At 71.7% G+C, this 56,806-nt stretch carries 52 protein-coding genes and 1 pseudogene (1 of these 53 cut by a window edge); 28 read left to right on the top strand and 25 right to left on the bottom strand.

The features are described from left to right. The 5 genes from ACFHWS_RS20890 to ACFHWS_RS20870 form a co-directional block, all read left to right on the top strand. Positions 1-1,186, top strand: the 3' portion of a protein-coding gene (locus tag ACFHWS_RS20890) for an ABC transporter transmembrane domain-containing protein (protein ID WP_416568832.1). The gene continues 560 nt to the left of window position 1, outside the view; the window shows 1,186 of its 1,746 coding nt (coding positions 561-1,746); its start codon lies off the left edge, out of view; its stop codon occupies positions 1,184-1,186. Further along, positions 1,183-2,982: an ABC transporter ATP-binding protein gene (locus tag ACFHWS_RS20885; protein ID WP_416556404.1), complete on the top strand. Its 1,800-nt coding sequence runs from the start codon at positions 1,183-1,185 to the stop codon at positions 2,980-2,982. Before ACFHWS_RS20890 ends, ACFHWS_RS20885 begins: the two co-directional genes overlap by 4 nt. A gap of 46 nt (positions 2,983-3,028) precedes the next feature. After that, on the top strand, positions 3,029-4,435 hold the full coding sequence (locus ACFHWS_RS20880) for a cellulase family glycosylhydrolase (protein WP_416556403.1): 1,407 nt from the start codon (positions 3,029-3,031) through the stop codon (positions 4,433-4,435). Between the two features lie 287 nt (positions 4,436-4,722). After that, positions 4,723-6,681: an AMP-binding protein gene (locus tag ACFHWS_RS20875; protein WP_416568831.1), complete on the top strand. Its 1,959-nt coding sequence runs from the start codon at positions 4,723-4,725 to the stop codon at positions 6,679-6,681. A gap of 105 nt (positions 6,682-6,786) precedes the next feature. After that, entirely contained in the window at positions 6,787-7,668 is an 882-nt protein-coding gene (locus ACFHWS_RS20870; protein WP_416568847.1) for a metallophosphoesterase family protein, read from the top strand. Between the two features lie 35 nt (positions 7,669-7,703). Here the strand turns inward: ACFHWS_RS20870 and meaB are convergent, their stop codons facing one another. The 9 genes from meaB to ACFHWS_RS20825 form a co-directional block, all read right to left on the bottom strand. Next, the gene (gene meaB / locus ACFHWS_RS20865) at positions 7,704-8,738 is read right to left on the bottom strand and encodes a methylmalonyl Co-A mutase-associated GTPase MeaB (RefSeq protein WP_416568830.1); all 1,035 of its coding nucleotides are present in this window, start codon (positions 8,736-8,738) and stop codon (positions 7,704-7,706) included. Then, positions 8,735-10,939: a methylmalonyl-CoA mutase gene (scpA, locus tag ACFHWS_RS20860; protein ID WP_416568829.1), complete on the bottom strand. Its 2,205-nt coding sequence runs from the start codon at positions 10,937-10,939 to the stop codon at positions 8,735-8,737. Before scpA ends, meaB begins: the two co-directional genes overlap by 4 nt. Continuing rightward, positions 10,936-12,828 carry a methylmalonyl-CoA mutase subunit beta gene (locus tag ACFHWS_RS20855; protein ID WP_416568828.1) on the bottom strand — a complete coding sequence of 631 codons (1,893 nt, stop codon included), beginning with the start codon at positions 12,826-12,828 and terminating at the stop codon, positions 10,936-10,938. The genes scpA and ACFHWS_RS20855 overlap by 4 nt, the downstream gene beginning before the upstream one ends. Positions 12,829-12,925: 97 nt before the next feature. Next, positions 12,926-13,831, bottom strand: a complete 906-nt coding sequence (locus ACFHWS_RS20850) for an oxygenase MpaB family protein (protein ID WP_416556398.1) — start codon at positions 13,829-13,831, stop codon at positions 12,926-12,928. A gap of 11 nt (positions 13,832-13,842) precedes the next feature. Next, positions 13,843-15,075, bottom strand: coding sequence for an MAB_1171c family putative transporter (locus ACFHWS_RS20845; RefSeq protein WP_416556397.1), 1,233 nt, complete (start codon positions 15,073-15,075; stop codon positions 13,843-13,845). Between the two features lie 6 nt (positions 15,076-15,081). Next, positions 15,082-15,636, bottom strand: a complete 555-nt coding sequence (locus ACFHWS_RS20840; protein WP_416556396.1) for a hypothetical protein — start codon at positions 15,634-15,636, stop codon at positions 15,082-15,084. A gap of 47 nt (positions 15,637-15,683) precedes the next feature. Further along, the gene (locus ACFHWS_RS20835; protein WP_416556395.1) at positions 15,684-16,151 is read right to left on the bottom strand and encodes a helix-turn-helix domain-containing protein; all 468 of its coding nucleotides are present in this window, start codon (positions 16,149-16,151) and stop codon (positions 15,684-15,686) included. Between the two features lie 677 nt (positions 16,152-16,828). After that, positions 16,829-18,502, bottom strand: a complete 1,674-nt coding sequence (locus ACFHWS_RS20830; RefSeq protein ID WP_416556394.1) for a SulP family inorganic anion transporter — start codon at positions 18,500-18,502, stop codon at positions 16,829-16,831. Beyond that, a complete protein-coding gene (locus ACFHWS_RS20825) occupies positions 18,499-18,852 on the bottom strand; it encodes an ArsR/SmtB family transcription factor (protein ID WP_416556393.1) in 354 nt (117 codons plus the stop codon). The genes ACFHWS_RS20830 and ACFHWS_RS20825 overlap by 4 nt, the downstream gene beginning before the upstream one ends. A 221-nt stretch (positions 18,853-19,073) precedes the next feature. On the opposite strand from ACFHWS_RS20825, the gene ACFHWS_RS20820 reads away from it, so the two are divergent. Further along, positions 19,074-19,616, top strand: a complete 543-nt coding sequence (locus tag ACFHWS_RS20820) for a snapalysin family zinc-dependent metalloprotease (protein WP_416568827.1) — start codon at positions 19,074-19,076, stop codon at positions 19,614-19,616. A gap of 50 nt (positions 19,617-19,666) precedes the next feature. On the opposite strand, the gene ACFHWS_RS20815 is transcribed toward ACFHWS_RS20820, so the two are convergent. The 12 genes from ACFHWS_RS20815 to ACFHWS_RS20760 all read right to left on the bottom strand — a co-directional run bounded on the left by ACFHWS_RS20815 (position 19,667) and on the right by ACFHWS_RS20760 (position 28,845). Beyond that, positions 19,667-19,855, bottom strand: coding sequence for a hypothetical protein (locus ACFHWS_RS20815; RefSeq protein WP_416556391.1), 189 nt, complete (start codon positions 19,853-19,855; stop codon positions 19,667-19,669). Between the two features lie 690 nt (positions 19,856-20,545). Continuing rightward, entirely contained in the window at positions 20,546-22,195 is a 1,650-nt protein-coding gene (gene ptsP, locus ACFHWS_RS20810; RefSeq protein WP_416556390.1) for a phosphoenolpyruvate--protein phosphotransferase, read from the bottom strand. Continuing rightward, positions 22,188-22,499 carry an HPr family phosphocarrier protein gene (locus tag ACFHWS_RS20805; protein WP_416556389.1) on the bottom strand — a complete coding sequence of 104 codons (312 nt, stop codon included), beginning with the start codon at positions 22,497-22,499 and terminating at the stop codon, positions 22,188-22,190. The genes ptsP and ACFHWS_RS20805 overlap by 8 nt, the downstream gene beginning before the upstream one ends. 50 nt (positions 22,500-22,549) lie before the next feature. Next, complete coding sequence (locus ACFHWS_RS20800; RefSeq protein WP_416568826.1) at positions 22,550-23,590, bottom strand: zinc-dependent dehydrogenase; 1,041 nt, start codon at positions 23,588-23,590, stop codon at positions 22,550-22,552. Continuing rightward, entirely contained in the window at positions 23,587-24,054 is a 468-nt protein-coding gene (locus ACFHWS_RS20795; RefSeq protein WP_416556387.1) for a PTS sugar transporter subunit IIA, read from the bottom strand. The genes ACFHWS_RS20800 and ACFHWS_RS20795 overlap by 4 nt, the downstream gene beginning before the upstream one ends. Then, positions 24,047-24,355: a PTS lactose transporter subunit IIB gene (locus ACFHWS_RS20790; protein WP_282230893.1), complete on the bottom strand. Its 309-nt coding sequence runs from the start codon at positions 24,353-24,355 to the stop codon at positions 24,047-24,049. Before ACFHWS_RS20790 ends, ACFHWS_RS20795 begins: the two co-directional genes overlap by 8 nt. 2 nt (positions 24,356-24,357) lie before the next feature. Beyond that, positions 24,358-25,530 carry a mannitol-specific PTS transporter subunit IIC gene (mtlA, locus tag ACFHWS_RS20785; protein ID WP_416556386.1) on the bottom strand — a complete coding sequence of 391 codons (1,173 nt, stop codon included), beginning with the start codon at positions 25,528-25,530 and terminating at the stop codon, positions 24,358-24,360. A 67-nt stretch (positions 25,531-25,597) separates the two neighbouring features. Continuing rightward, positions 25,598-26,542 (bottom strand): 1-phosphofructokinase, encoded by a 945-nt coding sequence (gene pfkB / locus ACFHWS_RS20780; RefSeq protein ID WP_416556385.1) that lies wholly within the window; start codon positions 26,540-26,542, stop codon positions 25,598-25,600. Next, positions 26,539-27,300, bottom strand: coding sequence for a DeoR/GlpR family DNA-binding transcription regulator (locus tag ACFHWS_RS20775; protein WP_416556384.1), 762 nt, complete (start codon positions 27,298-27,300; stop codon positions 26,539-26,541). Before ACFHWS_RS20775 ends, pfkB begins: the two co-directional genes overlap by 4 nt. Before the next feature lie 271 nt (positions 27,301-27,571). Continuing rightward, positions 27,572-27,715, bottom strand: coding sequence for a hypothetical protein (locus ACFHWS_RS20770; protein ID WP_416556383.1), 144 nt, complete (start codon positions 27,713-27,715; stop codon positions 27,572-27,574). Between the two features lie 199 nt (positions 27,716-27,914). After that, the gene (locus ACFHWS_RS20765) at positions 27,915-28,316 is read right to left on the bottom strand and encodes an amidase family protein (RefSeq protein WP_416556382.1); all 402 of its coding nucleotides are present in this window, start codon (positions 28,314-28,316) and stop codon (positions 27,915-27,917) included. Next, positions 28,255-28,845 (bottom strand): hypothetical protein, encoded by a 591-nt coding sequence (locus ACFHWS_RS20760; RefSeq protein WP_416556381.1) that lies wholly within the window; start codon positions 28,843-28,845, stop codon positions 28,255-28,257. The genes ACFHWS_RS20765 and ACFHWS_RS20760 overlap by 62 nt, the downstream gene beginning before the upstream one ends. 424 nt (positions 28,846-29,269) lie before the next feature. Between ACFHWS_RS20760 and ACFHWS_RS20755 the strand changes: the two genes are divergently transcribed. Further along, positions 29,270-30,058 carry a sugar transferase gene (locus tag ACFHWS_RS20755; protein WP_416568825.1) on the top strand — a complete coding sequence of 263 codons (789 nt, stop codon included), beginning with the start codon at positions 29,270-29,272 and terminating at the stop codon, positions 30,056-30,058. Further along, a complete protein-coding gene (locus ACFHWS_RS20750; RefSeq protein WP_416556379.1) occupies positions 30,055-30,963 on the top strand; it encodes an NAD-dependent epimerase/dehydratase family protein in 909 nt (302 codons plus the stop codon). Before ACFHWS_RS20755 ends, ACFHWS_RS20750 begins: the two co-directional genes overlap by 4 nt. Here the strand turns inward: ACFHWS_RS20750 and ACFHWS_RS20745 are convergent. Continuing rightward, entirely contained in the window at positions 30,930-31,694 is a 765-nt protein-coding gene (locus ACFHWS_RS20745; protein WP_416556431.1) for an alpha/beta fold hydrolase, read from the bottom strand. The two genes, ACFHWS_RS20750 and ACFHWS_RS20745, sit on opposite strands and share 34 nt — an antisense overlap. Before the next feature lie 234 nt (positions 31,695-31,928). On the opposite strand from ACFHWS_RS20745, the gene ACFHWS_RS20740 reads away from it, so the two are divergent. The 3 genes from ACFHWS_RS20740 (at position 31,929) to ACFHWS_RS20730 (ending at position 36,583) form a co-directional block, all read left to right on the top strand. Then, entirely contained in the window at positions 31,929-34,412 is a 2,484-nt protein-coding gene (locus tag ACFHWS_RS20740; protein ID WP_416568824.1) for a glycogen debranching N-terminal domain-containing protein, read from the top strand. Further along, on the top strand, positions 34,409-35,623 hold the full coding sequence (locus ACFHWS_RS20735; protein WP_416568823.1) for a D-arabinono-1,4-lactone oxidase: 1,215 nt from the start codon (positions 34,409-34,411) through the stop codon (positions 35,621-35,623). Before ACFHWS_RS20740 ends, ACFHWS_RS20735 begins: the two co-directional genes overlap by 4 nt. A gap of 171 nt (positions 35,624-35,794) precedes the next feature. Then, entirely contained in the window at positions 35,795-36,583 is a 789-nt protein-coding gene (locus ACFHWS_RS20730) for a hypothetical protein (RefSeq protein ID WP_416568822.1), read from the top strand. 52 nt (positions 36,584-36,635) lie between these two features. Here the strand turns inward: ACFHWS_RS20730 and ACFHWS_RS20725 are convergent, their stop codons facing one another. After that, complete coding sequence (locus tag ACFHWS_RS20725) at positions 36,636-37,142, bottom strand: roadblock/LC7 domain-containing protein (protein ID WP_416556375.1); 507 nt, start codon at positions 37,140-37,142, stop codon at positions 36,636-36,638. Positions 37,143-37,203: 61 nt separating this feature from the next. Beyond that, positions 37,204-38,118 (bottom strand): ABC transporter ATP-binding protein, encoded by a 915-nt coding sequence (locus tag ACFHWS_RS20720; RefSeq protein WP_416568821.1) that lies wholly within the window; start codon positions 38,116-38,118, stop codon positions 37,204-37,206. Between the two features lie 320 nt (positions 38,119-38,438). Between ACFHWS_RS20720 and ACFHWS_RS20715 the strand changes: the two genes are divergently transcribed. The 8 genes from ACFHWS_RS20715 to ACFHWS_RS20680 all read left to right on the top strand — a co-directional run bounded on the left by ACFHWS_RS20715 (position 38,439) and on the right by ACFHWS_RS20680 (position 48,518). Then, positions 38,439-39,398: an ABC transporter substrate-binding protein gene (locus ACFHWS_RS20715; protein ID WP_416568820.1), complete on the top strand. Its 960-nt coding sequence runs from the start codon at positions 38,439-38,441 to the stop codon at positions 39,396-39,398. Beyond that, positions 39,395-40,261, top strand: a complete 867-nt coding sequence (locus ACFHWS_RS20710; protein WP_416556372.1) for an ABC transporter ATP-binding protein — start codon at positions 39,395-39,397, stop codon at positions 40,259-40,261. Before ACFHWS_RS20715 ends, ACFHWS_RS20710 begins: the two co-directional genes overlap by 4 nt. Further along, positions 40,261-41,085, top strand: a complete 825-nt coding sequence (locus ACFHWS_RS20705; RefSeq protein WP_416556371.1) for an ABC transporter permease — start codon at positions 40,261-40,263, stop codon at positions 41,083-41,085. Before ACFHWS_RS20710 ends, ACFHWS_RS20705 begins: the two co-directional genes overlap by 1 nt. Positions 41,086-41,166: 81 nt before the next feature. Then, positions 41,167-43,185 carry a hydantoinase/oxoprolinase family protein gene (locus ACFHWS_RS20700; protein ID WP_416568819.1) on the top strand — a complete coding sequence of 673 codons (2,019 nt, stop codon included), beginning with the start codon at positions 41,167-41,169 and terminating at the stop codon, positions 43,183-43,185. Then, the gene (locus tag ACFHWS_RS20695) at positions 43,185-44,750 is read left to right on the top strand and encodes a class I adenylate-forming enzyme family protein (protein ID WP_416556369.1); all 1,566 of its coding nucleotides are present in this window, start codon (positions 43,185-43,187) and stop codon (positions 44,748-44,750) included. Before ACFHWS_RS20700 ends, ACFHWS_RS20695 begins: the two co-directional genes overlap by 1 nt. Next, on the top strand, positions 44,747-46,105 hold the full coding sequence (gene purB / locus ACFHWS_RS20690; RefSeq protein ID WP_416556368.1) for an adenylosuccinate lyase: 1,359 nt from the start codon (positions 44,747-44,749) through the stop codon (positions 46,103-46,105). Before ACFHWS_RS20695 ends, purB begins: the two co-directional genes overlap by 4 nt. Beyond that, positions 46,102-46,881, top strand: coding sequence for an enoyl-CoA hydratase/isomerase family protein (locus ACFHWS_RS20685; protein ID WP_416568818.1), 780 nt, complete (start codon positions 46,102-46,104; stop codon positions 46,879-46,881). The genes purB and ACFHWS_RS20685 overlap by 4 nt, the downstream gene beginning before the upstream one ends. Then, positions 46,878-48,518, top strand: a complete 1,641-nt coding sequence (locus tag ACFHWS_RS20680; protein ID WP_416556366.1) for a thiamine pyrophosphate-binding protein — start codon at positions 46,878-46,880, stop codon at positions 48,516-48,518. Before ACFHWS_RS20685 ends, ACFHWS_RS20680 begins: the two co-directional genes overlap by 4 nt. A 12-nt stretch (positions 48,519-48,530) precedes the next feature. Here ACFHWS_RS20680 and ACFHWS_RS20675 read toward each other — a convergent pair whose 3' ends face one another. Then, on the bottom strand, positions 48,531-49,337 hold the full coding sequence (locus ACFHWS_RS20675; protein WP_416556365.1) for an IclR family transcriptional regulator: 807 nt from the start codon (positions 49,335-49,337) through the stop codon (positions 48,531-48,533). A gap of 123 nt (positions 49,338-49,460) precedes the next feature. Between ACFHWS_RS20675 and ACFHWS_RS20670 the strand changes: the two genes are divergently transcribed. The 9 genes and pseudogenes from ACFHWS_RS20670 to ACFHWS_RS20630 all read left to right on the top strand — a co-directional run. After that, the gene (locus tag ACFHWS_RS20670; RefSeq protein ID WP_416568817.1) at positions 49,461-51,491 is read left to right on the top strand and encodes a hydantoinase B/oxoprolinase family protein; all 2,031 of its coding nucleotides are present in this window, start codon (positions 49,461-49,463) and stop codon (positions 51,489-51,491) included. Next, positions 51,488-52,477 carry a tRNA U-34 5-methylaminomethyl-2-thiouridine biosynthesis protein gene (locus tag ACFHWS_RS20665; protein ID WP_416556363.1) on the top strand — a complete coding sequence of 330 codons (990 nt, stop codon included), beginning with the start codon at positions 51,488-51,490 and terminating at the stop codon, positions 52,475-52,477. Before ACFHWS_RS20670 ends, ACFHWS_RS20665 begins: the two co-directional genes overlap by 4 nt. Further along, a complete protein-coding gene (locus tag ACFHWS_RS20660) occupies positions 52,470-53,306 on the top strand; it encodes a 2-amino-5-chlorophenol 1,6-dioxygenase subunit alpha (protein ID WP_416568816.1) in 837 nt (278 codons plus the stop codon). The genes ACFHWS_RS20665 and ACFHWS_RS20660 overlap by 8 nt, the downstream gene beginning before the upstream one ends. A 75-nt stretch (positions 53,307-53,381) precedes the next feature. Then, positions 53,382-53,675 carry a BMC domain-containing protein gene (locus ACFHWS_RS20655; protein WP_416556361.1) on the top strand — a complete coding sequence of 98 codons (294 nt, stop codon included), beginning with the start codon at positions 53,382-53,384 and terminating at the stop codon, positions 53,673-53,675. A 39-nt stretch (positions 53,676-53,714) separates the two neighbouring features. Further along, on the top strand, positions 53,715-54,041 hold the full coding sequence (locus tag ACFHWS_RS20650; protein WP_416556360.1) for a BMC domain-containing protein: 327 nt from the start codon (positions 53,715-53,717) through the stop codon (positions 54,039-54,041). Further along, the gene (locus ACFHWS_RS20645; RefSeq protein WP_416568815.1) at positions 54,041-54,301 is read left to right on the top strand and encodes a EutN/CcmL family microcompartment protein; all 261 of its coding nucleotides are present in this window, start codon (positions 54,041-54,043) and stop codon (positions 54,299-54,301) included. Before ACFHWS_RS20650 ends, ACFHWS_RS20645 begins: the two co-directional genes overlap by 1 nt. Before the next feature lie 58 nt (positions 54,302-54,359). After that, positions 54,360-55,871: a 2-hydroxymuconic semialdehyde dehydrogenase gene (locus ACFHWS_RS20640; protein WP_416568846.1), complete on the top strand. Its 1,512-nt coding sequence runs from the start codon at positions 54,360-54,362 to the stop codon at positions 55,869-55,871. Then, positions 55,868-56,698, top strand: a complete 831-nt coding sequence (locus tag ACFHWS_RS20635) for a 2-keto-4-pentenoate hydratase (protein WP_416568814.1) — start codon at positions 55,868-55,870, stop codon at positions 56,696-56,698. Before ACFHWS_RS20640 ends, ACFHWS_RS20635 begins: the two co-directional genes overlap by 4 nt. Then, positions 56,698-56,806, top strand: a pseudogene (locus ACFHWS_RS20630) (acetaldehyde dehydrogenase (acetylating)); the annotation flags it as partial. The gene ACFHWS_RS20635 and the pseudogene ACFHWS_RS20630, both read left to right, overlap by 1 nt.

Raw genomic sequence — 56,806 nt, 5'->3', positions numbered from 1 at the left:
CCGACGTACCGGCGCGCAGCAGGCCGCCGCCGGGGCGACCACCGCGCTCGCCACCGACCTGGTCGACGGGCTACGCGCGCTGCGCGGGTTCGGCGCGCAGCGCAACGCGGCCCGGCGCTACCGCGAGTCGAGCCGGCACACCCTCCAGGTGACCCTGCGGGCGACCACCATGGCCGGCGTCTACCAGGGAGTCACCGCTGGCGCCAGCGGGCTGCTCCTGGCCGGCGTCGCTGGCGCGGCCGGCGTGATGGCGGTCCGGGGCCGGATCGGCGTCGGTGAGTTCATCACCGTGGTTGGTCTGGCTCAGTTCATCGCCGAGCCGGTCCGTGTACTCGGCTTCTGTGGCCAGCTCGCCGCCGCCGCGCGGGCCTCGGCCGAACGGGTCGCCCGGGTGCTCGCCGCGCCGCCCGCCGTGCTGCCCGGTCAGCGTCCGGCGCCCCGGCCGCAGCCGGCGCGCCTGGCTCTGACCGCGGTCAGCTACCGCTCGCTGCGCGACGTCGATCTGCGGCTGGCAGCGGGGGAGCTGCTCGCAGTGGTGGCGTACGAGCCGCGCGACGCCGAAGCGCTGCTCGACCTGCTGCGCGGCGCCGTCGCCGCCGACGACCATCGGGGATCGGTGGCGGTGGACGGCGTACCGGTCGCTGAGCTGACCCTCGACGGCCTGCGCGAACGGGTCCTGGTCGAACCGCACGACACGGCGCTGTTCGCCGGCACGCTACGCAGTAACCTGCTGATCCGACCCGGCCAGGCAGCGGATCCGTTGCCTGCTGCGATCGGCGCGGCGTGCGCGGACGACATCGTCGCGGCGCATCACGCCGGGCTCGACCATCCGGTCACCGACCGGGGCGCCAGTCTCTCCGGCGGCCAGCGACAGCGGATCGGGCTGGCCCGGGCGCTGGCCGCCGACCCGCCGATCCTGGTGCTGCACGACCCGACGACGGCGGTCGACGCGACCACCGAGGAACGGCTGGCGGCCGGTCTGCGAGCGGCCCGCCACGGCGGTCGTACGGTGGATCCGACCGTCCCGGCCGAGGCCCCGGCCACCCTGGTGGTGACCAGCAGCCCGGCGCTGCTCAGCCGGGCCGACCGGGTCTGCGTCCTGGCCGCTGGTCGGGTGGTGGGCACCGCGCCGCACCACGATCTCGTTCGGACCGATCCGACCTACCGCGCGGCGGTGCTGCGATGACCGGCCGCGCCCGCGACCGGCTGCCGACCGCCACCGGCGGGCGCACCTGGGCGGTGCTCGGCGGGCAGCTGCGCCGCGCCGGTGCGCTGAGCGGATCCGCGCTGGTGACCGTCCTGGCGGCCAGCGCCTCTGGGCTGGTCGCGCCCTGGGTGCTCGGCGTCATGGTCGACGACATCCGGGCCGGCACCGGCACCGGGCAGGTGGTCCGTTCGGTGGTGCTGATCGTGCTCGCGGCCACGGTCGGCGCCGTACTGACCGGTCTAGGCGCCGCGCTGGTCGCCCGGACCGGCGAGACCGTGCTGGCCCGGTTGCGCGAACGGGTGCTCGACCGGGCCCTGCACCTGCCCGGCCGGACGCTGGACCGCACCGGCACCGGCGACCTGCTGGCCCGGGTCGGTGACGACGTGTCGGTGGTGACCCGGGTCATCACCGACACCGCGCCGGTGCTGGTGTCCGCGCTGCTGACCGTCGGGCTCACCGTCGCCGGACTGTTCGCGCTGGACTGGCGGCTTGGCCTGGCCGGGTTGACTGCGGTGCCGATGTACCTGCTCGCGTTGCGCTGGTACCTGCCCCGCTCCGGGCCGAACTACGCGCGGGAACGGGTGGTCACCGGGGAACGGTCCGAGGCGATGATCGGCGCGTTGCGCGGCGCGGCGACGGTCCGCGCGTACCGGCTGGAGGCGGCACACCTCGCCGCGATCGAGCAGCGCTCGGCGGCGTCGCGCGACCTGTCGGTGTCCGTGCTGCGGATGTTCACCCGGTTCGGCTCCCGGCTCAACCGGGCCGAGTGCGTCGGTCTGACCTCGGTGCTGGTGGTCGGCTTCCTGTTGGTGCGGGCGGACCTGGTGACGGTCGGGGCTACCACGGCCGCTGCGCTGTACTTCCACCGGCTGTTCAATCCTCTCGGCGCGCTGGTCGCCGAGTTCGACCAGGTCCAGCAGGCCGGGGCCAGCCTGGCGCGCCTGGTGGGGGTGGCCGATCTGCCCCCGGCACCGGCCGTGACCGGGCCGGTCGTGTCAGCCGACACCGGGCTCGAGATCGACGGCGTCAGCCACCGGTACGACGACGGCCCGTTGGTGCTGTGCGGCGTGACGCTGCGGGTCGAGCCGGGGCAACGGGTGGCGCTGGTCGGGGTCAGCGGCGCGGGCAAGAGCACCCTGGCCGGCGTGGTCGCCGGGCTGCTCCGGCCGACCGCGGGCACGGTCCGGCTCGGCGGGGTGCCGGTCGCCGGGCCGGATCGTGCCGGTCACCCGGGGCTCGCCGGTCGGATCGCGCTGGTCAGTCAGGACGTGCACGTGTTCGCCGGTCCGTTGACCGAGGATCTGCGGCTGGCCCGCGCCGACGCCACCACCGACGAGATCACCGATGCGCTGGCCACGGTGGGCGCGCTCGGTTGGGTCCGGGCATTGCCCGACGGCGTCGACAGCGTAGTCGGTGAGGGCGGTCACCAGCCGACCGCCGCTCAGGCGCAGCAGCTCGCTCTGGCCCGGTTGGTGCTGGCCGATCCGGACGTGGCGATCCTCGACGAGGCGACGGCGGAGGCGGGCAGCGCCGGCGCGCGGGACCTGGAACGGGCCGCGTTCGCCGCGACCGCCGGTCGGACGACTCTGATCGTCGCGCACCGGCTCACCCAGGCCCGGCGGGCCGACCGGATCGTGGTGCTCGACGCCGGCCGGGTCGTGGCCTCGGGTACGCACGACGAGCTGATCGCCGCCGGCAGCGACTACCGGCGGCTGTGGGACAGCTGGACCGGTGGTCCCACCTTGTCGGTTGACCCTACTGAGAATCTTGTTTAACGTCGCACGTCGATGTGTTGTGCCCGCTGACCTGAGGGAGGGCGTCGTGCGCCGTTGGAGTTTCGTCGTCGCGGCCGGAGGGCTCGCGGCGGCCGTCGTCGGGGCGGTGGCCCTGCTCGCACCGTCGGCCAGTGCCGCCACCGCGGCCTTCGTGAAGGTCAACGACTGGGGCAGCGGCTACGAGGGCCGGTTCACCGTCACCAACGACACGGCCGGCACCATCACCTCCTGGCAGGTGGGCTTCGACCTGCCGACCGGCAGCCGGATCAGTTCGTCGTGGAACGCGCGGTCGGCCGCCGTCGGCAACCGGTACACGTTCGACAACGCCAGTTGGAACGGCACCATCGCGGCCGGCGGCAGCACTACGTTCGGGTTCATCGTCGTCGGCAGCGGAATACCCGGCAACTGTACGGTCAACGGTGCCGCCTGCGCCGGCGGACCGGCCCCGACCACCCCGCCGCCGACCACCGTGGCCCCGACCACCCCGCCGCCGACGACGGCTCCGCCGACCGGCACCACGCCGGTCGCGATCAACGGTCAGTTGCGGGTCTGCGGAGTCAACCTGTGCAACCAGCACGGCCGCCCGATCCAGTTGCGCGGCATGAGCACGCACGGACTGCAGTGGTACGCCCACTGCCTCGACGACACCTCGCTGGACACGCTCGCCACCGACTGGCGGGCCGACGTCCTGCGGATCTCGATGTACATCCAGGAGGACGGCTACGAGACCGATCCGCGCGGCTTCACCGACCGGGTGCACGGACTGATCGACGAGGCGACCGCCCGCGGCATGTACGCCATTGTCGACTGGCACCTGCTGACCCCGGGTGACCCAAACTACAACCTGGACCGGGCCAGGACCTTCTTCGCTGAGATCGCCCAGCGGCACGCCGGCAAGCCGAACGTGCTCTACGAGATCGCCAATGAGCCGAACGGGGTCGACTGGGCCGGTATCAAGATCTACGCCGAGCAGGTCATCCCGGTGATCAGGGCGGCCGACCCGGACGGCGTCGTGCTGGTCGGCACGCGGGCCTGGTCGTCGCTGGGTGTGTCGGAAGGCGGCAGCGAGGCCGAGGTCATCGCCAATCCGGTGAACGCGACCAACATCATGTACACCTTCCACTTCTACGCCGGCTCGCATCACGACGCGTACCGCTCGGCGCTGTCGCGGGCGGCGGATCAGCTACCGATGTTCGTCACCGAATTCGGCGTCCAGACCTACACCGGAGACGGGGCCAACGATCTGGTCAACGCCCAGTTGTGGATCGACCTGCTGGAATCGCGCAAAATCAGCTGGGTGAACTGGAACTATTCCGACGACTTCCGGTCCGGGGCGGTCTTCCGAACCGGGGTGTGCGGCAGCGGCTCCTACGCCGGTACCGCCCCGCTCAAGGAGGCAGGTGTCTGGATTCGGGAACGGATTCGCAGTGCGGACGACTTCCCGACCCACTGAAAGCCGGCATTAGCCACTGAGCGGGAGTATTCGCGTCGGTCGGTGGGGTGCCGTGAGGCCGAACCGGAAGGTCGGCACGGTGCCCCACCGCCTTTCCGGCATGTGCCGCATAGGAACTATGCGGCGTAGGGGAGCGGGAGTACCTGTTGTCGGAAATAGTCGTCACGCAAAGTTAGATGTTTCCACCTCTGCCTATTTGGCATAGCCTCTCTGGGTGATGGTCCGATCGCGGTGAGTTTGTGGTCGTGTCGATCGGCGGCGCGCCGTCGCCAGGGGAGGACAGCGGAATGGCATCCGAACGTGTCCAGGCCGGCGACGGGACGGCGGCATCTACCCGGGTGGCCCCGACCGTGGCGACCTACCGCACGTCCTGTGTCGGCGCCCGGACGTCGATCGACGAAGCCCAGGCGGTCGTCTTCGGAGCGCTCGCCGCGCTGGAGACCGCGGCCCGGTTGGACCGGCCGGTGCCGATCCGGTCGACCACGGCGACGCTCGGCCTCGACCTGATCGACCCCCCTGAGCAGCTGCGCCATCTGGCTGGACCGGCGGTCCGCTCCTGGCTGTCCCGGCGGCTGCGCCCGGTGGATCTGCTGCCGGAGCGGCGGGACGCCCTGCTGGTGCGGGCGACCACCGGGGTGGCGGCTCCGCCCGGCCCACCCACGGCCCGCATCGACTGGCGGGTCACCGCGAACCACCTGACCATCCACGCCAGCTGCCCCGGCGGGGACCCGTGGCGGCGCTGCCTGCCGGCGGTCGCCGAGCTGTACGCGGAGGTGCTGCGCGAGCTGGTCGACGAACCCGGCCAGGCCAGCTGGCGTACCGCCGGCGTCAGCGGTACCTCGCGTGACCTGTTGCTCGACCGGTACGCCGGTCGTCGGGTGGACCGCGGGCCGTTCCGTCCGCTGCACCTGCTGGTCGAGCAGGCGGTGGACCGGCATCCCCAGCGGGTCGCGGTCAGTGGCGCGGGAGGCCGCCTCACCTACCGTGAACTGGACGACGCCGCCAACGGACTGGCTGCGACCCTGGCCGACGTCGGCGTCCGGCCCGGCGACCCGGTGCCGGTACTGCTCGCCGCCGGCCCGGCGCTGCCGGTGGCCAGTCTCGCGCTGCTCAAGATCGGGGCCGTCCATGTCACCATCGATCCACGCTGGTCACCGGCCAGGCTGCGGCCTGTGCTGGCATCGGTACCCGGTGCGCCTGTGCTCGCCGCCGCGCCGTCCGGGGACCCAGCGCTGTCCGGCGCCCGCGTGATCGACGTACGGCCGGGTCAGGTCCCCTCATCCCGCCGGCGCCCGGAACCGGCGGGGACGCCCGACGACCTGGCGCACGCGCTGGTCACCGCCGACGCGGACGGGGTACCGCGCTGCACCGTCAGTCGGCATGTCGCCCTGACGGACCGGGTGCACTTCATGACCCGCTTCTTCGCCGCCACCGGCGGTGAGGTCGTGCTGCCGGGCGGCCCCGGGCCCGCTCCGTCGGTCGGCAACCTCATCTGGCCGTTGACCACCGGCGGGCGGCTGGTGCTGGCGTCCCCCGGCTCCGGCCGGCCGGATCTGTCCACCATGGTCGCCGTCATCGCGGCCGAGCAGGTGACGATGATCGACACGGAGCCGGACACGTTCGACACGATGGTGGCGGCGATCGAGCGGGACGCCGCGGTCGCCGGGCGTCTCGCCAGTCTGCGCCATGTCGTGGTGCCGGGTCCGGGGCTGCGGCCGGCCAGTGCCCGCCGACTGCGACGCCTGCTGCCCCAGGTCGAGGTCAGCACCGGGTACGGCCCGGTCGGGACGGTCGCCGTCGCCTACCACCGGGTGGGTGAGACCGACGGCGACGCCATCCCGGTCGGCCAGCCGGTCGACAACTGCCACCTGCTCGTCGCCGACGACCGGCTGCGGCTGCTACCGCCCGGTGCCACCGGCGCCATCCTGATCGGCGGGGCGGGTGTCGGCGCCGGCCGGCACGGCACGCCGTGGCGCGCCGCCGCTGGGTACGTTGCCAACCCGTTTCCGGAGATCCCGGGTGACCTGCTATACCGCAGCGGGGACCTGGGCCGCTTCGACGAGGACGGCCGGCTGCATCTGGTCGACCGCGGTGACCGCCGGACCGACGGCGACGAGACACCCGAACGGTCCGGGGCGGCCCGGGCCGGCGAGCCGGCGCCTGACGTCCGGCTGCGCGGCGAGAACCGGGTGGTGGCGGCCAGCGCGGGTGTCGCCGGTCGTGGTGGCGGCCCCGGGCCGGGGTGACCCCCGCCGACATCGATCGGCAGGCGGGCTACCGCTCGGCGGCCGCGTACCGGATGATCGACACCGGTGGACCGGACACGGAACGCGGACGGGAGGGCGGCCACGGTGACGGTACGGCAGACCGGCGGCGACGGGGAGGCCACGGGGACGGCCCCGACGCTGTGGGCGATCAGCGATCTGCACATCGCGTACCCGGAGAACCGCCAGATCGTCGCCGACCTGGCGGCGCCGGCGCCGCAGGACTGGCTGATCGTCGCCGGCGACGTCGCCGAGACGATCGCCGACGTGCGGTGGGCGCTGGCCACGCTGCGCGAGCGGTTCGCCGAGGTGATCTGGTCGCCGGGCAACCACGAACTGTGGACCACCGCGCACGACCCGGTACAGCTGCGCGGCGTGGAGCGCTACACGCACCTGGTCGACCTCTGCCGGTCGCTCGACGTGCGGACCCCGGAGGACCCGTACCTGATCTGGTCCGGTGCCGGCGGACCGGCGGCGGTGGCACCGTTGTTCACCCTGTACGACTACAGCTTCCTGCCGCCGGGCACCAGCACCAAGGCGGAAGGGCTCGCGTACGCACACCGCACCGGCATCGTCTGCACCGACGAGGCGATGCTGCATCCGGACCCGTTCCCGACCCGGGAGCAGTGGTGCTGGCGACGGCTGGCGGAGACCGAAGAGCGTCTCGCCGAGTTGGGACCGCAACTGCCCACCGTCCTGATCAACCACTACCCGCTGGTCCGGACACCGATGGACGTGCTGCGCTACCCGGAGTTCGCCATGTGGTGCGGCACCGACCGGACCGCCGACTGGCACCTGCGGTACCGGGCGGCGGTGATGGTCTACGGCCACCTGCACATCCCGCGCACCACCGTCTACGACGGCGTGCGCTTCGAGGAGGTGTCGGTCGGCTACCCCCGGGAGTGGCGTCGCCGCCTGGCGGTGCCCGGCCAGCTGCGCCGGATCCTGCCCGGCCCGCAGCCGGGCTGATCAGCGTCCGGTCGCCCGGGCTGGTCAGCTGCCGGTCAGCCTTGGCCGCTCGACCGGTCGGTGCCGCCGTCGGCCGGGCCGGTGAACGCCGCCAGCAACTGCGCCGCAGCCTGCGCGGGGGTGATTTCCCCGGCGAGCACCCGTTTCTCGGTCTGCGGGGTCAGCGCGACCACCGCCGGATGCCCGCGCAACTGGTCCAGCAACCCGTCGCGCACCATCGCCCAGACCCAGCGCAGCTGCTGCTGCCGGCGGTGCCGGTCCAGCTCACCGCTGGCCCGCCGCCGGTCCTGGTGGGCGGTCACCTGCTGCCACACCTCGGCCAGCCCGGTCCCGTCCCGGCCGCTGGCGGTGAGCACCGGGACGGCCCAGTCGTCGTGCCCGCCGCGTAGCATCCGTAACGCCCCGGCCAGCTCACGTGCGGCGGAACGGGCCTCCGCCGCGTGCGCGCCGTCGGCCTTGTTGACCACCACGACGTCGGCGAGCTCCAGCACACCCTTCTTGATGCCCTGCAACTGGTCACCGGTGCGGGCCAGGGTAAGCAGCAGGAACGTGTCGACCATCTCGGCAACGGTGGTCTCGGACTGTCCCACCCCGACGGTCTCCACCAGCACCACGTCGTAGCCAGCGGCCTCCACCACCACCATCGCTTCCCGGGTGGCGCGGGCCACCCCGCCGAGCGTGCCGGCGGTCGGCGAGGGGCGGACGAACGCGGCCGGGTCGGCGGCCAGCCGAGTCATCCGGGTCTTGTCACCGAGGATGCTGCCGCCGCTGCGGGCCGACGACGGGTCGACGGCCAGCACCGCGACCCGGTGCCCGTCGCCGGTCAGCCGGGACCCGAGCGCGTCGATGAAGGTGGACTTGCCGACCCCGGGGACGCCGGTCACCCCGACCCGCCGGGCCAGCCCGGCGTACGGTGTCAGCGCGACCAGCAAGTGCTGGGCGTGCGTCCGGTGGTCGGGCCGGGTCGACTCGACCAGGGTGATCGCCCGGGCCAGCCATGCGGGTGCCGCCGCCCGTACCCCGGCGACATAGTCGGCCACCGGGGGCAGCCCGCGCCGTACGCCGGTCATCCGGCCTCGGCGGTGTCGTGCCCCAGCCGATGGGACAGCTCGGCGAGCAGGTCCACCGCGGCGTCGGCCAGCACCGTGCCGGGTGGGAAAATCGCCGCCGCACCGGCGGCGCGCAGCGCGTCGAAGTCCTGCGGCGGCACCACCCCGCCGACGATCACCATGATGTCGTCCCGGTCGAGGGCAGCCAGTTCATCGCGCAGCGCCGGCACCAGGGTCAGGTGACCGGCGGCGAGGGAGTTGACGCCGACCAGGTGCACGTCGGCCTCGACGGCCTGCCGGGCGACCTCGGCCGGGGTCTGGAACAGCGGACCCACGTCGACGTCGAAGCCCAGGTCGGCGAAGGCGGTGGCGACCACCTTCTGCCCCCGGTCGTGCCCGTCCTGGCCCATCTTCGCGACCAGGATCCGGGGCCGGCGTCCCTCGGCGACGGCGAACGCGTCGGTTGCGGCCCGGGCACGGTCGATCCCGGCCACCGCGCCCGCCTCCTGTCGGTACACCCCGCTGATGGTACGGATCTGCGCGGCGTGCCGGCCGTACACCTGCTCCAGCGCGGTGGAGATCTCCCCGACGGTGGCACCGGCCCGCGCGGCGTCGACCGCCAACGCGAGCAGGTTGCCGGACAGCCCGTCACCGCCGGCGTCGGGTCCGGCGTCGGCGGCGCGGGTCAGCGCCGCCAGCGCCGCGTCGCACGCCGGCCCGTCCCGCTCGGCGCGCAGCCGCCGCAGCTTGTCCAGCTGCGCGGCCCGTACCGCGGTGTTGTCGACCTTGAGCACCTCGATCGGCTCGTCGGCGTCCGGCCGGAACCGGTTGACGCCGATCACCGGCTGGCGACCGGAGTCGATTCGGGCCTGGGCGCGGGCGGCGGCCTCCTCGATCCGCAGCTTGGGCAGCCCTTCGTCGATTGCCCGTGCCATGCCACCGGCGGCCTCCACCTCCTGGATGTGCTGCCACGCCCGGTGCGCCAGGTCGTGGGTGAGCCGCTCCAGGTAGTAGCTGCCGCCCCACGGGTCGATCACCCGGTTGGTCCCGGACTCCTGGGCCAGCAGCAACTGGGTGTTGCGGGCGATCCTCGCGGAGAAATCGGTGGGCAGGGCCAGTGCCTCGTCCAACGCGTTGGTGTGCAGCGACTGGGTGTGCCCCTGGGTGGCCGCCATCGCCTCGACGCAGGTGCGGACCACGTTGGTGAACACGTCCTGCGCGGTCAGCGACCAGCCGGAGGTCTGGCAGTGGGTGCGCAGACTCAACGACTTCGGGTTGGTGGCGCCGGAGTCGCGGACCAGCCGGGCCCACAGCAGCCGGGCGGCCCGCAACTTGGCGACCTCCATGAAGAAGTTCATCCCGATCGCCCAGAAGAACGACAGCCGGGGCGCGAAGGTGTCCACTGCCAGCCCGGCGGTCTGCCCGGCCCGCAGGTACTCGACGCCGTCGGCGAGGGTGTACGCCAGCTCCAGATCGGCGGTCGCCCCGGCCTCCTGGATGTGGTAGCCGGAGATGGAGATCGAGTTGAACCGGGGCATCCGTGCCGAGGTGTAGGCGAAGATGTCGGAGATGATCCGCATCGACGGCCCCGGCGGGTAGATGTAGGTGTTGCGGACCATGAACTCCTTGAGGATGTCGTTCTGGATGGTCCCGGTGAGTTTCTCCGGCGGTACGCCCTGCTCCTCGGCGGCGACGATGTACAACGCCAGGACCGGCAGCACCGCACCGTTCATGGTCATCGACACGCTCATCCGGTCCAGCGGGATGCCGTCGAACAGCTGCCGCATGTCGTAGATGGAGTCCACCGCGACCCCGGCCATCCCCACGTCCCCGGCGACCCGGGGGTGGTCGGAGTCGTACCCCCGGTGGGTGGCCAGGTCGAAGGCGATGGACAGGCCCTTTTGCCCGGCGGCCAGGTTGCGCCGGTAGAAGGCGTTGGACTCCTCGGCGGTGGAGAACCCGGCGTACTGGCGAATCGTCCACGGCTGGGTGGTGTACATCGTCGGGTACGGTCCGCGCAGGTACGGCGGGACGCCGGGCACCGTGTCGAGGAAGGTCAGGTCGGCGGTGTCCGCCGCGGTGTACAGCGGCGCGACCTCGATCCCCTCCGGCGTGTGCCAGGTCGGACCGGGCGGCTGCGCACCCGACGCCGCGGCCGGCCCGCCGTCGCCGCACCGACCGTCCTGCGGCAGCAGTGTGGCCTGCGAGAAGTCCGGGATCATCGGGGGACCTCCAGGTCGTCGAACGTGGCGTCGAGGACGGCCATCGCGTCGCAGCCGATGTATAGGTAGCCGTCGACGTGGTCGTGGCCGGCTGGCCGGCCGGCCAGCCAGACCCGCCGGGCCCCGGCGGCGGTCAGCGCGGCGGCCAGCGGCGCTGCGGCCGCCGGGTAGCTGGCGTCGGTGCCGCAGATGCAGGCCACGGTGGACGGATCGGCGGCGAAGGCGGCGGCGATCGCCGCCGGGTCGTCGGCCGGGTCGCCACCCCGGGTGGTGGCGATCCCACCGGCGGCGAAGAGGTTGCCGGCGAACCCGGCGCGGGCGCTGTGCGCCGCGAGTGGCCCCAGGGTGGCCAGGAAGACGCTCGGCCGGGCGCCGGTGGCCGCCAGGTACGCGTCGGCCCGGTCCCGCCGAGCCTCGAACCCCCCGGCGTGGAACCGTCGCGGCAGGCCTCCGCCGGGCGTTACGGGCGCCGGGGTACGGGCGGGCAGCCGCTCGTCCAGATTGGGGAACTCGCTGACCCCGGTCACCGGGTCCCGTCGGTGCGCCAGATTGCCGGCCCGACGTTGCCAGGTCGCGTCGATCCGGTCGGCGATCAGCCCGGCGGACAGCGCGGCGGCGGCACCGCCGGCCCGCTCGATCTCGGTGAACCAGTCCCAGGCGGTCGCCGCCAGATCCGAAGTGATCTGTTCGACGTACCAGGACCCGCCGGCCGGGTCCAGTACCCGACCGAGGTGAGTCTCGGCGAGCAGCACCGACTGGGTGTTGCGGGCGATCCGCCGGGCGAAGCCGTCCGGCAGCCCCAGCCGGGCGTCGAACGGCGCGACGGTGACCGCGTCCGCCCCGCCGACCCCGGCCGCGAAGCAGGCCACTGTGGTGCGCAGCATGTTCACCCACGGGTCCCGGGCGGTCATCATCGCTGCGGAGGTGACCGCGTGCTGCCGCTGCCGACCCGCCTCGGGTACGCCGCAGAGCTGCCCGACGCGGGCCCAGGCCTGCCGGGCGGCGCGCAGCTTGGCGATGGTGGCGAACTGGTCGGTGGTGGCGGCGAAGCGGAACTCCAGCTGCCCGAAGGCGGCCGGCAGGTCGAGCCCGGCGTCGGTGAGGGCCCGGAGATAGGCCAGCCCGGTGGCCAGGGCACAGCCGATCTCTTGGGCGTCGCTACCGCCCGCGTCGTGGTACGCGGTGGCGTCCACAGTGACCGCGCGCAGGCCCGGTGACCGGGCGGCGTACCCGGCGAGGACGCCGAGCTGCGCGAGGTCACCGGCCTGGCCGGTGCGGGCCTGCCAGCCGAGCGGGTCGGCGCCCAGACAGCCGGCCAGAGCGCCGCGTTCGACGCCCCGGTCGTCGGCGAGCGTGAGCAGCGCCTTGGCCGCGGCGACGCTGACCGCGCCGGCGTCAAGCACCACTGGGGCCAGCTCGAGGTGGACCCCGTCGAGCACCTCCGGCAGGTCGGACGGGTGCAGGCCACCGGCGGTCAGGTCGATCCAGACCGAGGTGCAACCGTTGGCGAGGTCGGTCAGCACCGCCTCGCGGACCGCCTTCGGATCCGGGTCGGCGTACCGCTGCCGGACGTCCCAGCCGGCCACCGTCTCGGCCGGGTCGGTGCCGCCCGCGCCGCCGCCGTCGCGTCGGGCCTGGGCCCCGCGCACGTACGGTGCCGTCCCGGGCACCCCGACGTCCGGTGGGGCCGCCGGCCGGGTGTGCAGCGGGGCGACCCGGATGCCGTCGTAGGTGGTGGTGGCCAGCAGTTCGTCCACGGATCCGGCCGGGGTGTCCGGGCCTGCGGCGCCCGACTTGCGCAGGACGCCGAGCGCGAGCCGTCGCCAGTCGTCCGGCGTGGCCGGTGGGAATCCAGCGGCCGGGTCGAGGCTCTCGGATGGCACCGTCATGCACGGGATGTTAAGGGTGCGTCGCACTGATGGTCGGACTCGTACCCGGACTGTGACCACATCCACCGAACGTGATCGACTCAGTGTGCCTGCTCGACTACGACGATTCCTGGGTGTGGTGGCCGGGTTGCGTCGTGACCGGGCCGAGCCGGGTGATGTCGTACCCGTCCGGATACGTGGGTGTGCGGATACCGTCGGCGAACAGCGGGGTCCGCCGCGGTCGGCCGGCCCAGCGCAGCAGCGCGGCGCGTAGCAGCAGCCCGGCGTGCAGACCCGCGCGTACCGCCGGGTTCGGCGTGGCCACCCCGGTCGCGGCCCGCAGTCGGTCGTCGTAGATGGCGGCGACCAACGCGTCACCGAACGGCGCGAGTGACCGTGGGATTTTCCCGCGCAGCAGCGCCCGGGTGGCCCGCTCGATTGACGCGGCGTCGTCGTTGTAGCGCAGGTGCGTCCGGTCGTGGTCGTCGAACCAGGTGTCGAACTCGCGGAAGGAGCCCGGGATGTCCCGGATGCCCATCCGTCGACCCAGTTCGCGATAGTAGTGGTAGGTGGCGTTCCGTTCATGGCAGCAGGGCCGCCGCCAGCCGTACCGCTCCAGCCAGCGGATCGGGACGACCACCAGACAACCGAGGACGTAGCGATAGTCGTCGTCGGCGATGTCGTAGTGGCGGTGGATCTGATTGGTCCGCCGGATCGCGTCGCGACCGCGCGGGGCGTCGAGACCGTGCAGGATCATCTCGTACATCAGCAGTCCGGTGTCGTCGATCCGCTTGCGGGTGTGGTGCAGCAGCTCCCCGGTGCGCACGTGCAGGGCGGCGACCCGGGGCAGCGAGAATGACCGGTTGAACGCCAGGTTCAGGCCGAGTTTGCTGTCCCACGGAAACTCGTATCGCACCATCGTCTGATAGATCTCGAGGTAGTCGAGTTGCGGATCGAGGGTGCGGATCCGCCGCAGGTTGGCGTATCGGTTACGTCGGAGGTTGGCGTAGCGGTGCGGCTGCACGAAGGCCCCGTTCAGGATCGGTGTGGCGGTGGTGGCGCGGACCGTGGCTCGGGCGACGACGCGACGGCGGCCAGCACCTGGTCGACCAGCGGGGAGCGGCTGAACCATTCGGTCACCCGACTCAACCAGGCGACTTCGCCAGGATAGCCGTTCGGCGGATCGTGCGGCTCGGAGAAGTCCGGCTCCCGCACCGGCCTGCCGGTTGCGGCCCGCCGCGCTCCGGCGGCGATCATCGCCGCCTCGACCAGCGCCGCACGGTCGGGGCCGGTCAGGCCGGCGGCTGCGGCCAGCCGGTCGGCCGTCGGTGCGATCCGGCGGTCGATGTACGGGCGCAGCGCCAGCCGGCTGTCCCGGATCTCGGTGATCCGACGGTGCAGCGCGTAGTCGATGTCGCGCAGGGCCACCCGCCGGTGGTGGGCCCGGTCGTCGAGGACCAGGTGCGGTTGCGCCGCGCTGACCGCCCGCCACAGTGGTGCCAACCGGTGCCACGACCGGTGCCGCCGCAACCAGGCCTGCCCGGTGTCCATGGTGGGACCCCAGGTCGGCAGGGTGAGACCGATCAGCATGCTGAGCGCACCGACGGTCACCAGGACCGCCGCGATCTGCGGCTCGCCGGCCGGTTCCCGGCCGACCAGGTAGGCGACCAGGTAGCCGGCCTTGGTGGCGCAATACAGCAGCGCGGCGGCCGCGCCGAACGCGGTGATCCGCAATCCACGACGGAGCCACCGACGTGGCGTGACCAGGGAGAAGCGCCAGCAGAGCCGGGCCAGGTCGGCGGCATAGCAGACAGAGACGATCAGGTAGACGACCAGGTAGCCGGCGACCGCCGGATGAGTGGCGTCCTCGACCACCAACCGGACCGGTGCGGCACCGGCCAACGTGGTCGCCCAGAGTACGGTGAGCAGCCCGAACGCGGTCATCGAGGCGATCACCCGACGCCGGACCCGGTGGGCCGCGACCGCTGGCGGCAGGGCCAGGAACAGCAGCAGGATCTCGGAGTTGGCCGCGACCCCCATCACTCCGGCGTGCGCCAGCAGCTTGGCGAGGTTAGGCAGCCCGGTGATCCGGTCCACCGCCTCGGCGACCGGGCGGACGGCGACGGTCACTCCGGCGGCGAACGAACAGAAGGCGTACACCATCGCTCGCAGCACCCGGTTGTCGCGGTCCCGCCGCAGGTCACCCAGTTTGTAGCCGAAGGCGAGCCAGCCGGCGGCGGCGCAGACCGCGTACAGCGGGATGTCCATCGGCGCTCACCGGGGCGGTGGTTCGAGCCCGTGCCGCAGCCGGGCCTCCAGCGCGGCGTCGGTGACCGGCCCGGCATCGTCGCGGGCGGGTGCCGATCCGAGGTCGGTCTCGCGGGCGGCGGCCTCCAGCAGGATGGTCGCCATCATCTCGGCTTCCTGCTCCTCGCCCCGGCCGTACACCCCGGTGCGGGCGAGTACCCGGTGCACCAGAGTGGGGCGCAGCGCCGGCATCAGCAGCTGGCTGGCCTGTTGGTCGTCGAGGGCAAGGGCGCGGTGGCCGAGCAGGATGTGGCCGATCTCGTGGGCGATGATGTGGTCCCGGTGCACCCGGCTGGTGCGTTCCTCGTAGGCGACGACGTGACCGGCGTCGGTGAAGAAGGTCAGCCCGAACGGCGCACCGGCGGGCATCGGCACGCCGACCAGGGTGATCCGCTGGCCGAGCACCACACCGACCCGCTGGCACAGTTGTGGCGCGTTGAACGGCCGGGGCATCCGCAGGCCCTGTTCCCCGAGCTGACGTAGCCGGTCGCGGCAGGTCCGGCGCAGCGGGGATGACTTCATGTCCGTGCTTCCCTCAGCTTGGTCCGTCCGTCGCCACTGCATGACGATCACAGGTTCTGCTGTCCGTCGGCGCCGTGTCCGCCCTCGGCGTGACGGTTCTCCAGCGCCTGGACCACCCGGTCGAGGATGTCGCCGACCGCGTCGAGTTGTGCCTCGGGCAGCGCGCTCAGCCGGGTCGCCACCGCGCGTACCTTGAGGTTGCGCATTGCCTGCAGCGAATGCAGGTCCCGCTCGATCTCGCTGGAACGGCGCCGGTCGAAGAAGTACGCCGGGTCCACGTCGAAGAAGTCAGCGAGCGCCTCCAGATGCTCCTTGGTCGGGTTGGTCCGCCGCCCGGTGCGCAGCTGCCAGATGTACACGTCGGAGATGGAGCCGCCCCGGTCCCGGATGGCGTCGGCCACCTCCCGTGAGGTGTACGGGGCGCGGCGGGCTGGCCGGACCGTCTCGAAGAGCAGGTTGAGCTTGTCGGCCAGGCTTGATCCCGATCCGGCAGGGGGGGTGGTGCCGCCCGTCACGGCTACCTCCGTCGGATGTGCAGCTGAGATCTGGGGAACTACAGCTAAGATCTGATTGGGAACTGCAGCTAAGATTAGCCACGTTGGCGCTGTGGTTAATTTCGGTTGACGACCATACGCCGAGTCAGTATACGATCACGACCTGAGGCTGACCAACCCGTTGGAGTGGCCGACCTGGAGTGGCCGACCTCGATGCCGCCGGTGGGGTGAGGGGCGCGGAATGGGGGCGCCCCTCACCCCACCGGCCAGCGGCCACCCGGACGGCTGTCACATCGCCCGGGCCACCGCGATCCGGGTGCTGTCCCGCTGGCCGGCTTCGTAGCACAGATACCACCGGCTGCGGTCGGTGCCGAGTTGGAGGAGGCGGCCCGGGCCGACGGGTTCGGCCGGTTCGCCACCTTCTGGCGGATCGCGTTGCCGTAGGCCCGCCCGGCGTTGGGCGCGGTGGCGATCTTTACCTTCCTGCACCGCTGGAACCTCTACCTGGAGCCGGTCGTCTTCCTGTCCGCCCCGGAGAAGTTCACCCTGCCGCAGGCGTTGACCCAGTTCGTCCACGTGTAGAGCGGTCCGATGTAGATCGTGCCGTTGTCCGCGGCGTCGCTGACCGCGTTCCCGGTGCTGATTGTCCTCGTCATCGCCCAGCGGCAGTTTCATATCGAGGGCCTGGCGCACTGCCCTCAAGGGGTGACGCCGTCGTCCCGGGTCCTGTCCGACTGGCCGAGGACGGCTCGGGCTGCGGCGATCGCCTCCGGTGTGTCGGGAAAGACCCGGCCGAGTCCGTCCAGCCGGGGCAGCAGTCCGAACGCGGTGAGCGCCTTGTGATGTCCGGGTCGCAACCCGGAGAGGTAGACGACGATGCCGCGCCGCTCCAATCGCTCCACCACGTCGCACAGCACCAACGCGCCGGAGGCATCGATGGTGGACACCCGCGACATCCGCAGGATCACTACCCGTACGTCGGCGACCTCGGAAAGCTCCAGGAGGAACCGGTGCGCGGCGGCGAAGAACAACGGCCCGTCCAGCCGGTACGCCACGATGTGCTCGGCCAGCAGCGCCTGCTCCTCGGCGTGGTGGTCGCCGGTGTCCAGCGGCACCCGGTCCAGCCGTACCGCCTGGGCGATCCTGCGCAGCGCCAGCCCGCCAGCCAGGACCAGACCCACCAGCACCGCGGTAACCAGGTCCAGCAGTACGGTGGTCGCTGCAGTGAGTGCCATTACCAGCCCGTCGGAACGCGAGGCTCGGGCCAGCGCGGCCAGCGCGCTCACCTCGACCATCCGGATGGCGGTGGCGATCAGCACCCCGGCCAGCGCGGCCAGTGGAATGTGGCTGACCAGCGGAGCCGCCACGACCATGAGTAGCGCGAGGATCAGCGCGTGTGACAGCGCGGCCAGTCGGGAACCGGCACCTGCTCGGACGTTGACCGCCGTTCGGGCGATCGCCGCGGTGGCCGGCACCCCGCCGAACAGCGGCGTCACCAGGTTGGCCACGCCCTGGCCGAACAGCTCCCGGTCGGGATCGTGTCGCTGACCGACCGACATGCCGTCCGCCACCGTGGCCGAGAGCAGGCTCTCCAAGGCGGCCAAGGCGGCGACCGCGATCGCCGAGGTCGCCAGCGCCGGCACCGCCGCCAGGTCCAGGAAGGCCAGCGACGGTGCCGGCAGGCTGGCCGGCAGTACGCCGATGGTCGGCACCGGCAACCCGGACAACGCCGTCGTCACGGTCGCTGCGGCGACAGCCAGCAGCGAGAACGGCACGGTTGGCCGCCACCGTGCTCCGGCCAGCATCGCAGCGGCGACGGCGGTGGCGATCAGCAGCGACGGCCACTGCGGCTGTCGGACGAACGCCGCCACCGCCTGCCCGGTCAGCGCAAGCACCCGCTCGCCCTGGACGTGCACGCCGAGCGCCGTCGGGATCTGCTGCAGCAGGATCACCCCGGCGATGCCGGCGGTGAAGCCCTCGATCACCGGGGCCGGCATGTACCGGGCGACCTGACCTGCCCGCACCAGCGCCAGCAGGATCAGGATCAGCCCGGCCAGCAGCCCGACGGTGAGTACCCCGCCGGGCCCGAACTGGGCCACGATCGGCACCAGTACCACCGTCATCGCGCCGGTGGGTCCGGAGACCTGCAGGTTCGATCCGCCGAAGACCGCAGCGAGGGCACCGGCGACGACGGCGGTGACCAGCCCGGCGGCGGCGCCCAACCCGGAGGCGACACCGAAGCCGAGGGCGAGCGGCAGGGCCACGACCGCCACGGTGAGCCCGGCCAGCAGATCCCGGCCCGGTTGCCGGCGGACGGCCCGCCAGTCTGCGGTCTGCGGCAGCAGCCGGCGCGCCCCGGCCCCGGTGCTCATCCGCGCCCCGACGGGGCGTGGGCCGACACGTCCCGCAGTTCGGCCAGCAACTCGGTCTGGTCGACCAGCATCTCGGTGAGGATTCGCCGGGCCGCCCGCATCAGGTCCGCGACGTCCGGCCCGGCCAGGGCGTAGGTGACGGCGGAGCCGTCCCGGCTGGAGACCACGATCCCGGCCCGGCGCAGCACCGCGAGCTGTTGGGACAGGTTCGACGCCTCGACGTCGATCTCGGCGAGCAGTTCGCGGACCTGGCGGGGGCGCTCGCCGAGCAGTTCGAGCACCCGGATCCGCACCGGGTGGCCGAGCATCCGGAAAAACTCGGCCTTCTTCTGGTAGAGCGGCACTGGCATGTGTGCAATTGAAGACTTCTTCAAGTCATCATCTGCTGGCGGGGGCCCGTGCTGTGCGAGTCGTCACGTTGGGTCCGGCCTGCTGGGTGCGCCGCGAGGCTCTGCCAGCGGGACGCGCTATGAGCGAAATGGGATAGGTGTACATCGATTAAGTTGCCCTACGGTGAGCGATACCAGTCGATACCGACCGGTATCGCGGCCCGTTCCCAAGGAGCCATGCCATGCCGAGACAACGCACCGTCCGGGCGATCCTCGCGACGGTCACCGTCATCCTGTCGCTGATCGGTGTCCAGGTCGTGGCCACCGCGCCGGCCTCGGCCGCAGTGACCACGATCTACTACGACGCGAGCCGCGCCGGCCAGTTCGCGACCAACTTCGCCCAGGCCGCGCAGATCTGGAACAGCAGCGTGGACAACGTCCGGCTGCAGCCGGGCAGCCCGGCGTCGGTCGTGATCTACGTCGACAGCGGCTGGCCCCGGGCGTACGTCACCCGGCTGGGCGCCGGCCGGATCTACATGGGTACCCAGGCAGTGGATCAGGGCTACGACCGGACCCGGATCGCCACCCACGAGTGGGGACACATCCTCGGGCTGCCGGACCGGCGTACCGGGCTCTGCTCCGACCTGATGTCCGGCAGCAGCGCGCCGGTGTCCTGCCGCAATGCCTACCCGAGTGCAGCCGAGGCGGCCCGGGTCGACCAACTGTTCGTCCGCGCCACCGACGCCGCCACCACCGGCAGGTCCTACGTGTGGGCCGGCAACTGAACCGACTGCGGTCCCGCCACCGGCCCCGCCGGTGGCGGGACCGTCGCCGATCAGGCGCCGAGCGGTAACCGGCCCAGCACGACCGGTGTGACATCCGGGGTACGCACGTCGTAGCGGTAGCTGGTCACCTCACCGGTGCCGGTGTCCAGGACGCTGAACACCGAGTAGTCGTTGCTCTGCACGAACGGCAACGGCGGACCGGCCGGGACCGACCCGACAGCGGGTGGAACGCGCCGCACGAGTTGCCCACGTTGGAAGTCTCCAGGTAATGGGTGCCGGCGACGTCACGGGCCAGCACGTTGTCCGCCGCGGGTAGTCGTACCGGACCAGGGTGTTGCCGTCGACCGTCGGTCTGCTCGGTGCGCACCGGGTCGGCGAACAGCGGGTTGACGTTGTCGCCCAGCCCGTGCGGGCCCTCGTGCAGCATCACCACCGTGTACCTCACGTCCGGAACTGCCGGCTGGCCAGGGAGAAGATCTCCTTGTACGTCTCGGTGTTGAACGAGTTCCCCAGAATCCAGCGTTGCTTGATCCTACGGTGTTGCGGGGTTCACCTGCCGGGCGACCTTGGGGTACGCCGCCTGGGCCACCTCACGCAGCACCGGCGCGTTGAACGACTCGTTCAGCGTCGGCAGTCCACCGCGGCCCTGCAGCGCCGGGAAGGTGCCGATGGCTGCTGCGATGGCTGTGACTGCTGCGACCTGGGACTGTTCTCGACCCTGTTGACCGTCGGCGCGCTGACGGCGACCGCCGCCCGGGGACCCGTGCCGGACCGGGCGAGGCCGCCATCCGTGGCTACCGGCGCTGGCTGTCGCCGCCCGGCTGCGCCGCTGCCGTCCGCACGTGCCGCACGGCACCGGATCTACGGTGCCGTGCGGCACCCGCTGACGAACTGGCCGGCGCCTAGCCATCCCGTCGCCGGCGGCCGGGTCAACCGGCGGCCGGGCCGGCCGAGGCAGCCGCGCGGGCGGCCGTTGCGTCCGGCGCGGCCAGCGCGGCACGGGCCAGCCGCTGACAGTCGGCCAGGGTATGCGCGGCGAGTGCGGCCCGCACCGCCGGCACCGACCGGGCCGACATCGACAGGCTGGACACCCCGAGCCCGGTCAACACCACGGCCAGGGCCGGGTCGGCGGCCGCCTCACCGCAGACCCCGACCGGTTTGCCGGCGGCCGCGCCGGCCTGCGCGCAGATGGCGATCAGCTCCAGCAGCACCGGCTGCCACGGGTCGAGCAGATCGGCCAGGTCGCCGCAGAGGCGGTCGGCGGCGAACGCGTACTGGCTCAGGTCGTTGGTCCCGATGCTGAGGAAATCGACGTGCCGCAGCAGCGCCTCGGCCCGCAGCGCGGCCGCCGGCACCTCCACCATCACGCCCACCGTGGGTAGCCCGACCGCGCGGGCCAGCTCGGCGAACTGGGCCGCCTCCGCCGGCGTGGTCACCATCGGTGCCATCACCCACACCTCGGTGCCGGTGGCCCCAGCGGCCTGTGCGATCGCGTCGAGCTGGGTGCGCAGCACCTCGGGGCGGCGCCGGGCGGTCCGCAGTCCGCGTACGCCGAGCGCCGGGTTCGGCTCTTCGCCGGTGTGCAGGAACGGCAACGGTTTGTCCGCGCCGGCGTCCAGGGTCCGCAGCACCACCTTGCGGTCACCGGCGGCGGTAAACACCTTCGCGTACGCGGTGACCTGCTCGTCGTGACCGGGCGGCTCGGCGCGGTCCAGGTAGAGCAGTTCGGTGCGGAACAGGCCGACGCCTTCCACATCGTCGACGAGGTCGGCGGCGGAGCCGACGTTGGCCAGCAGGGTCACCGGATGTCCGTCGGCGGTGCGTCCCGGGCCGCTGGTCGCCGTCAGTTCCGCCCGGCGGTGCTGTTCCCGCCGGCAGGTCTCGGCGACAGTGTCGTCGTCGACTCCGGCGGTGACGTCGCCGGTTGTGCCGTCCACAGTGACCAGGGTGCCGTCCGGTACGTCGAGAATGCCCGGGCATCGCACGACCGCTGGCAACCCGAGCGCCCGGGCCACGATGGTGGTGTGGCTGGTCGGCCCGCCGGCTGCGGTGACCAGGGCGAGCACCCGGGCCGGGTCGAGCCCGGCGGTGTCGGCCGGGGCCAGGTCCCGGGCGCTGAGGATGAACGGCACGCCCGGGTCGGGCACGCCGGGCATCGGTTCGCCCAGGCAGACCGCGACCGCACGGTCGCGCAGGTCGTCCAGGTCGGCGACCCGTTCGGCGAGGTACCCGCCGGCGGCCGCGAACGCCGCCCGGTGCTCGGCGAGCGCGGCGTCGATGGCGTGCGGCGCGTCGGCACCGGCGGCCACGCGGGCTCGTGCCGCCTCGTGCAGCACCGGGTCCTCGGCCATCATCACCTGCGCCCGCAGGATCTCCGCCGCCGTCGGGTCGGTCGCGGTGCCCGCCCGCCGGCCCAGTTCGGTGGCGACCGCCACCAGGGCAGCGACCGCCCGGTCCGCCTCGGCGGCCGGGTCGTCGACCGGCACCGGCGCGGGCAGCCGGGGTGCCTCGGCCACCCGGTGCACCGGGCCGGCGGCCAGCCCGGTGCTGACGCCGAGCCCGGTGTGCAGCTCAGCCACGACCGGCCGCCGTGGCACCGGCGCCGTCACCGCCGGGCTCGGCGTCGAGGTCGCGGGCGAGCAACGCGACCAGCTCGTCGAGCGCGGCGTCGGCGCCGTCACCGTCGGCCTCCAGGGTCACCTCGGTGCCCTGCTTCGCGCCGAGGGAAAGCACCGAGAGCATGCTGCGGGCCGGCACCGCCGGGCGACCGGCGGTGCTGATCATCACCGGCACCGGTGCGGTTGCGGCGGCGGCGACGAACAACGCGGCGGGCCGGGCGTGCAGGCCGCTGGCGGAGCCGACGGTGACGGTACGGGTAGGCATGTCTGCCTCCTTTGTCCCTGGTGGGGGTCAGGGCTCGATGGATTCCTGGGTCAGGGTTCGATGGTGACTTTGATGGCTTCGCCTCGGGCGACCACGTCGAAGGCGTCGAGGGCCTGATCCAGCGGCAGCCGGTGGGTGATCAGGTCGGCGACCGGGACCGCGCCACTGGCGATCAGAGTGAGCGCCTCGGCGTTGTGTGACGGGCTGGAGCCGTTGGCGCCGACGATGGTCAGCTCCCGGTAGTGCACCAGGTTGGAGTCGCAGGCGATGACCGGTTTGTCCTTGGGTAGACCGCCGAAGAAGCTGATCCGGCCCTGCCGGGCGGTCATCTGCAGCGCCTGTTCCTGAGCGACGCCGGCAGCGGTCGCGGTGATCACCACGTCGGCGCCGCGTCCGTCGGTCAACTTCTTGATCTCGTCGATCACGTCGGTTTCGGCGCCGCAGACGGTGGCGTCGGGATGCACCAGCGCGGCGGCCAGGTCGAGCCGCTCACGGTTGACGTCAACCAGGAAGACCCGGGCGGCACCGCGCGAGCGGGCCAGCCGGACGTGCAAGCAGCCGATCGGGCCGGAGCCCATGATGACGACGTCGTCGCCCGGGCCGACCCGGGCCAGGTTCTGCCCGTTGAGTACGCAGGCGAGCGGCTCGGCCACCGACGCCTCGGCGTAGCTGACCCCGTCCGGGATGCGGTTGAGCCCGTTGACGGCGAGCACCTTGGCTGGGACCACCATGTGCTCGGCGAACCCACCGTCGTAGTGGTAGCCCATTGACTCCTGGTTGGGGCAGACCGTCATCCGGCCGCGCCGGCATTCGCCGCAGGTGCCGCACGGGATGGCTGCGATCACCTGGACCCGGTCGTCGGCCTGCCATCCGGCGACCTCGGCGCCGACCTCGACGACCTCGCCGGCGATCTCGTGGCCCATCACCCGGGGCGGCGCGATGTGGTGGTGACCGTAGTTGCGGATCTTGACATCGGTGCCGCAGGTCGAACAGGCCCGGACGCGGATCAACACGTCGCCGGGGCCGGGCTGCGGCGGCAGTGCCTCCTCGATCCGGACGTCGCCGGGGGAGTGGAACCGGACGACCTTCATGTGGAGCTCTCCTCTCCTACCGGCGCGAGCAGCCGGAGCACGTCGTCGATCTCGGTGGCCTCACGCAGCTCGCGGGCCTGTTCCGGGTCGAGCAGGATCTGGGCGAGGGCGGCGAGCAGCTCCACGTGGCCGTCGCCGCGCGCCGCGATCGCCACGCAGACGCTGACCGGGGATCCGGCCCAGTCCACCCCGTCTGGGAAGCGCAGCACGGCGAGCGCGTCGCGGCGTACCGCCTCCTTGCCGGACAGGGTGCCGTGCGGGATCGCCACACCTTCCCCGACGTAGGTGGAGATGGACTGCTCGCGCTGCAGCATCGCGGCGACGTACTCCTCGGTGACCGCACCGAGCTCGACCAGCACCTCGCCGCAGCGGCGCACGGCGGCGACCCGATCGTCGGCCTGTTCGGTCAACCGGACGGCCCGGCGCTCGAGCAGAGCGCCGGGGTCCGTTTGTGGTTCAGCCATCGAGTTGGCCGCCCTGCTGCACCACGGCCACCAGCCGGGCGACGGCCGGGTCGCCGAGGAAGATCTGCACCGGGACGACCACCTTGCCGGGCGCGCTGACGCGGGCCCGGTCGGCGAGCCCCTGGTGGCAGACGACGACGTCGGCGTCGGCCGGGATGGAGTTGACCGGGGTGTGCTCGACGGTCACCTGCTGCTTCTTGAGCTGCTTGCGCAGCTGGCTGGCGAGCATGACGCTGCTGCCCATGCCGGCGTCGCAGGCGACGACGACCTTGCGGATGCTCTGGGCGTCGATGGTGGCCATCGTCATGCCTCCGTGGCGGTCGGCCGGTGGGTACCGGCGGTCGGGGTGGCGTGGTACGCGTGCGCGGCGGCGGGTGCGTCCGTGGTGGCGGCCTGCGGACCGGTGTTCTCCTCGACCGGTTCCTTGCCCTCGCCACGGCCGAAGCCGAGCAGCACCGAGGCGACCGCGAAGGAGACCGCCGCCGAGATGATCACGCCGAGCAGGACCGGGAACCAGCCGCCTCGCGGGGTGACCGCCAGGTAGGCGAAGATGCTGCCCGGAGACGGGGTGGCAACCAGACCGGCACCGGTGACCATGAAGGTCCAGACACCGGCCGCGCCGCCGGCGATCATGGCGAGGATCAGCCGCGGCTTCATCAGCACGTACGGGAAGTAGATCTCGTGGATGCCGCCGAGGAAGTGGATGATGATCGCCGCTGGGGTGCTGGCGCGCAGCAGCCGGGGCCCGAACAGCAGGAAGGCGACCAGCAGGCCGAGGCCCGGCCCGGGGTTCGACTCAATCATGAACAGGATGGACTTGCCGTCTTCGGCGGCTTCGGCGACGCCCAGCGGACCGAACACGCCGTGGTTGATCGCGTTGTTGAGAAACAGCACCTTGGCCGGCTCGACCAGGATGGACACGAACGGCAGCAGGCTGTGACCGACCATCCAGTCCACCGCGGAGCCGGCGGCGTCGGTGACGGCCTGCACCACCGGGCCGATCACCCAGATACCGACCAGTGCCATGCCACCGCCGATGATGCCGGCGGAGAAGTTGTTGATCAACATCTCGAAGCCGGCCGGGATCTTGTCCTCGACCAGGCCGTCGAAGAGCTTCAGCAGGTACGCGGTCAGCGGGCCGATGATCATCGCACCGAGGAACATCGGTACGTCGGCGCCGACGATGATGCCGACCGTGGCGACCGCGCCGACCACCGCGCCGCGCTGACCGTGCACGAGCCGGCCGCCGGTGTAGCCGATCAGGATCGGCAGCAGCATCGTGATCATCGGCCCGACCAGTTCGGCCATGGTCGCGTTGGGGATCCATCCGGTGGGGATGAACAGCGCGGTGATCAGACCCCAGGCGATGAACGCGCCGATGTTGGGCATCACCATGCCGGCGAGATATCCGCCGAGTCTCTGGATTGTGGCCTTTACCCCGGTGCCCTGCACCTGGGGTGTGTAGTCGGTGGCCATGCTCTACTGCTCCTTCTATGTGCGGGGGTAGGGAGTAGGCGATCGGTCTGGGTATCGAGGTGACGGGTCATCCTTGGATGGCGAGTTGTTGCAGGTCATCCGGTCGGGGGTGCAGTCGTACGGTGTGCCGGCGCAGATCGGCCGGCCCCGGCATCCGGCTGCCCGGCAGGCTGACCGCCGCCGCCCCCCAGGCCAGCCCTTCGGCGAGGGCGTCCGGCCCGCTGGCACCGGCGGCGAGGAAACCGGCGAGCAGCGCGTCACCGGCGCCGACCGTGCTGCGCGGCTGGTCGACCGGGGAGTCGCCGGTGCGCATTCCGTCGGCGTCGACCAGCACGGCACCCTGCGCCCCGAGGCTGGCCAGCACGGTGCCGGCACCCCAGGCGCGGACCTGTTGGGCGGCGTCGACCACGTCGCCGAGGCCGTCCAGCGGCCGCCCGACGGCCTCGGCCAGCTCCTCCCGGTTGGGTTTGACCAAATCGGCTCCGGCCTCAGCGGCGGCCCGCAGCGGTGGGCCGCTGGTGTCGACGGCGAGCCGGAGCCCGGCGTCGAGCAACTGCCGGCACAGCGCGGTGAACCCGTCCACCGGCAGCCCCGGTGGCAGACTGCCGCAGACCACCACCCAGTCGGCCTGGTGCGCGGTGTCCAGCAGCCGGGTGGTGATCGCGTCGAACTCGTCCCGGCTCAGGGTTGGCCCGGGCTCGTTCACCTTGGTGACGGTGCCGTCCGGCTCGGCGAGGGTGATGTTGGACCGGGTCCGCCCGGCGATCGGCACGGCGACCACCTCGACCCCCTCGGCAGCCAGCAGCCGGACGAGTTGACCGCCCTCGTCGCCGCCGCAGGGCAGCACGGCGACCGACGGTACGCCGTTGGCGAGCAGCGCCCGGGAAACGTTGACGCCTTTGCCGCCGGGGTCCAGGCGGGCACCGGTGGCCCGGATGACCTCGCCGCGGACCAGGTCGTCGATCTCGACGGCGCGGTCCAGACTGGGGTTGAGGGTGAGGGTGAGGATCATGCCCGTACCACCCGTGGTCCGGCCGCCTCCACCTCGGCGACGAGGTCCGCGTTGAGGCTGTTGTCGGTGATCAGTGTGTCGATGTCGGCGAGCCGGCCGAACCGGGCCAGGTAGTCGTTGCCGATCTTGGTGTGGTCGGCCAGTACGACCGATCGGCGGGCGGCGCCGATCATGGCCCGCTTGACTGCCGCCTCGGCCGGGTCAGGTGTGGTCAGGCCACGCTCGACGGAACAGCCGTTGGTGCCGATGAAGGCCACGTCGACGTACACGTCGGCGAGCGGACGAAGCGCCCAGTCGTCGACGGTGGCCATCGTGCGACCGCGTACCCGGCCGCCCAGCAGCAGGACGTTGAGGTTGCTGCGGGCACCGAGGACGGTGGCCAGCGTCGGCGAGTTGATCACGACGGTGAGTTCCCGGTCGGCCGGCAGGATCGCGGCCAGCCGGGCGGTGGTGGTGCCGGCGTCCAGGATGATCGCGCCCTCGTGAGGCAGCTCGGCCAGCGCGGCCTTGGCGATCCGTTCCTTTTCGGTGGTCAGCACCGCGTCCCGGGTGGCGAGCGCGGGCTCGAAGCCGATCCGTTCGACCGGGATCGCACCGCCATGCACCCGACGCAGCACGCCGGCCCGCTCGAGGGTGGTGAGATCGCGCCGGATCGTCTCGGCGGTCACGTTGAGCGACTCGGCGAGCGCGGTCACGTCGACCCGCCCGTCGGCCCGGGCCAGTCGGACGATCTCCTGCTGCCGTTCCTCGGCGTACATGTGGTTTCACCGCCGTTTCGTTTTGCTTCAGGTTTGTTTACGCCCGACCTTGTGGGATGTCAAGAGGGGCGTCGAACGAATTTGGATCTTGGCCGCTCGGCTGACCTGCGGAACCGGCGGTGCCGCTCCTTGGCCGGTAGGCCGGCCGCAACCGGGAACTCGCTCATCCACCTGCCGTCCGCCGGTCGCCCACCCGAAGATGGCTGTCTGCCTGGCCGCGCCGGCCGTAGCGAATGGGGTAGGTCCGACCGGCGGCGCCGGTCGGCCGGGGTTAGGCCGGGTGGCCGTGACCCGTGCCCGCCGGGGCGGGGCCGGGCCTGACCAGGTCGGGTCGGGCCGCCTCCAACACCGCCGCCATGGCGAGGACGGTGCGGTCGCCGCCCGGCCGCGCGCCGAGCTGCATCCCGATCGGCATCCCGGCGTCGTCGCGCCCCCAGGGCAGACTGATTGCCGGCCGCCGGTCACGTTGAACATCCCCACGAAGGGCGAGATCGCGAGGATCTCCTGAAACGCTCGCCGGTTGGCCGGTCGGTGTGCAGCTGCCCCAGCGGTGGTGCCGCCCGCGCGGTGGTCGGGCTGAGCACCCGGTCGATGCGTCGAGAGCGGCAGCCAGCTCACCGGCGAGCCGGCGCAGTGAGCAGCCCGACCCGCAGGGCCCGGCCGGGCCCGTCGAACCGGCCCACCGGAATCCGTCCACCGGGTACGGCTCGCCAGCGGCCGACCCGCTGCTGACGGCCAGCAACAACGCGGAGCCGGCGACGGTGCGGGTGATGGCGTGCTCGTGGCTGAGCCCCGACCAGTCGTCCACCCGGTACGGCCCGGCCGGGTTGCGGGCCTCGGGTCGGCTTGAAGCCGATGACGCCGCACCAGGCCGACGGGATCCGGATGAACCCGCCGCTGTCGCTGGCGTGCGCCGCCGGCACCATCCCCGCGGCCACCGCGTCGAGCCCGGCGTCACGCTCCTCGATGCGGCGTACCGCCGCCTCGATCAGCTTCGCCGCCAGCGACTGCGCCACCGCGCGGGCAGGGCGCCGTACCGGGTGCGGAACAGCGCTCCAAGAACGCCCGGTGCAGCTGCCGCGGGGACACCGCCAGCCGGCCGGCCAACCACGGCACCGACAACGCCGGTTCGGTCAGCGAGTGATCGAGCAGCCGTTCCGCCGCGGTGCGCAGCGCGGCCACCGGGTCGGCGTCGACGGCGACGCCGGCACCGTGCAGCGTGGCGGTGAGGGCGGTGTCGACCATGGCGGCGACCGCTGGCCGGCCCTGGCGGCTGCGGCTGCGGTCATAAGGTGCGGCAACTGCCGGCACAACGCCCGGCCCACCAGGTCCAACGTCGCGGAGCACCGGCCCCTCGATGCCGGAGAAGCGGGCCGTGACGAGTGCGCGGGGCAGTGCCACGAACAGCGCGTGGGCCGGTGCCGGTTGATCGACGTCGAACGCCTCCCAGCTGGGGACGACGACCAGCCGGTGCGGGCCGATCGGGTCGGTGCCGCCCCGATGCGTGATGCTGCCGGTGGCCCACTGGCCGAGCAGCAGGAACACCCCCGTCCGCGGCGTCGGGTCCGGTGGTGTCGTGCGGCCGGCGGGAGGAGGGCAGGGCGGCGACTGCGGCGGAGATGAGCCGCGAGGGTCCCAGTGGCACTTCGGTGATGCGAGCGCGGAACCGGCTCGGTTCGCGGATCGTGACGGTCTGCTGCACCAGGATGTGTCGCAGCGCGGAGTTAACTCGCGCAACCCGGCCGGTCCGTCGAAACCCCGGCGTCGCAGCGGCACGCGTCCCTCCCTCTGCCGGCCCGGTCGGTGCTGCTGACCTGCGGATCAGCGTACCGGTCCGGGTCCCGTCCTCACTCGAGCCGACGGCCACGACTCAACCAATGTTCCGATTTACGGCGAAAGACACGCTTAGTCGTATTCATTCTGTTACAAAGCTTTTGTCAGTTGAGCAGCTACTACTGGAGGCCCGTCCATGACCTCGCCAGCGGCCCGCCTCGCAGCCGAACCGACGATTCCGACCAGTCGTCCCCGCCGCTACGACCGGGTCAAGCGGGTGTTCGACGTCGTGGGCGCGGCGACCGCCCTGGTCGTCGGCGCGCCGCTGTTGGCGGGGGTCGCCCTACTTATCCTCGTCACGCTGGGCCGGCCGGTGTTCTTCCGGCAGCTGCGACCCGGCCGGGACGGCGAACTCTTCGAGATGGTCAAGTTCCGCACCATGCTCAAGGTGGATCCGGCCCGCGGCCTGGTCACCGACGCCGACCGGCTCACGCCTGTCGGCCGCTGGCTGCGCGCCAGCAGCCTCGACGAACTGCCCGAGTTGTGGAACGTACTGCGTGGTGAGATGAGCCTGGTCGGCCCGCGTCCCCACCTGGTGCAGTACCTGGAGATCTACACGCCCTGGCAGGCCCGACGGCATGAGGTGCGACCCGGTATCACCGGCCTGGCCCAGGTCCGCGGCCGCAACGAGCTGGCCTGGGAGGACAAGTTCGCCTACGACATCGAGTACGTGGACAATCGCAGTCTCCGGCTCGACCTGCGGATCCTGGTCGAGACCGTCCGGGTGGTGGTGCGCCGGGAAGGGATCGCCGCGCCGGGGACGGTCACCTGGCACGAGTTCACCGGGACCCCGACGCCGCCGGACCCCGTCCCGGCGGCCGACCCCGTCCCGGCGGCCGACCCGGTCCCGGCCGCCGCGCCCGACGGTTTGGCAGCAACCTCCCGTCGACCCCGCGGTGACCTGGCCGGCCGGTGCCGCGGTTGAGCCGGGCGAGGATCCTGCTCTTCGGCTCCACCGGACTGCTGGGCCGGCAGATCCACGCTGCGCTCACGGCGGACGCGGTGGTGACCGCACCGACCCGGGCCGACTGCGATCTCGCCACGACGGGCGTGGCCGAACTCGCCCGGCTGCTCGCGGCCGTCCAGCCGGACGTCGTGGTCAACTGCGCCGGCCGTACCGTTGGTGACAACGCCGGGCTGATCCGGATCCACCTACTGGCTGTGGCCGCGCTCGCCGAGGCGATGGCCGACGTCGTGCCCGGCACCCGGCTGGTGCGGATCGGCTCCGCCGCCGAGTACGGCGTCGTGCCCAGTGGCCGGCCGGTGGGCGAGGACGATCCGGCAAGGCCGGTGAGCCCGTACGGGTTCAGCCACCTGGCCGCCACCCAGTTCGGCGAACTGGCCAGCACCGACGGACGGGTCGAGGTCGTCACGTTGCGGGTGTTCAACCCGGTCGGGCCGGGCCTGCCGGCGGACAGCGCTCTGGGGCGGGCGGCCGCTCTGCTGCGCTGCGGCGGGCGGTCACCGCTGGCGGTGCGGCTGCTGGACACCGTGCGCGACTTCGTCGACCTGCGCGACATCGCCGCCGCGGTCCGCGCCGCCGCGCTCGCCACCCGCCTGCCGCACCGGCTGTTCAACGTGGGCAGCGGGCGGCCGGTCGGGGTCCGGGACGCGGTCACCTGTCTGGCCCGGGCCGCTGGTCACAGTGGCGAACTCGGTACGGGGGAGTTTTCCCCGACGGTGAACCGGACCGCCGCCGTCCCCTGGATGTGCGCAGACATCAGCCGTGCCCGGCAGGTGCTCGGCTGGTCACCCAGCTACGACCTGACGGACTCGGTGAAGGCCCTGCTTGCGGATCACCACGACGGCGGCCCCCACAGCCGCAGATAGCGGCGGACCATCGCGTTGGTCTGCCGCGGCACCTCGAACTGGAAGAAGTGGCCCGAGCCCACCACCTGGCCGATCACGGCCTCGGGCACGAGCTCCCGCAGCCGGCCGTAGTCGGCGAATGGTGCCGGGCCACCGATGTAGAGCAGCCGGCGTCCCCACGCGGTCAACGCGGCGTCGCCACCGGCCTCGACGAAGTCGGCGAGACCGTCGAGGGTGGCGGCGGCGACGGTGTCACGCGGCCGCAGCATCTGGTCGATCGTCCAGTCGACCAGCCGGGGGTCCGACTCGGGAATGAAGTACGACCGGATGATGTCGATCCGGGCCTGGCGCGGGTCCGCGCTGCGGACGGACTCTGCCAGCGCGGCCACCTGCTCCGTGGTACCGGGCGGCACGGCCACCGACGCGTCCAGCAGCAGCAGCGCCGCGACCCGGTCGGTCGCCTGCGCGGCTGCGGCCAACGACCAGACCCCGCCCATGCTGTGCCCGATCAGCACGACGTCGTCCATTTCGAGTTCGACCATCAGGTCCCGCAGGTCGGCACCGAGTTCGGGAACGCTGAAGCCGCGGTCTCCGGCGGGGCTTGCACCGTGTCCCCGCATGTCCACCGAGATGATCCGCCGCCGCCAGCTGGCCAAATGGGCGGCGAGTGGCTTCATGAACCGGTGGTTACAGCACCACCCGTGTACAAGCAGGACATCCTGTCGGCCGCGGCCGGTCTGCCAGTAGCGCATCCCGGCGGCTGTGCGGTCGTGACTCACGTCGTTGGCCTCCTTCGCTTCGGCACATGCCATGTCCCCGATACGGCCTGTGATCATTCTGCCTCATCTGGTTACTTTCGGCATCCGTGGTCGACGTTCCGTCTCCTGCCGGTCACGGATCACCCGCACCGGGTGATCCGCCGCAGATGGTGGACGGGCCATGCTGGCACCAGGTGAACCGACGGAGGACGACTGAGGGGAGCGGCGATGACCGACGTGATCGGTCAGTTCTTCGACGGTCTCCAGGCGCGCGGCGACGGTCGACTGCCGCCGCCGGTCAGCGGCACGATCCGGTTCAACCTCACCGCCCCGGACGGCGGTGTCCGTAGCTGGTCAGTTACGTATCACGACGGGCATGCCGTGCTCGAGCGTGACCCGGAGCAGATCGACTGCACCATCGACACCTCGGAGGAAACCTTCCAGGCACTGATCGAGGGCCGGGACAACAGCATCTCGTTGCTCCTGCGCAACGGCGTGTCGGTCCGGGGCGATCTGCCGCTGTTCCTGACCTTCCGCCGCCTGCTGCCGCTTCATGCGGACAGCGCCGGGGCGACGTCGAGGGCCCAACCGGTCGCCGAGCCGGTCGGTGCCCGGCCGGCCACCGCGAAGCCGGTCAGCATTCTCTACGGAAACATGTTCATGGTCAGTGACCGGCGGGGAGACATCGAGCCGGTGCCGTCCGCGCCGTTCGGATTGTTCTTCTACGACACCCGCTTCCTGTCCTACTGGCGGCTGACCGTCGACGGGCAACGGATGAACACCCTGTCCATCGACGACCTGCAGTACTTCGAGTCGCGGTTCTTCCAGGTGCCGGGTGAGCCGACGCACTACGTGGACGCCACCATCTCGGTGTTCCGGCACCGCTGGATCGGCGACGCGTTCACCGAGCAGATCGCCGTGTTCAACCACCGGGAGGAGCCCGTCCGGCTGAGCCTGCGCATCGACGCCGGGGCCGACTTCGCCGAGGTGCTGGAGGTCAAGGACAGTTACCACACCGAGCGCGAAATCGAGGTTACGGTCGAGCCTGACGCGCTGCGGTTCCGCTACGAGCGGGGCACCTATTTCCGTGAAACGATCCTGTCCAGCAGTGTGCCGGCCCGCATTGATCCCGGCAGCTTGACCTTCGAGCTGGCCCTTGACGCCCACGACACCTGGTGCACCGATCTGACGGTGAAGACCTTCGTCCGTGGGGCCGGCAACCGCGATCTGCGCGAGAGTCTGCGCAGCTACGCCGAGCGGCCCAAGCCCGAAGTGCACCGGGAACTCGACGAGTGGATGGCCCGGGCACCGAAACTCACCTGTGACCATGAACCGCTACGGGAGGCGTACCAGCAGAGCGTCGTCGATCTGGCGGCGCTGCGCTACAAGGGCGTCAACTTCCGCGACATGCTGCCGGCGGCGGGGATGCCCTGGTTCATGACGTTCTTCGGCCGGGACAGCCTGATCAGCTGCCTGCAGGCGCTACCGTTCCTGCCCGCCACCACCGTGCCCGCGTTGGCGATCATGGCGCTGGCCCAGGGCACCCGCGAAGATCCGTTTCGGGCCGAACAGCCGGGTAAGATCCCCCAGGAGAGCCGGTATGCGGAGGCTGCGTTGTTCAACGAGGTCTCGCACGCCGCAGACTTCTCTGCCGCCGACACCACTCCGCTGTTCATCGTGTTGCTTGACGAGTACGAACGGTGGACCGGCGACACCGCTCTGGTGCGCGACATGGAGTTCCAGGCCCGCGCGGCGCTGGACTGGATCGACCGACACGCGGATCTGGTCGGCACCGGCTACGTCTGGTACGGGCCCCGGCCGACCCGCACCGGGCTGTTCAACCAGAGCTGGAAGTGCTCACCGGGCGCGATCAGCTTTCACGACGGGCGGGAGGCGGCCTTCCCGCAGGCGACCTGCGAGATCCAGGGATACGTCTATGACGCGCGGATGCGCGGCGCCCGGTTGGCCCGGACCTGCTGGGGTGACCACGCCTTCGCGGACCGGCTCGAACAGCAGGCGACCGAGCTACGGGACCGGTTCAACCGAGACTTCTGGATCGCCGACCGCGGCTACTACGCCCACGCGCTACAGGCCGACGGCGGCCAGGTTGACGCGCTCACCTCCAACATCGGGCACCTGCTGTGGAGCGGCATCGCGGAACCCACCAAGGCACGGTCGGTCGTCCGGCATCTGATGAGTCCGCAACTGTTCGGCGGCTGGGGGATCCGCACGCTCGGCACCGGGGCACGGCGGTTCAACCCGGTGGGTTACCACACCGGCTCGATCTGGCCGTTCGACAACTCGCTGATCGCCTGGGGATTGTGGCGGTACGGTTACCGGGAGGAGGCAGCCCGGGTGGCCGGGGCGGTGCTGGAGGCGTCGCAGTACTTCGGGGCCCGGCTGCCCGAGTGCTTCGCCGGCTACGATCGGTCGTTGACCAAGTACCCCGTCCCGTACTCCGCCGCAGGCAGCCCGCACGCCACCTCGGCCGGCGCGACGCTACTGTTCCTGCGGGTGCTGCTCGGTCTCGACCCGTACGACGGCGACCTGATCATCGACCCGGCCGTTCCGGAGGGGATGGGACACATCGAGCTGCATGACATCCCGGGACGCTGGGGCCTGCTCGACGCCTTGGGCCGGGGCCGGTGTGACCTGGCCCGGCCGCGTCGCCGCACCCGCCGTCCCGGTGATCCGCTGCGGGCGGCGCTGTGACCTCGCCGCCTGTCACCGCTACCACGACCTGGCGCAACTGGTCCGGTGGGTTGACCTTCGAGCCGGCCATGGTGGCCCGGCCGGAGTCGGTCGCCGCACTGTGCCGCGTCCTGCGCGCCGCCGCCGAGCAGGCGGTGACGGTACGGCCGGTTGGCGCCGGGCACTCATCCGCGCCGCTCGTGCAGACCGGGGACGTCCTGCTTAGCCTGGACCGGCTGCCCGCCGGGGTACTCGAACCACCGCACAACCGGCAGATCTGGGTCGGTGCCGGCACCCGGCTGCACGACCTGGGTCGTCAGTTGCGCCACCACGGACTCGCGATGCCGAACCTCGGCGACGTTGACACCCAGGCGTTCGCCGGTGCCGTCTCGACCGGCACCCACGGCAGCGGCCTGGGCCTGCCGAATTTGTCCGCCCAGGTGACTGGGGTCCGACTGGTCACCGCGGCCGGACAACCGGTGCAGATCGACGCCGACAGCGACCCCGACCTGTTGCCGGCCGCCCAGGTGTCGCTCGGCGTGCTGGGTGTATTCACCGCTTTGCGGACCCGGCTGGTCCCCGCGTTCCAGGCCCGGCGGCGGGAGTGGGGCCTGCCGGTGGAGGCGTGCCTGACCACGTTCGACGAACTGCTGACGGTCAACCGTAACGTCGACTTCTACTGGTACCCGCGGCGTGACGACGCGCACCTGCGGACGGTGAACCCGGTTGCCGACGATCCCGGCCCGGACACGCTGCCCGGCAGCGGCTGCACCGAGGAACGGACCGGCTCCAGCGACGCCGCGCTGATCAAACGGCGGTCCCTGCGTTTCCACGAGATCGAGTACTTCGTTCCGGCTGCGGCCGGTCCGGCCTGCTTCCGAGAGGTCCGGCACCGGATCCGGACCCGGCACCGGGAGCACGCCGCCTGGCGGGTGCTCTACCGGTATGTGGCTGCCGATCAGGCGTTCCTCAGCCCGGCGTACGGTCGGGACAGCATCACCATCTCGGTGCACCAGAACGCGACGCTGCCGTACCGCGAGTTCTTCGCCGATGTGGAACCGATCTTCCTGGCCCATGATGGTCGGCCGCACTGGGCGAAGATCCACCGGCTGGAAGGCCGGGATCTGCTTGCCCGCTACCCACAGGCGGACCGGTTCCTCGCCGTCCGTGAGCGACTCGATCCCGACGGGCGGTTCCTCACCGACTACCTGCGTCGGCTGCTGGGCCTGTGACCGAACTGCTCGACTGCTGGTGGGGCTGGTGACCGGGCTTGCGGTCCGGCCCGGCCGGCGCGCCTAAGATTGCCCCGTCCCGCAACCGGGTAGCAGGGGCACCGTCCGCCGCATCGACGGGCCGCAGAATCTCGCCGCGCCACGGGCGGGCAGGAACTGGAATGGGGAGCCGTGCGACCGACCGCAGCCAGCAACGAACCGTCCACCGACCAGCCGGGTGGCACGCCATTCGGGACCTCGCGCCGGGCGTTGATCGCCGTCGCCGTCATCGCCGCCCTGCTGGTGGCGGCGACGATCGTGGCGGCGGTGGTGAACGCAGTGGGCTCACGCCCGGCTACCGACGGCGACGTGGCGTGGACGGTGCAGGCACCGCGCGAGGGGTGGACCGAGGCGCGGCTGGAGATCCCCGACAGCGCACCAGGGATTCAGGTGGTAGCCGCCGACCTCGGTGATCAGCTGCTGCGGGCGGAGACTCCGGTCGGCGGTGCGGCCGCGCCGGAGGTGACCACCGCCGACGGCGTGGTCCGGGTCGGACTGACCGGTACCGGGTACGACGGTGCCGGCGAGCTGCGAGTCACTGTCCACAGCGATCTGCTCTGGTCGGTCCGGGTGGTGGGCGGGGCGACCAGCACCCGGGTCGATCTGACCGGTGCCCGGGTCTCCCAGGTGGACGTCGCAGGTGGTGCCAGCGCGTTGGACCTGGCGCTGCCTGAGCCGTCCGGCACGGTCGGCGTCCGGATGTCCGGCGGCGTCAGCACCTGGCGGATCGAGTTGCCGGAGCGGACGCCGGTGCGGATCCGACTGGGCTCCGGCGCGGGCAGCGTCGACCTGGACGGCGAGCGGCGCGACGGGGTCGCTGGCGGCGAGTCGGTGAGCTCGACGGACTGGGATGAGGCCACCGACCGCTATGACATCGACGCCGCCGCCGGGGTCGCCGACCTCGCGGTGACCCGACGGTAACCAGGCTTCCCCGCCGGTCGGGGCTCCGCCTTGGTGAACGGCGCTGGCCGGCTCAGCGGCGCGTCGGAAGGTCCTGTCGTTCAGCGGCATGCGCGCCGAGCGTCGGTGCGCCGCCGTGCAGGAGCGCCTGAGCGGTGCGGACGGCAGCATCCGGGGCCTCCTCCGGCGCGGGGAACGCCGGCAGGTGCCGGTCGGCCCGGCCGGCAAACAGTGCCACCTCGTAGGCCACCGAGTCCATGTCGGAGCCGGCGTCGAAGACGGCTGCGATGATGGCACCACCGGGCGTCGCGGCGATGAACAGGAACGCCGTACCCATCTGGACGACGATCTGTCGCACCCGGCCGGTGTCGGCGTGTTGACCGACCGCGACGGCGAGGGCGCGCAGACCCGCCACCAGGCCGGACAGCTGTTCGCCCAGTTCGTGGTCGACCCCTTTGGACCAGGCCAGAAGGATGCCGTCGGGAGAGAGCGCCACCGCCTGTTGCGCCTGCGGCACCCGGTCCACCAGGTCGTCCAGCAGCCGGGAGACGTCACCAGTGGTGACCACGGGGTATGCCATGGAGGGTCTCTCTTTCGGTCGGTGCGCGTTCCCGGCCAAACAGTACCCTCGACCCGACCCGTCAGGGCGTAACGGCACGAATCACCGGAATAGATTTCTGATCCATGGTGGAGGCGCGGGCCGCGCCTGCGGCGAGCGGGACGACGAGCGGGGTGCCGCTGGCCGGGTCCTCGATGACCATCACCCGCAGCCCGAACACCTCCCGGACCAGCTCTGGAGTCAGGATCTCGCCCGGTGCACCGCTGGCCAGCACCTGTCCGTCCTTCATCGCGACCAGATGTCGGGCGTAACGCGCGGCGAGATTGAGATCGTGCAGCACCATCACCACGGTGCGGCCGCCCTCCCGGTGCAGCCGGTCCACCAGTTCGAGTACGTCGATCTGGTGCGCCAGGTCGAGATAGGTGGTCGGCTCGTCGAGCAGCAGGATGTCGGTGCCCTGGGCGAGCGCCATGGAGATCCAGGCCCGTTGCCGCTGGCCGCCGGAGAGCGTGTCCAACGGATGTTCGGCCAGGTCGGTGAGGCCGGTCCAGGCCAGTGCCTGGGCGACGACCTCCTCATCGGCCCGGGACCACTGGCGCAGCCAGGTCTGGTGCGGCTGGCGGCCACGTGCGACCAGGTCCGCCACGGTGAGCCCGTCCGGCGCGGTCGGAGCCTGCGGCAGGATGCCGAGTCGGCGGGCGACCTCCCGGGTCGGCAACCGCTGGATTCGCTCGCCGTCGAGTAGTACCTCCCCGGCGGTGGGCCGCAGCAGCCGGCCAAGGGCGCGGAGCAAGGTCGATTTTCCGCAGCCGTTCGGCCCGACGATCGCGGTGACCGATCCGTCGACGATGTCTAGGTCCAGGTGTGGGACGACCACCTGGTGGCCGTACCCGAGCCGCAGGGCCCGGGTCCGTAGCCGGGGTGCATTTCTGGTAGGTCGGATTTCGCGCGGTTCTGGTCCGGGCACAGTCACCGGCAGTTCAGCGAGGTCGGTCATGGGCTACTCCTCGTCGTCGGTCGGCGAGTCCCGGGTTCCATGAAGGGTAGCCTTACCGAAGCTCCGGTTCCACATCGAGGCCGGGTGGTGAGTCTCCACCAGCTAGGTACTCTCGGTAGTGGCCCGTCGAGTTTCTGCGGCGTTCGATGGCCTGAACTGGGCATCTGTTTCCCGTTCTGACTACTCGAGGTGACCTTCGTTCGTTGAAGGGCTCCGTTCGCCGGCCTGGTCGCACCCTTGACGCCTCTCGTGGTGCCCAGTAGCGTCTCAGAATAAGAACCTAGAACCACAATATGAGTCGCAATGAACTGGGGTTAGCCATGAGATTGCGTACCTTGCGGGTGGTCGGCGCCGCGTTGCTGGTCACCGCCGTCGCCGCGGCCTGTGCCGAGAATCAGGACCCGGGTAGTGAACCCGGCACACCGGCCGAGACGACGACCATCGACTTCGGGGTCGGCGTCGATCCCGCGTACTCGCCGATCTACCTGGCCGATCAGCAAAACCTGTTCGCCGAGGCCGGGATCGACGTCACCGTCACGCAGTACCAGGAAGGCACCGGTGGCCTCGACGCGATCCTCGCCCGCGAGGGTCAGGTCACCGCGAGTACCGAGTCGAGCCTGCTGAACCGAGCCACCCGGGGCGACGTCAAGGGCGTTGCGGTCTTCTCCCAGTCGCCCGACTTCATCAAGCTCGTGGTCCGCGACGAGATCGGCGAGGTCGCAGACGTCTCGCGGTACGGCGTGGTGACCGGAACGGTCAACGAGTACGCCACCAACAAGATCCTCGACAGCTACGACATCAGCCGCGACGCCGTAGAGTTCGTCACCTCCTCGCCAGCGGAGATGCCGGCGCTGCTGCAGCGCGGCGACATCGACGGCTACATCATGTGGGAGCCGTGGCCCTCGCGCGGTGTCGAGGGCGGCGGCAAGATCCTGCTCACCAGCGGTGACGTCGGCTACGTCTACAACCTGATCATCGGGGTGGACGGAGCCTGGTACGAGGCCAACCAAGAGGCCGCCGCCACCCTGGTGGACACGATCGGCGAGGCATGTGAGCAGATCACCGCCGATCCGCAGGTCGCCGGCACCGCTACCGAGAATGCCATCGAGGTACCTGCGGCCGACGCCGTCGAACTGCTCGACGGCGTGCAGTGCCAGGTCCGCGACTTCACCGACGAGGACCTGCAGCGCTACGCCGAGATCGCCCAGTTCCAGCAGGACAGCGGGATCGTGTCCGACCCGGCCGACCCGGCCGAGGTGATGATCCGGGGCGTGGCGTGACCGGGCGGACGGCCGCCACCTCCGCCGGACGGGGACCGGAATCCGGTTCCCGTCCGGCGGGCTCCCCGGTGCAGGTCCGCGACGTCGACATCCGCTTCGACGACTTCGAGGCGGTCGCCGGGGCGACGCTCGACATCGCCGGTGGTGAGTTCGTCTGTCTGCTCGGTCCCAGCGGCTGTGGCAAGTCGACCCTGCTGAACGCGATCGCCGGGTTCGTCCGGCCGGCCGCCGGGCAGGTGCTGTGCGCGGGCGCGCCGGTTACCGGACCGGACGTCAGCCGGGGCGTGGTGTTCCAGAGCGCCGAGGCCCTGTTCCCGTGGCTGACCGTACGCCAGAACGTGGCGTTCGGCCCCCGGATGCGGGGTGTGCCGCGTGCGCAGCGGGCCGGGATCGTCGACCGCTACCTGACCATGGTCGGCCTCAGCCACAGCGGCGACCGGTTCCCCAGCCAACTATCCGGCGGCATGCGCCAGCGGGCCCAGCTCGCCCGGGTGCTGGCCAACGAACCGTCGGTGGTGCTGATGGACGAGCCGTTCGGCGCGCTGGACGCCCAGACCCGGCTGGTCATGCAGGCCGAACTCGACCGCATCTGGCGCCAGTCCCGGCCCACCATCCTGTTCGTCACCCACGACATCGGCGAGGCGATCCTGCTCGCCGACCGGATCGTCACCATGACCGCAGGCCCGGCGGCCCGGATCAAGCAGGTGTACCCGGTGGACCTGCCCCGGCCCCGGGAGCTGACCGATCCGGCCGCCGCCGGGCTGTTCCGCGTGCTGCGCGAGGACATCGGCACCGAGGTCGCCCAGACCCTGCGCGCCCAGGGTCTGGACGACGGGCACGGCCTGAACGGAGGGGGCGGCTGATGGCCGTCGATGTGCAACGTCCACCGGCCGCTCGCGCGGCGGGGCCCCGCCCACGCCGCTTCGCCGGCCGGCGTCGACACACCCGCGTCGTGCTGTCGGTGCTGTCGGTGCTGCTCGGCCTGCTCATCTGGGATCTGGTCAGCCGAAACTACACCGCGTTCTTCCTACCCTCACCCCGGTTGACCGGGCAGGGGGCGGTGGAGCTGGCGACCAACGGGACGCTGTGGGACTCCGTCTGGGCGTCCAGCCAACGCATCCTCAGCGGCTGGGGGCTGGGCGTACTGATCGGGGTGCCGGTCGGGTTGCTGATGGGCCGCAGCCGGCTGCTGCGGCTGATGCTCGACCCGTACATCCAGTTCTTCCGGTTCGTGCCGCCGATCGCCTTCGTCACCCTGGCGATCATCTGGCTCGGCCCGGGTGAGGCCTCGAAGATCGCATTGATCTTCTACACCACGGTCTTCATCGTGGCGCTGAACACCCTCGCCGGGGTGCTCGCCGTCGACGAGCTGAAGCTGCGGGCGGCTCGGGCGCTGGGCGCCGGGCCGGTTCGCACCCTGGCCTCGGTGATCCTGCCCGCCACGGTGCCGTACGCCGTCACCGGCGCCCGGCTGGCGATGGGCAACTCGTTCCTCACCATCGTCTCCGCGGAGATCGTCGCGGCGCAGAGCGGCCTCGGCTCGCTGATCTGGACCGCCCGCAACTACGCCAAGACCGAGTGGGTGTTCGTCGGCATCATCGCCCTCGGCCTGCTCGGCTACCTGTTCGACTGGGTGCTGCGCACGGTCACCCGCGCCAGCCTGCGCCGCTACGGCGTCACCTTCTGACCGGTTCGGGTTCCGGGGCGCGGGTCGACGCAGTCGGCACCCGCCCCGGTGACGTGACCCATCTGACCGAAAGGTTCCCTCATGCTGTGCATCGGCGTCGACATCGGCGGAACTTTCACCGATGTCATCGTGTACGAACCGGCCACCGGCCGGCTCGCCGAGGCCAAGACGCTGTCCACCCCGGCGGACCCGGCGGCGGCGATCCTCGACGGCCTGACCAAGCTCGACGTCCACCTGTCGGACGTCGAGCGGTTCGTACACGGCACCACCAGGGTCACCAACGCCCTGCTGGAAGGTGCCGGCGAACCGGTCGCGGTAGTCACCACCGAGGGTTTCCGGGACGTGTTGGAGATGGGCCTGGGCCACCGCCCCCGCCTGTACAGCGTCAAGGAGGCCGCCCGCCCGGCGCTCACCCCACGCCGGATGCGGCACACCGTTCAGGAACGGGTGACTGCCGCCGGCGACATCGCTGTCCCGCTGGACATGACCGGTCTCGACGAGGTGACCGACCGGCTGGCCGCCACCGGGGCCACCGCCGTCGCGATCTGCTTCCTGCACTCCTACCGCAACGCCGGGCACGAGCGGGCCGCCGCCGACCGGATCAGCCGTCGCCACCCGCAGTTGGCCTGCAGCATCTCCGCCGAAGTGGTCCCGGAACACGGCGAGTACGAGCGGTTCGCCACCACCGTGCTCAACGCCAGCGTCCGAGGGCCGGTCAGTGCGTACCTGTCGGGCCTCGGCTCGACCCTGGCCGGCAGCGGCTACCGCCACCCGCTAGCGATCATGACCAGCAGCGGCGGCGTGGTCTCCACCGACCAGGCCGGCCGGCTGCCGATCAACCTCGCGTTGTCCGGCCCCGCTGGCGGCGTGGCGGCCAGCGCGTACGTCGCCGGCCTGGCCGGCTTCGACAACGTCATCACCTGCGACATCGGCGGCACGAGCACGGACGTCTGCCTGATCAAGGACGGCGTGCCGCTGATGACCAACCACGGCACCATCGCCGGGCATCCGAACCGGACCTTCCAGATCGAGATCAACACGATCGGTGCTGGTGGCGGCTCGATCGCCTGGCGCGACCGGGGCGGCGAGCTGCGGGTCGGCCCGCGCAGCGCCGGCTCCGATCCCGGTCCGGCCTGCTACGGCCGGGGCGGCGTGGAACCGACGACCACCGACGCCCACCTGGTGGTCGGCCATCTCGACCCGCACGGGCGGCTGGGCGGCGAGGTCACCCCGCAGCTCGACGCGGCGCGTGCCGCTCTCGGGCGGCTGGCCGCCGAACTCGGTGACGGCCTGACCGAGACCGAACTCGCGTACGGCATCCTTCGCCTGGCCACGGTCAAGATGACCAGCGCGATCAAGGAGATCTCGGTGGCCCGCGGCCACGACCCGCGGGAATTCGTGCTGATGCCGTTCGGCGGCGCCGGACCGATGCACGCCACCGCACTCGCCGACGAGCTGGGAATCCCACGGGTCCTGGTTCCACCGGTGCCGGGAAACTTCTCGGCGCTCGGCTTCGTCGCCGCCCGGGCCCGTCACGACTACGTCCGTACCGCGCTGGTCCCCGCCGACTCCGCCGGCCTGGCGACGGCCCGCGGGCTGGTCGAGGAGCTGAAAGCGGCCGCCCGCGACCAGCTCAAGGCCGAGGACGCGGTGGAGGCCGACCAGGTCACCTTCCGGCTGTCGCTGGGGATGCGTTTCCGTGGCCAGAGCTTCGACCTGGCCGTGCCGCTGGACGAGCTGCCCGACGAACCCGCCGATCTGATCCGCGCCTTCCACGCCGCCTACCAGGAGCGGTACGCCTACCTGCGTTCGGAGCACCCGGCCGAGATCGTGAACTGCCGGCTCACCGCGTTCGGGCCACAGCCCGCCGTGACCTTCGCCGCGCCACCTGACGGCCCGGCGCCCGAGCCCGGCACCCTGCCGGTGTGGGGGCCGGAGGGCTGGACCGATGCCGCCGTCTGGCAGCGTGGCGAGCTGACCGCCGGCGTACGGGTCAGCGGCCCGGCGGTCGTCCGGGAGAGCGGAAGCACCACAGTGGTCGGCGCCGGATGGTGGGGGCGGGTGGATCCGCACGGGAACCTGCTGCTGGAGCGCTCCTGATGGCTCCCGTCGATCTGCCGGCGTACGACGCCGTGCTGCTGGGGCAGGCCCGGCGACAGCCGGACCGGCCGCTGTTCGCCGTCGCCGGCCGGCCCGCCGTCACCGCCGGCGAGTACGCGGCGCTCGCCGCCCGGACCGCCAGCGTGCTCGCCGCCGCCGGTGTCGGCCGCGGCGACCGGATCGCCGTGTGGGCCGAGAACAGTATCGCCTGGCTGGTGCTGCTCGCCGCCGCGGCCTGGCGCGGAGCCGCCCTGGTCACCGTGCACCCCGCCGCGACGGAGGCGGAACTGGCCGCCGCGTTGCGTCGGACCCGGCCGGTCCGGCTGTTCGCCGCGCGAGAGATCCGGGACCGCGACGTGACGTCGTCCGCCCGGCGCGCGGCGACCGGGCCGGTCACCTTCCTGCCGGCGGACCAGGCCGGTGACGCACTCGCCGGCCTGCCCGGTTGGGCCGGGCCGCCACCGGAGCCGGCCCACGACCCCGATGCCCCGCTGAACGTCCAGTTCACCTCGGGATCGACGGGCACCCCGAAAATGGTCGTCCTGACCGGGCGGAACCTGGTCCGCAACGCGACCTGGACGGCGCAGGCCGCCGGGATCGGCCCGGCCGACCGGATCTGCTGTCCGTTGCCGTTCGCCCACGCCGCCGGCCTCAGCAGCGGCGTGGTGCTGGCGGCGGTCACCGGGGCGCAGCTGTTCCCGGTGCCGCGGTTCCGTCCCGACGACGTGCTCGACGTCGTGCACCGGCACCAGTGCACAGTCGTTCAACTGGTGCCGACGATGGCGACCATGCTCGCCGACCGGCTCGACGAGCAGCCCCGGCGGTGGGACCTGACCGCGCTGCGCCTGGGCTTCCTCGGTGGTGCCAGCTGCCCACCCGCACTGCGCGCGCGGGTACGCGACACGCTGCGGCTGCGGCGGTTGGCGGTCGTCTACGGGCAGACCGAGGCCGGTCCGACCATCAGCGTCGACCCCGACGACGGCAGCTGCCCACCGGACGGCTCCACCGTCGGGCGGGTACTCCCCGGGTTGCGGGCCCGGATCGTCGCGGTGGACGCGGGCGGGTCGACCCGGCCGCTCCCTGCCGGAGCAGAAGGTGAGCTGCAGGTCCGCGGCGAGTCGGTGAGCCCCGGCTATCTCGACGATCCGGCGGCGAACCGGGCGGCGTACGACCCGCAGGGGTGGTTGCGCACCGGTGACCTGGGCCGGCTCGCCGCCGACGGCACCCTGACCCTGACCGGCCGGGTGAAGGACCTGATCATCCGGGGCGGGGAGAACGTCAGCCCGGCCGAGGTCGAGGCGTTCCTGCTCACCTGCGAGGGCGTCGCGCAGGCGTGCGTCGTCGGGGTCGCGTCCCCGCGCTGGGGCGAGGAGGTGGTCGCGGTTGTGGTCGCCACCCCGGGGGCGACCCTGCGCTGCACCGAACTGGCTGCGGCCGCCGCAGGCAGCCTGTCCCGGCACAAGGTGCCGACCGACTGGCGCGTCGTGACGGAACTGCCACTGCTGCCGTCGGGCAAGGTGGACCGGCGGGCGGTCACGGCCATGATCGACGGGGTGGCACGGTGAACCCGCTCAGCTCCTGCTTCCTCGACTCGTTGACGGTGACCAGCTTCTTCGGCAACGCCGAGATGCGTGGGGTGTTCAACGACCGGCAGCTGATGCAGGCGTGGCTCGATGTGGAAGCGGCACTTGCCGGGGCCCAGGGCGACGCGGGCGTCATTCCGGCCGCAGCGGCGGCGCAGATTACCGCTGCCGCCCGGGTCGAGTCGCTGGACCTGGCTGCGGTGGCCGCCGACGCCGCCGACACCGTGCATCCGCTGGTGCCGCTGGTACGGGCCCTGACCAGGGCGGCCGGCGACGGCGGCCGCTACGTCCATCTCGGCGCCACCACCCAGGACGTCATGGACACCGGGTTCGTGCTGCGCGCCCGAGCCGGACTGGACATCGTCAGCCGGCAGATCGACGAGCTGATCCGCGTACTGCGCCGGCTCGCCCTGCGGCACCGGGACACGGCGATGGCGGCCCGAACCCACGGTCAGCAGGCCCTACCGACCACGTTCGGGCTGCGCTGCGCGGTCTGGCAGAGCGAGCTGCAGCGCCACCGGGAGCGGTTGGCCCAGCTCCGGCCCCGGTTGCTGGTGGTCAGCATGGGCGGGGCGGCCGGCACCATGGCCGGTTACGGGCCACGGGCCTTCGACATCGAACGCGCCGTCGCCGACCGGCTCGGGTTGGGCGTCGCCTCGACCCCCTGGCACGCCACCCCGGACCGGGTGGTGGAGTGTCTCACCCTGCTCGGCCTGGTCGCCTCCACCGCCGAGAAGCTGGCTCGCGAGGTGTACTTCCTCGGCCGTACCGAGATCGGCGAGGCACACGAGCCGCAGCGCGATACCCAGGTGGGCAGCAGCACGATGCCGCACAAGCGCAATCCGATCCGCTGCGAGGCGGTCATCGCCGCGGCCGGCACGGTCCGTGCGCAGGTGCCGCTGGCGATGCAGACGATGGTGTCCCAGGACGACCGGGACATGGGCGTCGGAATGGCGCTGTGGAAGCTGGTGCCGGAGTGCTTCATCCTCGTCGGGGGCGCACTGCAGCGCCTCAACGAGGTCTTCGCCGGGCTCCGCGTTGACGTCGCCCGGATGCGCGTCAACTTGTCCACCACCGGCGGCCTGGTGCTGTCGGAGTCCGTGATGCTGCGCCTGGCCGGCCCACTGGGCCGGGAACAGGCGCACCACCTGGTGATGCGAATCGTGCGGGACAGCCTCGACCATGATCGGCCGTTCGCCGAGCTGCTGCGCGCCGATCCGCAGGTCAGGGCGGCTCTGCCGGAGGCGGAGCTGACCCGGCTGCTCGATCCGCTCAGCTACGTCGGACACGCCGCGGCCCTGGTCGACCGCGCCCTACTGCAATCGGAGGCGACGTGACATCGGTACACCTGCAGCGTGCGGGGCGGCTAGCGGTGGTGACCCTGGACCGCACCGCTCGGCGCAACAGCTTCGATCTGGACATGCTCGGGCAGTTCGAACAGGTGCTGCACGACCTCGGCCGCGACGACACCGTCGAGGTGGTGCTGCTGACCGGTGCCGGCACCGCCTTCTGCGCCGGCACCGACCTGGCTGAGCTGGCCACCCTCGACGCCGCCACCACGATGAGCGTGCAGCGGCGCACCGCCGAGCTGGTCGAGCGCTGGTACCGCCTGGAGCAGACCACGGTGACCGCGTTCAACGGGCCGGCGATCGGCTCCGGGGCGATCCTCGGGCTGGCCAGCGACCTGCGCCTCGCCGCCGACACCTGCTTCTTCACGTTCCCCGAGGTGGGCTTTGGTATCCCCTTGACCTGGGGCGGCATGGCGATCCTCGCCGACCTGGTCGGTGCCGACCGGGCCAAACGCTGGCTGCTGCTCGGCGAGCGGATCGACGCGGCCCGGCTGCACCAGCTGGAGTTGGTGACCGAGGTGGTGCCGCCCGACCGGGTAACCGACGCCGGCACCGAACTGGCCCACCGGCTGCTGGCGGTGCCGGCGCTGGGTCGGTCGATGACCAAACGGACTGCCCGGCTGGCCGGCCCGCGCTTCGACGCAGTGGCCACCGACTCCTATCTGGGTGCGCTGAGCGTCGCGCTGCGTCCCGCCGGCCCGTACCGGCACCCGGAGGCGGACCGGCACCCGGAGGCGGACCGGCACCCGGAGGCGGACCGGTGAAGGTCTACCAGGCGATCGCGGACGTGTTGGTCGAGCACGGGATGGACACCGTGTTCGGCCTGCTCGGCGACGCGAACATGTTCCTGGTGGCCGACCTGGTCGCCCGGCACGGGGTCCGGTTCGTGGCGGCCCGCAACGAGAACGCCGCGGTGATGATGGCCGACGGATGGGCGCGGGTCACCGGCCGGTGCGCGGTGGCCACGGTCACCCAGGGTCCGGGCCTGGCCGCCGCCGGCCCGGCGTTGACCATCGCCCGGCACGCGGGGACACCGCTGCTGCTGCTCGCCGGGGACACCCCGGCGAGTGACCCGCTGCATGTGCAGAACTTTCCGCAGCAGCCGTTCGCCCTGGCCACCGCCGGTGCCTTCGTGTCGATGACCGGCGCGTCGACGGTCTCGCGCGACGTCGCCGCCGCGGTGCGCGAGGCCGTGGGGCGACCGGGGCCGGTGGTCCTCGACATCCCGTTGGATCTGCAGGACGAGCCGGCCGGGGACCGGCCGGCCGTACCGCTCGGGGCCGCTGTCGCGCCGGCCGGACCGCTGCCACTGGCACCCGACCCGACGGCGGTCGCCGCGTTGGCGCACCGCCTGCGTCGGGCCCGCCGCCCGGTGATCCTCGCCGGCCGGGGCGCGGTGCACGCCGGACCGGAGCTGACCGCGTTGGCCGACCACGCCGGAGCCGTGCTGGTCACCAGCCTGATGGCCGCAGGCCTGTTCGCGGGCCATCCGTACGCCCTCGGCGTCGCCGGCGGGCTGGCCCGTCCGCTGACCCGGGACGTGCTGTGCGAGGCGGATCTCGTCGTGACATTCGGTGCCGGCCTGAACCGGTGGACCGCCGACCACGGACAGTTGTTCGGCGCCGCGCAGGTGTACAGCGTCGACCGGGATCCGGCGGCGATCGGTGCCCGCTGGCCGGTGCACGGTGGGCTGGTTGGCGACGCGGCGCTGGTGGCCCGGGCACTGACCGGGGCGCTGGAGTCGGCGCGGCCCGGGCCGGAGCCGCCCGGCTGGCGTACGCCGCAGCTGGCCCGGGCGATTCGCGACGCCGACCCGTTCGCCGAGCTCGGCCCGGAGCCCGCAGACGCCCGGCACGTCGACCCCCGCCGGCTGATGGCGATCTGCGCCCGTCGGCTGCCGCTGCCCCGTACGACGGTCGTCGGGGTCGGCCACTTCGGCGGCTGGCCCAACCTCTACCTGGACTCGCCAGCGGTGGACCGGTCGCTGGTCGCGCCGTGGGAGTTCGGCAGTATCGGCGTCGGTGTGGCATACGCGATCGGCGCCGCGCTCGGCCGACCGGACCGCCCGGTGGTGGCGTTCGAGGGCGACGGCAGTCTGCTGACCGCGTTGGGTGAGCTGGACACTCTGGCCCGGGTCGGCGCCCCGGTGCTGGTGATCGTGCTGGACGACGGCGCGTACGGGGCGGAGGTGCGCAAGCTGCGACCCGCCGGCGCTGACCCGGCCATCGCCCGCTTTCCGTACCGGGACCTGGCCGCGGTGGCCGGCGCGCTCGGCGTCAGCGCGTACCAGGCGCATGACGAGGCAACCGTTTCGGCGGCGTTCGACGCGCTGCTGCCGCTGACCGGGCCAGTGCTGCTGCACGTCAAGGTTGATCCGGATGTCGTGCAGCAGCACTTCTGAGCCGGTCGCCGGTCAACTGCCCCAGATCTGCCCGACGCCGTGGCCGAGCTGGCGGGACAGCTCGTCGGCGGTGCGGACCGCGGCGGCGGCGAGCGCGGTGACCCGTTGCGGGCTGTCCAGCCGGAAGATCGGGCCGGAGACGCTGATCGACGCGGTCACCGCGCCGAGCCGGTCCCGCACCGGCGCGCCGACGACTCGCAGGCCGTCTTCGCTCTCCTCGTCGTTGAGCGCCCAGCCGTGTTCCCGCACCCCGGCGAGATCGGCCAGGAAGACGTCGATGTCGGTGATCGTACGCCGGGTCAGCCGGGTCCAGGCCGCATCGGCCAGCAGCTCACGGACCTGGTCGTCGTCCATGTCGATTAACAGCGCCTTGCCGGCGGCGCTGCACCACAACGGGATGCGTCGGCCCAGCCGGGAGACCAGCTGCAGGCTGTGCGACCCGGTTACCAGGTCGATCGAGATCGCGTCCAGGCCGTCGCGGATGGCCAGGTTCACCGACTCGCCCTGCTCCTCGGCCAGCTGGTGCAGCAGCGGTCGGGCGATGGCGTGCATGTCGAGCCCGGCCAGGAAGCGGGCGCCGAGGTCGAACACGGTGACTCCCAGCCGGTACGCGCCGGTCTCCTCGTTGCGCTGCAGGAAGCCGGCGTCGGCGAGCGCCCGGAACAACCGGCTGGCGGTCGACTTGTGCAGCCCGAGCTCCCGGCTGACGTCACTGACCTTGCGTTCGGGGGTGTCGCGCCGGAACGCGAGCAGCACGGCCAGCGCGCGGTCGAGCGCCTGGGTGCCGGACTCGCGGCCCGGGTCGGTGACAGACGACATCTTGCCTTCCCATCCCTGAAGTTGGTAGGTTCATAATATAACACAAGGCTCATATGATGGTCCATCACCTGGTGATGGTCCGTCCGGTAGGTGCCCGTCCCTGTCAGCATTGCGAGGCCCCGCATGTCCCTGAACCCGATCGATCTCGAGATCGTCACCGAAGGGTTGATCTCGATCGTGCGGGAGATGCGCCAGACGATCTTCCGCACGGCGCACTCCCCGGTGATCGCCGACGCGCAGGACTTCTCGTGCGCGTTGTTCAACGCGGACGGCGAGATGGTCGCCCAGGGCCGCGACATGCCCGGCCATGTCATCGCGATGCCGGCATCGGTGAAGGAGATCTTCGCCGACTACCGCGACGAGTTCCGGCCCGGTGACATCTACCTGGTCAACGACCCGTACCGGGGCGGCAGCCACCTCAACGACGTCACCCTGATCAGCCCGGTGTTCGTCGGGGGAGAGCTGTTCCTGTTCCCCTGCGTCCGCATGCACTGGGCCGACATCGGCGGCATGACACCCGGCAGCGTCTCCGGGAAGGCCACCGAGATCCTGCAGGAAGGGCTGCGGGTCCCGCCGATCCGACTGGTCGACGCGGGCCAGCCCAACATCGCCGCGATGCGGATCCTGTTCGCCAACGTCCGGATGGCCGACGAACGTCAGGGAGACCTGGAGTCCAGCATCGCCGCCTGCCACACCGCGCAGCGGCGGCTACGCGAACTCGTCGACCGGTACGGTCGCGACCTGATTCTCGGCTGCGTCGAGGCCAACATGGACCGCACCGAGCGGCGACTACGCGACCAGATCCGCGACCTGCCGGACGGCACCTACCACTACGAGGACTACCTCGACCTGTACACCGACGGCGAGTACGACGCCGCACTGGTGCGCTGCGCGTTGACCGTCACCGGTGACCAACTCGTCGCCGACTTCCGCGGCTCCTCTCCACAGGTCGCCGCCGTCGTCAACTCGTCGCTCGCGATGACCACCGCCGGGGTCTTCATCGCCGTCAAGTCCGCCTTGGATCCTGGCGGGCTGGTCAACCACGGCGCCTTCCGGCCACTGACCGTGCGCACCGACCCGGGAACCGTCGTACACGTCACCTACCCGGCACCGGCCAACGCACACAGCGAGGTCCGCAAGCGGGTCATCTCCGCGGTGATGGCCGCCCTCAGCCAGGTCGCACCGGACCTGATCGCCGCCGACCAGTTCGGTACGACCTTCCAGAACCTGATCGGCGGCGTCGACGAACACACCGGTCAGCCGTACCTCTACTACGACTACCCGGCCGGCGGCAACGGAGGCTTCCTCGGCTCCGACGGCCCGAGCGCGATGAACCCCGTTGACCTCGGCGACATCTCCACGATCCAGTCGGTCGAACGGCTGGAAACCGAGATCCCGATCCTCGTCGAAGCCTGTGAGCTGCGTACCGGATCCGGCGGCGCCGGCCGGCACCGCGGTGGCCTCGGTGTCCGACGGGCCACCCGGCTGCTGGCCACAAGCGGCGCCTACTCGGTGCAGACCGACCGCACCACCGTCGCGCCGTACGGACTGTCCACCGGCGCACCCGGCGCCCCCACCGCCACCTATCTGCGCCGCGCCGGCCGGCGGATCGACTTCGACACCCCCGGCAAGGTAGCCGGACACCGGATGCGCGAAGGCGACGTACTGGTGATGGAATCAGCCGGCGGCGGCGGCTGGGGCGACCCGCTCACCCGCGACCCCGACCTGGTGGCCGCCGACGTCGCAGCCGGCTATCTCACCACCGACCAGGCCCTCGACCGCTACGGCGTGGTGTGCGACGACACCGGTCTCCTCGACGAAGTGGCCACCGGTGCCGCCCGCGACCAGGCCCGCGCCGCTCGTCGCTGGTACCAGGTCACCACCACCGCCGAGCCGGCCTACACCGGTCAGCGGGGCCGCCGTCGCCTCGTCTACACCAACCCCGCCGACGGTCTGCCCGCCGACATGCTGATCGAACTGCACGGCACCCACCCCGCACCGCTGCGTGCCTGGGTAAGCCACGACCCCGGCGTCGCTCGGCACCAGGCCGCGCTCGATCACGACGGGCTGCGGATTCTCGGCACCCAGCCCGGTGACCGCTGCCTGCTGCGGATCCTGCGCGACGCCCCGGCCTTGACAGGAGAACCGCGATGAGCAAGGTGTTCCGACTACCCGTACCGACCCGGGGCACCACGACCCGTAACCGGCGGCCGGACTCCGCTGACGCTGTCCGCCCCGCTCCGGCAGGCCGCCGACCCGGTATCGTCGCCGGCTACCTCAGCCCGCACCCGCCGCACCTGATCTACGGCGAGAACCCGCCGCAGAACGAACCCCGGTCACAAGGCGGCTGGGAAGTGCTGCGCTGGGCGTACCACCGACTCCGCCGCCGGATCCGCGACGTGCACCGGCCCGACGTGCTGATCGTGCACGCCCCGCACTGGATCACCATGGTCGGCCACCACGTGAACTGCGTGCCCAACCCGCGCGGCGTCTCCGTCGAGCCGATCTTCCCGCATCTGTTCCGCTACCACTACGACTTCCACACCGACGTACCCCTCGCCGAGGCCATCGCCGACGAAGCCGCCGACCTCGGCCTGGTCACCAGCAAGCTGCGCGATCCCGGGGTACGGGTCGACTACGCCACCATCGGCGCACTGCACATGGTCAACCCTGACTGGGACATCCCGGTGGTGTCGCTGTCGGCAAACAACAACCCGTACTTCTACTCCGAGGCGTCCCTCGGCCAGATGGAGGTGCTCGGCGAGGCGACCCGCCGGGCGATCGAGAACACCGGCCGACGCGCCGTGCTGCTCGCCTCCAACTCCCTGTCCCACCTGCACTGGCACGAGGAACCCCAGCTGCCCGAGGACATGGAACGCGAGCACCCGTACAACAACCACCAGTACCGCTGGGACATGAAGCTGCTGGAAACGATCCGCCAGGGTCCGACCAGCCGGCTGCGCGAACTCATCCCCGAACACATCGAAGCCACCGCGTCCGAGACGAAGGCCGGCAGCCTTACCTGGCTGCTGTCCGCGCTCGGCTGGCCGGACATCGCCGGTGACGTGCTCGGCTACGGCACGATCATCGGAACCGGCAACGCGGTGGTCGAGTGGACACCGGAGAACGTCGATGACTGACCGTGGAATCCAGGCCGGCGTACTGCTGCCCGGCATGCCGCACCTGCTCGCCGACAAGCCCGCCACCAGCTGGGCGGCGCTGGCCGACTCCGCCCGTACGGTCGGCGACCGGCTGCGCGCCCTCGAACCGGACGTCGTCCTGCTGCTGTCCACCCAGTGGTTCACCGTGCTCGGCCACCAGTTCCAGTGTGACCCGAACCCGCGTGGGGCGCACACCGACGAGAACTGGTACGCCTACGACTACGGCCACCTCAGCTACGACCTGCGCTTCGACGTCGAGTTCACCGAACGCTGGGCGGCCCGGGTGGACGCCGACGGCATGCAGGCCCGACGCACCCGTTACCAGGGCTTCCCGATCGACACCGGGACCATCGTGACCTCCACGCTGCTCGACCCGCAGTGCACCCTGCGCTGGGCGCAGGTGTCGTGCAACCTGTACGCCGACGCCGACACCCTGGCCCGGGTCGGCCGAGCCGGTGCCGAAGCCGCCCGTGACGCCGGTGTCCGAGCGGCGGTGGTGGTGGTCAGCGGACTGTCCTCCGGCCTCATCCAGCAGTGGATCGAGCCGGACCAGGACCGCATCGCCGAGCCGGCACACGACCGGTGGAACGAACGGATCTTGCAAATGCTGACCGCCGGCGACACCGACAAAGTCCTCGCGGTCCGCGAAGACTACGCCCGCCAGGCCCAGGCCGACAGCCAGTTCCGGGCATTCGCCTTCCTCGCCGGCACCGGAGTCGCCGCTGCCCCGGGGCAACTGCACAGCTACGGACCACTGTGGGGCACCGGCGCTGCCGTCCTGTCCTGGAATCTGCCGGCACCCGAATGAACGGCGCCGGCCCGCACCGCATGACCGACAGCCCGACCAGCGGGCATCCGAAACACCAACGACAGGAGGAACCCGATGCGTAACGCCGCTGCGGGATTCGTCGAAGCCGAAGGATTTATTCCGATCTTTGACGCGGTGGACGCCATGGTCAAGGCGACCGAGGTCGAAGTAACCGGAGTCGTACGCCTCGGCGGCGGAATCGTCGCGGTGGCGGTCCGCGGCGACCTCGCCACCGTGGAAGAAGCCGTCGACATCGGCGAGGAGACCGCCCGAGCCAAGACTGGCCGCCCGGTCCGGTCCATCGTCTTCGCCAGCCCCTGCGACGCAGTCACCGCGCTGGCCATCGCCCCCGGACTCGTCGGCAACTGAGCCGGCCCTGCCGGCGACACAGCCAGAAGGAGAAGTGTCATGTCCTCAGAGAAGGCGATCGGAATCGTGGAGACCCGGGGCATCGTCGCCCTCTCCGCAGGGGTCGAAGCCATGATCAAGACTGCGGACGTACGGTGCATCGCCGTCGAACGGGTCACCAGCGGCTATCTCGCTGCCGCTGTGCAGGGGACCCTGGCAGCCGTACGGCAGGCAGTGTCAGCCGGGGAAGCTGCCATCCGCCAACACGGTGATTTGCGCAGCTCGCAGATCTACCCCAAGCCGCATCCGGCCACCTCGGCGCTGCTGGAGGAGGGCGAGTCGACCCGGATCCGGGCCGTTATGGCGTCGCTGCAGGGTGACAGCTGATGATCCTCGCAGAAGTGCTCGGCAAGGTCTGGCCCGACCGGATTGTCGCGACCCTTCAGGGACGCCGCCTGGTGCTGATTCGCGAGCACCCGGGCGGGCCGCAGCGGGTCGCCGTCGACCTGATGAACGCCGGCACCGGCAGCACCGTACTGGTCGCCACGGATGAGGCAGCCGCCGCCGCGACCGGCGAAGCGACAGTCGACGCTGCCGTCGTGGCCCTGGTCGCTGACCAGGGCAGCGGCATCGCCACCACGGACTGATCCCGACACATCCCCGCGCACCGGCAACGGAAGGTAGAACATGGCAGCCATCGCACCGATGCCAGCCCTGTGGCATCCCGATCTGTTCGTCGGCCGGCCGGCCGCCGACGGTCCCGGCCTGTTGCGTAGTTTCGTCGGCGGCCGGTTCGTCGACGCGGGGAAGCGGTTTGCGAAGGTGTCGCCGGTGTCCGGGGAGACGGTTTTCGAGGTGGCGGAGGCCGATTCTGCGACGGTCGACGCGGCGGTGGCGGCGGCGCGGTCGGCGTTGCGCGGACCCTGGGGCGGCATGGCCGAGCGGGACCGGGCGGCGGTGTTGCGGGCGGTGGCCGACGAGTTGGATCGCCGGTTCGATGATCTGGTGGCTGCTGAGGTGGCGGATACCGGTAAGCCGGTCAGCCAGGCCCGGACGTTGGACATTCCGCGTGGGGCGGCGAACTTCCGGGCGTTCGCGGAGATCGCCGCGACCGCGCCGACCGAGTCGTTCACCACGGTCACCCCGACCGGCGGCCGGGCGTTGAACTACGCGGTCCGTAAACCCGTCGGCGTTGTCGCGGTGATCGTGCCGTGGAACCTGCCGCTGCTGCTGCTCACCTGGAAGGTCGCTCCGGCGCTGGCGTGCGGTAACGCCGTGGTGGTGAAGCCGTCGGAGGAGACGCCGGCGTCGGCGACGCTGCTGGCGGAGGTGATGGCGGCGGCGGGCGTACCGGATGGGGTGTTCAACCTGGTGCACGGGTTCGGGCCGGGTGCGGCGGGGGAGTGGCTGACCACTCATCCGGGGGTGGACGCGGTCACGTTCACGGGTGAGTCGGCGACGGGGTCGGCGATCATGCGGGCGGCGGCTGACGGGGTGAAGGCGGTGTCGTTCGAGTTGGGCGGCAAGAACGCGGGTCTGGTCTTCGTCGACGCCGATCTGGACGCCGCCGTCGCCGGCTCGGTGCGGTCGTCGTTCACCAACGGTGGTCAGGTGTGTCTGTGCACCGAGCGGTTGTACGTGCAGCGGCCGGTGTTCGACGAGTTCGTGGACCGGCTGTCGGCCGCCGCCCGCGACGCCCGGTACGGCTGGCCCGCCGACGAGACGATCTCGACGATGCCGCTGATTTCGCGCGGCCATCGGGACAAGGTGCTCGGCTTCTATGACCTGGCCCGCGTCGAGGGTGCCGAGGTGCGCGCCGGTGGTGGGGTGCCGTCGTTTGGTGATGCCCGTGATGGTGGCGCGTACGTGGAGCCGACGGTGTTGACCGGGTTGGGGCAGTCTGCGCGGCTGGTGCGGGAGGAGGTGTTCGGCCCGGTCTGTCACATCGCCCCGTTCGACACCGAGGAGGAGGCGTTCGCGCTGGCCAACGACTCCGACTACGGGCTGGCCGCGACGGTGTGGACCCGGGATGTGGGGCGGGCGCACCGGGCGGGTGCGCGGTTGGACGCGGGCATCGTGTGGGTGAACACGTGGTTCCTGCGGGACCTGCGCACCCCGTTCGGTGGGGTGAAGGCCTCCGGGGTGGGCCGGGAGGGTGGCGTGCACTCGCTGGACTTCTACTCCGAGTTGACCAACGTCTGTGTGGACATGTCATGAATGTGGACATCGAGGCCGCTGTCGCGGCGCTGACCGGGGCGTACGACACCGGGGTGCCGTGTGCGCCGCTGCGGAACGGCCTGTTGCCGGTCGGTGACGTGGCCGCCGCGTACGCGGTGCAGCGGGAGTTGGTCGCCGGCTGGACAGGCGCCGGGCGGCGTCGGGTCGGCGCGAAGATCGGCCTGACGTCGCCGGCGGTGCAGGCCGCGTTCGGCGTCTACCAGCCCGACTTCGGGGTGCTCTTCGCCGACATGGCGGTCTGCGACGGCGACGAGGTCGACCTGGCCGGGTTGATCCAGCCCAGGGTGGAGGCCGAGGTGGCGTTCGTGCTCGGCGCGGATCTGCCGGACGGGCCGGCGACCGTGGTCGACGTGCTGCGGGCCACCGACTTCCTGCTACCAGCGGTCGAGATCGTCGACTCCCGGATCACCGACTGGGACATCTCGATCGTGGACACGGTGGCGGACAACGCCTCGTCGGGGCTGTTCGTGTTGGGTGACCGGCCGGTGCCGGCCGCCTCGGTGGATCTGCGGGGGTGCGGCATGGTGCTGGAATCGGCCGGTGTGCCGGTGTCGGTGGGTGCCGGTGCCGCCTGCCTCGGCAATCCGGTGCACGCCGTCGCCTGGCTGGCCTCGACGCTGGCGGCGGCGGGGGATCCGCTGCGGGCCGGTGACGTGGTGCTCTCGGGTGCGCTGGGCCCGATGGTGCCGGTCACCCCGGGGGCGGCGTACGAGGCACGGATCGCCGGGCTCGGCTCGGTGCGGACCAGATTCAGCGCGGAACCGGCCGACCGGTCGGCCGACGGCGAGTCAGGGGAGGGGTCGTGATGGGTGTCGGGGTGGCGGTGATCGGGTCGGGCAACATCGGCACCGATCTGATGATCAAGGTGCTGCGGCTGTCGGAGTCGCTGGACATGGTGGCGATGGTCGGCATCG

It is taken from the genome of Micromonospora sp. LOL_013, assembly GCF_048060315.1.
GTDB lineage: Bacteria > Actinomycetota > Actinomycetes > Mycobacteriales > Micromonosporaceae > Micromonospora_E.
The sequence above is the reverse complement of the archived record's forward strand: the minus strand, read 5'-3'. Positions and strand labels throughout refer to the sequence as shown.

Excerpts from the sequence above, each read along its gene's own strand:
- ACFHWS_RS20655 (WP_416556361.1), top strand. The coding sequence starts at position 53,382 with ATGCGTAACGCCGCTGCGGGATTCGTCGAAGCCGAAGGATTTATTCCG.
- ACFHWS_RS20840 (WP_416556396.1), bottom strand. The coding sequence starts at position 15,636 with ATGAAGTCATCCCCGCTGCGCCGGACCTGCCGCGACCGGCTACGTCAG.
- ACFHWS_RS20660 (WP_416568816.1), top strand. The coding sequence starts at position 52,470 with ATGACTGACCGTGGAATCCAGGCCGGCGTACTGCTGCCCGGCATGCCG.
- ACFHWS_RS20635 (WP_416568814.1), top strand. The coding sequence starts at position 55,868 with ATGAATGTGGACATCGAGGCCGCTGTCGCGGCGCTGACCGGGGCGTAC.
- ACFHWS_RS20650 (WP_416556360.1), top strand. The coding sequence starts at position 53,715 with ATGTCCTCAGAGAAGGCGATCGGAATCGTGGAGACCCGGGGCATCGTC.
- ACFHWS_RS20715 (WP_416568820.1), top strand. The coding sequence starts at position 38,439 with ATGAGATTGCGTACCTTGCGGGTGGTCGGCGCCGCGTTGCTGGTCACC.
- ACFHWS_RS20800 (WP_416568826.1), bottom strand. The coding sequence starts at position 23,590 with ATGAAGGTCGTCCGGTTCCACTCCCCCGGCGACGTCCGGATCGAGGAG.
- ACFHWS_RS20695 (WP_416556369.1), top strand. The coding sequence starts at position 43,185 with ATGGCTCCCGTCGATCTGCCGGCGTACGACGCCGTGCTGCTGGGGCAG.
- ACFHWS_RS20755 (WP_416568825.1), top strand. The coding sequence starts at position 29,270 with ATGACCTCGCCAGCGGCCCGCCTCGCAGCCGAACCGACGATTCCGACC.
- mtlA (WP_416556386.1), bottom strand. The coding sequence starts at position 25,530 with ATGGCCACCGACTACACACCCCAGGTGCAGGGCACCGGGGTAAAGGCC.
- scpA (WP_416568829.1), bottom strand. The coding sequence starts at position 10,939 with ATGATCCCGGACTTCTCGCAGGCCACACTGCTGCCGCAGGACGGTCGG.
- ACFHWS_RS20670 (WP_416568817.1), top strand. The coding sequence starts at position 49,461 with ATGTCCCTGAACCCGATCGATCTCGAGATCGTCACCGAAGGGTTGATC.
- ACFHWS_RS20745 (WP_416556431.1), bottom strand. The coding sequence starts at position 31,694 with ATGCGCTACTGGCAGACCGGCCGCGGCCGACAGGATGTCCTGCTTGTA.
- ACFHWS_RS20855 (WP_416568828.1), bottom strand. The coding sequence starts at position 12,828 with ATGACGGTGCCATCCGAGAGCCTCGACCCGGCCGCTGGATTCCCACCG.
- ACFHWS_RS20795 (WP_416556387.1), bottom strand. The coding sequence starts at position 24,054 with ATGGCTGAACCACAAACGGACCCCGGCGCTCTGCTCGAGCGCCGGGCC.
- ACFHWS_RS20875 (WP_416568831.1), top strand. The coding sequence starts at position 4,723 with ATGGCATCCGAACGTGTCCAGGCCGGCGACGGGACGGCGGCATCTACC.
- pfkB (WP_416556385.1), bottom strand. The coding sequence starts at position 26,542 with ATGATCCTCACCCTCACCCTCAACCCCAGTCTGGACCGCGCCGTCGAG.
- ACFHWS_RS20725 (WP_416556375.1), bottom strand. The coding sequence starts at position 37,142 with ATGGCATACCCCGTGGTCACCACTGGTGACGTCTCCCGGCTGCTGGAC.
- ACFHWS_RS20790 (WP_282230893.1), bottom strand. The coding sequence starts at position 24,355 with ATGGCCACCATCGACGCCCAGAGCATCCGCAAGGTCGTCGTCGCCTGC.
- ACFHWS_RS20700 (WP_416568819.1), top strand. The coding sequence starts at position 41,167 with ATGCTGTGCATCGGCGTCGACATCGGCGGAACTTTCACCGATGTCATC.
- meaB (WP_416568830.1), bottom strand. The coding sequence starts at position 8,738 with ATGACCGGCGTACGGCGCGGGCTGCCCCCGGTGGCCGACTATGTCGCC.
- ACFHWS_RS20740 (WP_416568824.1), top strand. The coding sequence starts at position 31,929 with ATGACCGACGTGATCGGTCAGTTCTTCGACGGTCTCCAGGCGCGCGGC.
- ACFHWS_RS20675 (WP_416556365.1), bottom strand. The coding sequence starts at position 49,337 with ATGTCGTCTGTCACCGACCCGGGCCGCGAGTCCGGCACCCAGGCGCTC.
- ACFHWS_RS20775 (WP_416556384.1), bottom strand. The coding sequence starts at position 27,300 with ATGTACGCCGAGGAACGGCAGCAGGAGATCGTCCGACTGGCCCGGGCC.
- ACFHWS_RS20825 (WP_416556393.1), bottom strand. The coding sequence starts at position 18,852 with ATGCCAGTGCCGCTCTACCAGAAGAAGGCCGAGTTTTTCCGGATGCTC.
- ACFHWS_RS20665 (WP_416556363.1), top strand. The coding sequence starts at position 51,488 with ATGAGCAAGGTGTTCCGACTACCCGTACCGACCCGGGGCACCACGACC.
- ACFHWS_RS20770 (WP_416556383.1), bottom strand. The coding sequence starts at position 27,715 with ATGCCGATCGGGATGCAGCTCGGCGCGCGGCCGGGCGGCGACCGCACC.
- ACFHWS_RS20885 (WP_416556404.1), top strand. The coding sequence starts at position 1,183 with ATGACCGGCCGCGCCCGCGACCGGCTGCCGACCGCCACCGGCGGGCGC.
- ACFHWS_RS20830 (WP_416556394.1), bottom strand. The coding sequence starts at position 18,502 with ATGAGCACCGGGGCCGGGGCGCGCCGGCTGCTGCCGCAGACCGCAGAC.
- ACFHWS_RS20805 (WP_416556389.1), bottom strand. The coding sequence starts at position 22,499 with ATGCCTACCCGTACCGTCACCGTCGGCTCCGCCAGCGGCCTGCACGCC.
- ACFHWS_RS20820 (WP_416568827.1), top strand. The coding sequence starts at position 19,074 with ATGCCGAGACAACGCACCGTCCGGGCGATCCTCGCGACGGTCACCGTC.
- ACFHWS_RS20845 (WP_416556397.1), bottom strand. The coding sequence starts at position 15,075 with ATGGACATCCCGCTGTACGCGGTCTGCGCCGCCGCCGGCTGGCTCGCC.
- ACFHWS_RS20640 (WP_416568846.1), top strand. The coding sequence starts at position 54,360 with ATGCCAGCCCTGTGGCATCCCGATCTGTTCGTCGGCCGGCCGGCCGCC.
- ACFHWS_RS20720 (WP_416568821.1), bottom strand. The coding sequence starts at position 38,118 with ATGACCGACCTCGCTGAACTGCCGGTGACTGTGCCCGGACCAGAACCG.
- ACFHWS_RS20645 (WP_416568815.1), top strand. The coding sequence starts at position 54,041 with ATGATCCTCGCAGAAGTGCTCGGCAAGGTCTGGCCCGACCGGATTGTC.
- ACFHWS_RS20705 (WP_416556371.1), top strand. The coding sequence starts at position 40,261 with ATGGCCGTCGATGTGCAACGTCCACCGGCCGCTCGCGCGGCGGGGCCC.